The sequence below is a fragment of the Tessaracoccus sp. genome (genome assembly GCF_016714275.1).
Lineage (GTDB): Bacteria > Actinomycetota > Actinomycetes > Propionibacteriales > Propionibacteriaceae > Arachnia.
The window spans coordinates 1-57,671 of record NZ_JADJNP010000018.1 but is presented as its reverse complement, the minus strand read 5'-3'; the positions used below and the strand labels follow the sequence as shown (position 1 = coordinate 57,671).

General features: G+C 69.3%; 38 protein-coding genes (1 of these 38 running past the window's edge). 32 read left to right on the top strand and 6 right to left on the bottom strand.

The window, feature by feature from the left end:
* On the top strand, positions 1-1,123 hold the 3' portion of the coding sequence (locus IPJ61_RS21660; protein ID WP_297112826.1) for a hypothetical protein. 917 nt of this gene lie to the left of the window's left edge; the window shows 1,123 of its 2,040 coding nt (coding positions 918-2,040); its start codon lies off the left edge, out of view; the stop codon is at positions 1,121-1,123.
* A gap of 40 nt (positions 1,124-1,163) precedes the next feature.
* The gene (locus tag IPJ61_RS21655) at positions 1,164-2,543 is read left to right on the top strand and encodes a hypothetical protein (protein ID WP_297112823.1); all 1,380 of its coding nucleotides are present in this window, start codon (positions 1,164-1,166) and stop codon (positions 2,541-2,543) included.
* 28 nt (positions 2,544-2,571) lie between these two features.
* On the opposite strand, the gene IPJ61_RS21650 is transcribed toward IPJ61_RS21655, so the two are convergent.
* Entirely contained in the window at positions 2,572-4,197 is a 1,626-nt protein-coding gene (locus tag IPJ61_RS21650; protein WP_297112820.1) for an IS1182 family transposase, read from the bottom strand.
* Between the two features lie 219 nt (positions 4,198-4,416).
* Between IPJ61_RS21650 and IPJ61_RS21645 the strand changes: the two genes are divergently transcribed.
* From IPJ61_RS21645 to IPJ61_RS21630, 4 genes are all read left to right on the top strand, one after another.
* On the top strand, positions 4,417-5,532 hold the full coding sequence (locus IPJ61_RS21645) for a hypothetical protein (RefSeq protein WP_297112816.1): 1,116 nt from the start codon (positions 4,417-4,419) through the stop codon (positions 5,530-5,532).
* 343 nt (positions 5,533-5,875) lie between these two features.
* Complete coding sequence (locus IPJ61_RS21640; RefSeq protein WP_297112813.1) at positions 5,876-6,220, top strand: hypothetical protein; 345 nt, start codon at positions 5,876-5,878, stop codon at positions 6,218-6,220.
* The gene (locus tag IPJ61_RS21635; protein ID WP_297112810.1) at positions 6,217-7,107 is read left to right on the top strand and encodes a hypothetical protein; all 891 of its coding nucleotides are present in this window, start codon (positions 6,217-6,219) and stop codon (positions 7,105-7,107) included. The genes IPJ61_RS21640 and IPJ61_RS21635 overlap by 4 nt, the downstream gene beginning before the upstream one ends.
* A gap of 71 nt (positions 7,108-7,178) precedes the next feature.
* Positions 7,179-7,925, top strand: a complete 747-nt coding sequence (locus IPJ61_RS21630) for a hypothetical protein (protein ID WP_297112807.1) — start codon at positions 7,179-7,181, stop codon at positions 7,923-7,925.
* A gap of 7 nt (positions 7,926-7,932) precedes the next feature.
* Here the strand turns inward: IPJ61_RS21630 and IPJ61_RS21625 are convergent, their stop codons facing one another.
* Positions 7,933-8,196: a hypothetical protein gene (locus IPJ61_RS21625; RefSeq protein ID WP_297112805.1), complete on the bottom strand. Its 264-nt coding sequence runs from the start codon at positions 8,194-8,196 to the stop codon at positions 7,933-7,935.
* Between IPJ61_RS21625 and IPJ61_RS21620 the strand changes: the two genes are divergently transcribed.
* The 11 genes from IPJ61_RS21620 (at position 8,195) to IPJ61_RS21570 (ending at position 24,285) form a co-directional block, all read left to right on the top strand.
* Positions 8,195-9,553 carry a hypothetical protein gene (locus IPJ61_RS21620; protein ID WP_297112802.1) on the top strand — a complete coding sequence of 453 codons (1,359 nt, stop codon included), beginning with the start codon at positions 8,195-8,197 and terminating at the stop codon, positions 9,551-9,553. The two genes, IPJ61_RS21625 and IPJ61_RS21620, sit on opposite strands and share 2 nt — an antisense overlap.
* A 174-nt stretch (positions 9,554-9,727) precedes the next feature.
* The gene (locus IPJ61_RS21615; protein ID WP_297112799.1) at positions 9,728-10,186 is read left to right on the top strand and encodes a hypothetical protein; all 459 of its coding nucleotides are present in this window, start codon (positions 9,728-9,730) and stop codon (positions 10,184-10,186) included.
* A 5-nt stretch (positions 10,187-10,191) separates the two neighbouring features.
* Positions 10,192-11,577 carry a tubulin-like doman-containing protein gene (locus IPJ61_RS21610; protein ID WP_297112795.1) on the top strand — a complete coding sequence of 462 codons (1,386 nt, stop codon included), beginning with the start codon at positions 10,192-10,194 and terminating at the stop codon, positions 11,575-11,577.
* On the top strand, positions 11,574-13,298 hold the full coding sequence (locus IPJ61_RS21605) for a hypothetical protein (protein ID WP_297112792.1): 1,725 nt from the start codon (positions 11,574-11,576) through the stop codon (positions 13,296-13,298). Before IPJ61_RS21610 ends, IPJ61_RS21605 begins: the two co-directional genes overlap by 4 nt.
* A gap of 16 nt (positions 13,299-13,314) precedes the next feature.
* Entirely contained in the window at positions 13,315-15,975 is a 2,661-nt protein-coding gene (locus IPJ61_RS21600) for a hypothetical protein (RefSeq protein ID WP_297112790.1), read from the top strand.
* The gene (locus IPJ61_RS21595; RefSeq protein WP_297112787.1) at positions 15,972-16,349 is read left to right on the top strand and encodes a hypothetical protein; all 378 of its coding nucleotides are present in this window, start codon (positions 15,972-15,974) and stop codon (positions 16,347-16,349) included. The genes IPJ61_RS21600 and IPJ61_RS21595 overlap by 4 nt, the downstream gene beginning before the upstream one ends.
* A complete protein-coding gene (locus tag IPJ61_RS21590) occupies positions 16,346-18,016 on the top strand; it encodes an Hsp70 family protein (RefSeq protein WP_297112784.1) in 1,671 nt (556 codons plus the stop codon). The genes IPJ61_RS21595 and IPJ61_RS21590 overlap by 4 nt, the downstream gene beginning before the upstream one ends.
* Entirely contained in the window at positions 18,013-21,606 is a 3,594-nt protein-coding gene (locus IPJ61_RS21585) for a hypothetical protein (protein WP_297112781.1), read from the top strand. The genes IPJ61_RS21590 and IPJ61_RS21585 overlap by 4 nt, the downstream gene beginning before the upstream one ends.
* Entirely contained in the window at positions 21,603-22,652 is a 1,050-nt protein-coding gene (locus IPJ61_RS21580; protein WP_297112777.1) for a tetratricopeptide repeat protein, read from the top strand. The genes IPJ61_RS21585 and IPJ61_RS21580 overlap by 4 nt, the downstream gene beginning before the upstream one ends.
* 131 nt (positions 22,653-22,783) lie before the next feature.
* On the top strand, positions 22,784-23,815 hold the full coding sequence (locus IPJ61_RS21575; protein WP_297112774.1) for a hypothetical protein: 1,032 nt from the start codon (positions 22,784-22,786) through the stop codon (positions 23,813-23,815).
* 338 nt (positions 23,816-24,153) lie between these two features.
* Complete coding sequence (locus IPJ61_RS21570) at positions 24,154-24,285, top strand: hypothetical protein (RefSeq protein ID WP_297112771.1); 132 nt, start codon at positions 24,154-24,156, stop codon at positions 24,283-24,285.
* A 387-nt stretch (positions 24,286-24,672) separates the two neighbouring features.
* On the opposite strand, the gene IPJ61_RS21565 is transcribed toward IPJ61_RS21570, so the two are convergent.
* The 3 genes from IPJ61_RS21565 to IPJ61_RS21555 all read right to left on the bottom strand — a co-directional run bounded on the left by IPJ61_RS21565 (position 24,673) and on the right by IPJ61_RS21555 (position 27,842).
* Complete coding sequence (locus tag IPJ61_RS21565) at positions 24,673-25,323, bottom strand: hypothetical protein (RefSeq protein WP_297112768.1); 651 nt, start codon at positions 25,321-25,323, stop codon at positions 24,673-24,675.
* The gene (locus IPJ61_RS21560) at positions 25,320-26,237 is read right to left on the bottom strand and encodes a DUF2381 family protein (protein WP_297112765.1); all 918 of its coding nucleotides are present in this window, start codon (positions 26,235-26,237) and stop codon (positions 25,320-25,322) included. The genes IPJ61_RS21565 and IPJ61_RS21560 overlap by 4 nt, the downstream gene beginning before the upstream one ends.
* Before the next feature lie 93 nt (positions 26,238-26,330).
* Positions 26,331-27,842 carry a serine/threonine protein kinase gene (locus IPJ61_RS21555; protein WP_297112760.1) on the bottom strand — a complete coding sequence of 504 codons (1,512 nt, stop codon included), beginning with the start codon at positions 27,840-27,842 and terminating at the stop codon, positions 26,331-26,333.
* A gap of 104 nt (positions 27,843-27,946) precedes the next feature.
* Between IPJ61_RS21555 and IPJ61_RS21550 the strand changes: the two genes are divergently transcribed.
* From IPJ61_RS21550 to IPJ61_RS21510, 9 genes are all read left to right on the top strand, one after another.
* On the top strand, positions 27,947-28,129 hold the full coding sequence (locus IPJ61_RS21550; RefSeq protein WP_297112757.1) for a hypothetical protein: 183 nt from the start codon (positions 27,947-27,949) through the stop codon (positions 28,127-28,129).
* Between the two features lie 75 nt (positions 28,130-28,204).
* Entirely contained in the window at positions 28,205-28,510 is a 306-nt protein-coding gene (locus tag IPJ61_RS21545; RefSeq protein WP_297112755.1) for a hypothetical protein, read from the top strand.
* Positions 28,507-29,067, top strand: a complete 561-nt coding sequence (locus IPJ61_RS21540; protein WP_297112751.1) for a hypothetical protein — start codon at positions 28,507-28,509, stop codon at positions 29,065-29,067. The genes IPJ61_RS21545 and IPJ61_RS21540 overlap by 4 nt, the downstream gene beginning before the upstream one ends.
* 245 nt (positions 29,068-29,312) lie before the next feature.
* Entirely contained in the window at positions 29,313-29,678 is a 366-nt protein-coding gene (locus IPJ61_RS21535; RefSeq protein WP_297112748.1) for a hypothetical protein, read from the top strand.
* A gap of 9 nt (positions 29,679-29,687) precedes the next feature.
* Positions 29,688-32,636: a DEAD/DEAH box helicase gene (locus IPJ61_RS21530; RefSeq protein WP_297112745.1), complete on the top strand. Its 2,949-nt coding sequence runs from the start codon at positions 29,688-29,690 to the stop codon at positions 32,634-32,636.
* Entirely contained in the window at positions 32,636-37,630 is a 4,995-nt protein-coding gene (locus IPJ61_RS21525; RefSeq protein ID WP_297112742.1) for an N-6 DNA methylase, read from the top strand. The genes IPJ61_RS21530 and IPJ61_RS21525 overlap by 1 nt, the downstream gene beginning before the upstream one ends.
* A complete protein-coding gene (locus tag IPJ61_RS21520; protein ID WP_297112739.1) occupies positions 37,627-39,453 on the top strand; it encodes an AAA family ATPase in 1,827 nt (608 codons plus the stop codon). The genes IPJ61_RS21525 and IPJ61_RS21520 overlap by 4 nt, the downstream gene beginning before the upstream one ends.
* Positions 39,454-39,470: 17 nt before the next feature.
* Positions 39,471-40,310, top strand: a complete 840-nt coding sequence (locus tag IPJ61_RS21515) for an AlbA family DNA-binding domain-containing protein (RefSeq protein WP_297112736.1) — start codon at positions 39,471-39,473, stop codon at positions 40,308-40,310.
* Between the two features lie 120 nt (positions 40,311-40,430).
* On the top strand, positions 40,431-40,910 hold the full coding sequence (locus IPJ61_RS21510; protein ID WP_297112733.1) for a hypothetical protein: 480 nt from the start codon (positions 40,431-40,433) through the stop codon (positions 40,908-40,910).
* 26 nt (positions 40,911-40,936) lie between these two features.
* On the opposite strand, the gene IPJ61_RS21505 is transcribed toward IPJ61_RS21510, so the two are convergent.
* Positions 40,937-42,250 (bottom strand): hypothetical protein, encoded by a 1,314-nt coding sequence (locus IPJ61_RS21505; protein ID WP_297112730.1) that lies wholly within the window; start codon positions 42,248-42,250, stop codon positions 40,937-40,939.
* Positions 42,251-42,391: 141 nt separating this feature from the next.
* Here IPJ61_RS21505 and IPJ61_RS21500 point away from each other — a divergent pair, with 141 nt between their 5' ends.
* From IPJ61_RS21500 to IPJ61_RS21475, 6 genes are all read left to right on the top strand, one after another.
* On the top strand, positions 42,392-43,747 hold the full coding sequence (locus IPJ61_RS21500; protein ID WP_297112727.1) for a phospholipase D-like domain-containing protein: 1,356 nt from the start codon (positions 42,392-42,394) through the stop codon (positions 43,745-43,747).
* A gap of 67 nt (positions 43,748-43,814) precedes the next feature.
* The gene (locus IPJ61_RS21495; protein ID WP_297112725.1) at positions 43,815-45,050 is read left to right on the top strand and encodes a hypothetical protein; all 1,236 of its coding nucleotides are present in this window, start codon (positions 43,815-43,817) and stop codon (positions 45,048-45,050) included.
* A 147-nt stretch (positions 45,051-45,197) separates the two neighbouring features.
* Positions 45,198-45,410: a hypothetical protein gene (locus IPJ61_RS21490; protein WP_297112722.1), complete on the top strand. Its 213-nt coding sequence runs from the start codon at positions 45,198-45,200 to the stop codon at positions 45,408-45,410.
* A gap of 113 nt (positions 45,411-45,523) precedes the next feature.
* Complete coding sequence (locus IPJ61_RS21485) at positions 45,524-46,204, top strand: hypothetical protein (protein ID WP_297112719.1); 681 nt, start codon at positions 45,524-45,526, stop codon at positions 46,202-46,204.
* Positions 46,205-46,666: 462 nt separating this feature from the next.
* Positions 46,667-53,083, top strand: coding sequence for a DEAD/DEAH box helicase (locus tag IPJ61_RS21480; RefSeq protein ID WP_297112716.1), 6,417 nt, complete (start codon positions 46,667-46,669; stop codon positions 53,081-53,083).
* A gap of 3 nt (positions 53,084-53,086) precedes the next feature.
* Complete coding sequence (locus IPJ61_RS21475) at positions 53,087-57,451, top strand: UvrD-helicase domain-containing protein (RefSeq protein ID WP_297112713.1); 4,365 nt, start codon at positions 53,087-53,089, stop codon at positions 57,449-57,451.
* The last annotated feature ends 220 nt before the right edge of the window (positions 57,452-57,671 follow it).

Genomic DNA, 57,671 nt, shown 5'->3' with positions numbered 1-57,671 from the left:
CGACGTGCTGAGCGGCCACCTGGCCAGCGGCTTCGCGCAGACCGTCCGCGCGCTCGCTGCCAACCCGGCCGCGATCGCCTCGGCGGCGGGCGAGGTTGGGGCCACGCTGACGGACGCAGGGAGCGCGGTGAAGTCGCGGTTGCCACGCCCAGCCCAGCGCGGCATCGACGCCGTCGGCCGGGCCGGCACGAGCGCCGGCAAGGCCGTGGCTCCCGCGGTCCGCGGGGCGCGCGACCTGATGACGCCCATGTCGCCGTCTCCCCAGCAGCTCGCCGCGCTCGCCCAGACCGGTCAGGCGGTCCTGGGCGCGGTGGACGTGAAGGGCTTCGCGATCGAGCTGGCCAAGGAGACGAAGAAGGGCGCGATCGCCGAGGTCGGTGCGCACGCCGATGCCGGGGGAGCTGGGCCGCTCACCCAGGCCTTCCTCTCGGCGATGGGCCAGCAGATCGACGCGTACGCGAAGCTGGTCGTGCGTCGAAGCCCAAAGCTGCGGGCGCTCCTCGAGACTCTCCCGCCCGACCAGTTGACGACCATCCGCGCCCAGCAGGACGTCGCGGTGACGGCGGCCTACGAGGCGACGCGCGCGACGATCGCCGAGCGCTGGACGACCGTGATCGCCGCTGCCCATGTCGCCCCAGACGCCGACGGCACTACCTCGCATCAGGGAACGATCGAGAACATCGCCCGCCTGCCCGGGGTCATCCAGCTCCGCGCCAGGGTCGAGGGCAACGCAGGGCCGCTCGGCGGGACGATACCAAAGGCGAGCCTCCAGGGCCGGCCCGTCCTCAACGAGATTTCAGCGTCGATGAAGGCGACGCTACGCGAGAGCGGTCGCCCGCTGCACCTCGTGAACATGCAGCGCACGCTCCAGCTCGACTTCGCTGGGGACTCGATGACCCTGTCGATGGGCACGATCGACTTCGGGCCCGACGGGCAGGTGGACCTGAGCCGCGCGGACATCCACAGCCTCTCCGCCCTTGCCCGCGGCGAGGTCCCGGACCGGCCGCACAGCGGCCTTGAGCACGCGATGGCGGTCCAGTCCGGACTCGCGACCCCTGCAGCCGCAACCAAGGCCGCCCGCATGGTCCTCGAGTCGCTCCACTTGACGACCAGGGACCTGTGACACAGCGCGGACCGCTCGCACGAATCGCAAGGAGCCGCTGATGCAGCCTCAGAACTCGCTTCAACGCCGGGCCTCAGCGCACCTCGCCCACTGGTCCTCCTTCGGAGTGGCACTGTTGGCCGTCCTCCTGACGGCGTGCAGCGAAACACCGACCAGCTGTCCGACCTCCACCGGCGATCTAGATGGCGACGGGAGCATCACCGACCTCGACTGTGCGATGGCCGCGATCGGGGGCGCTGTCAGGGGCATCTGCGCAGGCGATCCCAAGCTGTGGCTGAGCAACGATCGCTGTGCGTCGATCACGCGAACGACACTAGCGACTGGGGCACTGGAGGACGTGCGCACGCTGAACGAACTGGAGGGCTTCGTCGCAACGGTCGGAGGCCGCGTCGCCGTCGCCATGCCGCCGCGCTACGACGAGCCACCGGATTCCTGGACCACCACTGTTAGTAGCGGCAACGAAGTCGCCGGCAGCCTCACCGTGACCGACGGCAGTCTGCTCACGCTGGTGGCGGGCAACCGCGTGTGGTTCGACATCAACGGGGACCTCACTGCCCAACCAAGCGAGGTCATCCTGATCTCGACCATCCTCGGCACCCAAGTCAGCGACGCACTGGCGGCCGTGTCGTTTGACGGCCACGCGGTCGTCAGTGGGGTCGGAACAGGAAACCGGCTCATGGTTTGGACAGACCTGTCCGATGACCTACGGGTCACCGCCGACGAGATCGAGCTACTCCCGAGCGACCGCGCGCCGATCGGACTCGACCGGGGCGTGCTCACCTACTTTGATTCCCAGCTCAACGGGCCCGCATACTGGAGCGGCAGCACTACGCCTACGCAGCGGCTCGAGGTCGCTGTCGAATGCGGCCGGCTGGGCAGTCCAGAATCCGCCAACTTCACGTGCTTGGCGCCAAGGCTGACGGCCGGGATGATCGTCGCGTCGCAGGCTGCCGGAGGCAGTCCAATTGTCACCGTTCGGCGCTGGATGCCGGGGCGGCACTTGTGGCTGGGGATGCCCTTGCGAATGACGCCCGCCAGCGGCATCCGCGAACGCCCATTCTACGCCGCCGTGCATTACAGCGACGCATCCGGTTTTCATACCTGGCTCGATGAGAACATGGACTTCGAGATTCAAGACCGCGAAGTCGTTTCGATCGCGTCCGGCGAGGCCGTCGAACTCGCGACAAACTCAGAGTTCCTGGCCGCCGCGGTTGAGTATCTGCCGGCGGAGTCGGCGCCCCAGGTCTTGGGTGTCGTCCCAACGAAGCGCGGGGGAGTGGACGAACTCATTGGAATCGTCCGGCGGCCCGCGACGGCATTTCTCGGCGAAGCGTGCAGTGGAGCGGCGCCATGCGCCAGCGGCTTGGCATGTACGGCGCTCGATGACCGCACCTTGTGCACCGACGCCCAGGGGCTCTAGAGCACCGACCGGTTCGGAACCACCGCAATCACGCGGCCCTGGCCACGGCGCGCGCGGCGCGGGTCGACTGGGCTTCGAGTAGCCGCTGGATGACTTCGAGATTGCTGACGGCGCTGGCGCGGCGGAGGTCGAACTCGTTCTTGCGGGTGCCGAGGTAGCGGGCGTGACGACCCTGTCGCCGGCACGTATGGGCCTGCCGGTGCTCGATGGGCACGCGCTCGCGGAGTTCGCGGCGGCCTTGCGGCGTCGCGGCTTGCTTGCGGAGCCGGTGCTGAAGCAGTTCGTTGTCGGCGATGGCGACGGAGCGACCACGGTCGAGGCCAGCGTCCGTGCATTTCCCACGAAGTGAGCACGCGCGGCAGGTGTCGGCCGGGAACTCCACCTTGGCCCCGAGGACGATGGGTTGCTGTTCGCCTGCCGGGCACGTGATCGTGCGGTCGCGCATGTTGAGGGTGAAGTCCCGCTTGCTGAAGTGCGTGCCGTTGTGCGCGAGCCAGGGGCGGCAGATGACCCGTCCTCGACGGGCCAGGATCTCGTCGACGACCGGCGCGTTGATGTAGCCGCGATCGATGTAGAGCGCAGCGATCGTCAGCCCCTGCGAGGTGATGTCGGCGACCAAGCTGGGCGCAGCGTCCTGCTCGGGCCGGTTGGCAGGGAGCACCGCGACGGCCAGGACCAAGAGAGTGTCGAGATCGATGGCGAGGTGGCGCTTGTACCCGTTGAAGCGCTTCGACTTGGTCTTGCGGCCGTGCCGCATCTCCTTGTCCTCGATGGAGACGCGGCGGTCCTCGGCGACACCTTGCCGGATCCGCAAGCGACCGCTACCGCCCGGATCGGGCTCGAGGTCTTGCCCGATGATCTGGCGCAGAGTGGCGACGTGCTCGTCGAGGGGTGGCCGGGTCAGCTCGTCGGGTAGATGCGCGGCCACCCATTGCTCCAGTTCGGTGAGTTGCTCGATGAGCGTGGGGATCGCAGTGGCCTTCTCGTCGGGGTCGCTCCAGTCGAGATCGAGGCCTTGCTTGACGCTCGCGGCGAGCAGCAATGGGCAGCCGGCCTCGCGGCAGACGCGCGCCTCGGTCCAGTGCAGCAGGCCCGCGACGCAGGCGACGATCTTCCGGCCGGCGTGGCCCAGCAGGTTCACCGTGTCCTCGACGCGGCCGGCGCCTTCCAGCGGGCTGGAGTCCATCGCGACCCGCAACGTCTTCGGCAGCTTCTTGGGATCGAACGCCTTGGTCTCGCGCGCAAGCTCGCGGCTTCGCTCCAGCAGCCGGCGGTCCAGATCGGCGGCGATCAATCTCTGCCGGAAATCAAAGAGCGCACCCTGCGAGAATAGCGGCTCGACCGTCCCGAGGCAGTCGAGCACCATCTGCCAGCGAAGATCGAGCAGCGACAGCTCTACGGCGGTCGCATCCGACGCCCCCGCGTACGACTGCAGCAACACGACCATCGCCAGCAGCGCCGGCGGATGGGGATCCTTGCCGGTGCCGTTGTCGCGATACATCGTCTCGAGCTCGCGCTGGAACGCGTCATCGAACAGTTGGTCGCGATGCAGCCGCAGAAACGCGTAGAGCTTGCCGTTGCGCTTGAGCCGCCCGAGGATGAACTTCTCCTGGCGGCTGACGATCTGACTCGGGCTCCAGCGCTTGATGGCCATCGCCCCGCAGAGGATCACGATCCCGAGCGCGCTGTCGATCGGCCGCCTGTAAGCGATCGATATTCTTGAGGCGGCGAACTGATCGCTGCTCTAGCGGTGCGCACGACAGCGCACGGCGGAAGACTGAACGCCGCGCCCCGTCGCGCCCGCCCCCTGGTGGATGCTGGCCTTCCGATCAGCGAGGTCCCCCTCGCGCGACCGCCGGGCCCCTGTTGGTCAATGGGAAAGTATGAGCGCCGCGCGGCGGGCCTCGTCCTCGCCATGGCGGCATCCTGCTACGGCCGCCACGTCCCAGATGCCTGGCGCCATCCGCCCGTGACCGTGCTCCGCCAGAGCAGCGGCAGCCTTGAGGCCGATGAATCCGAGCGCGGCTTCGAGGTCGTCACGCGCGCCCGCACCGATGGGCGGGTGGTCCTGATTCAGCTGCAGGAAGGTGTGGTCCGCGTGCCGCTGGATCGCGACGTCCGCGGACTCGCGGTCGAAGCCGGCGGACTCGACGAAGGCGACGTGCCCTTGGTCGGGTCGCGTGTCGATCCCGAACACCGAGAGGCGGGCTTCCGCTACGTTACGCTCGGCGGGCAGCAGGTGACGGTCCCATACGCTCCGGAGGGTGCCCTCCTGATCCCGAACGACGCGACCTCCGCGGTGAACCTGGAACAGCGCGGCCGCCAGGTGCGCGCCGATCGCTACGCGTTCGCCGGGGCGGTCGAGCCGGTCGGGACCTTCGAGTTGCCGGACGACCAGAGCTACCTCGCCGACGGGCGCGCGGCCGACGGCGTCGCGGTCGTGGTCATCGACGCTGCGGTCGGCAAGGAGGCCGTCATCGTCGGACTTGATCTGGCCACCGGCGATGCGCGGTGGCGTACGTCGGTGCCGCACCCCTATCGCCGCGGGTTTGCCGCTGTCGGCAGCGATGCCTTCGCGATCGTGGTCGACGATCCCACCGCGTGTGAGGCGTGCACGCAGGTCGAGGTGCGGCGCATCGCGGACGGGGGCCTCGTCTCCGCCACCGCGATTGAGACCGCGTGGGGCGAGGGCTTCACCCTGGGCGTCGTCAACGACGAGCTGTGGATCTACGGCTACGCCGCTCCGGAATCCGATCACATGCTCGGAGGACACTACGACGCGCGCTGTAGCTACGCCGTGTTTGGCCTCGGTGATACCAGCGGTCGACCGCGGCGCACGCTCGCCGACGCCCGCGATCGCTGGCAGACGCTGACGAGCCCCAACTGCGCGGTGCGCGCGCTCGCCCCAGGGCCGAACGGCACGGTCGCCGTCGTCCGCTCGACCTCGGCCGACAGCGCCGACGTGTTCCTGCTCAGCGGGCCGCCGTGACCAGGGCGCACTGCTCCGAGGGGATGCGGAAATTCGCCGCTGCCGGCGCCGGAGCCTCGTGTCGGTCGGCCCTGACCAGGTCGTTGTTCGCGACCCCGCCCGCGCCGAGCGATGCGAACGAGCGCGTGCTGGCCTACTTCCTCAGGAGGTTCGTGCTGAAATGACGCAGTCGGTCGTCGGTCCACATCTCTTCGTCCAGGCATTGGCCTGTTGCGTCGCAGTCGGAGGGTGCCGGGGCGGTGACTCCCCGCGGAAAGCCGCGACCTCACGCGACGCGGCGCAGCCTGCCGTAGGTGTCGATGCCACGCCCGGAGGCCTCAACGCACCGGCCCCGATCGACGCGATGCCGGTGTTCGACGCGCCGCGACCCAAAGTGGCCGCCGAGTTCGAGGCAGCAATGGACGACCTCATGAAGAGGCCGCCAAGCCCGGAGCGCTCGCAGCTGACCTGCTTGTTCATCAAGAAGAAGCGGGAGGTGTTTCGCCTCCCCGCATCGATCCAGCGGCCGGAGCGTGTGCCCGAGGAAGAGTGGCGGCAGGCTCAGATTGAGTACGGAGAGACCGAGATCGACATCGCCGAGATGTGCGAGGACATGGACGGAAAGCCCGAGGGAGGCGAAGACGAGGAGGTGCTGCGCCTCCTCCGCCAGCGTTACGAGAAGCTGGTCTCCCTGACGAGAGATCCATGACGTCGCGGTTGCAGGGCATGGTCGCGGTTGTCGCGGTCGCGGCCTGCTCCAAGTCGAGCCAGCCGGTCATCCAGGGCGGCCCCGGAAGTGCCTCTGCGGCAGCGATAGAGCCGCTGCGCTCGATCGTCGTGCCGCCTCGCTGCTCGCCGAGCGCCCCCGGTCCGGCGAGCCCGCCCGCGAGCTCGCCGACCAACGTGCCCCTGTCGACCGCGGTGACGGTGTGTGAGGCGCCGACACCAAGCGAGGTGTGCGCGTGCCTCGCGAGAGATCTCGGCGTGCTCAGCGACGGCTTCGACCACGAGCCGGGCACGTGTGAGCTATCCAAGGTGTCATCGCCGTCCGTCCAGGTCGCCACGATCTTCGGCAACAGCACCAACGACCGCCTCGTGCCCGCAATCTCCACGGTGATCATCGCCCGGGGCAGCTCGACGTGGGCGGTGCGTGGTGTCGCGGAGACGGTCGCGGAGATCGACCTCACCGAGACTCCGGAGATGTCGGCGAACGTCGAGGTCGTCGCAGTGACCGAGGCGACGTTCGGGGCGGCGCGCTTCGCATGGATCCAGACCAGCGCCACAGAAGAAGACGTGGCCGGAGACGAGCGCTACGCCGATGACTCGTCGCTGCTCACCATCTGTGAGCTCGGCGAGATCGTTCGCTGCGGACGCCTCGACCTCGCCGCCTGGCGCTATGTCCTCGGTCGCAACGACGACGACGCGGAGGGTGACGAGGACGCGGACGACGAGGGTGCCGACGAAGGATGTCGGTCCGCCAAGGGCGCCTCGTACCAAGCCGAGCAGATCGGCGCCGATGGCGTGATGCTCAAGCTCACCGCCGGCGCCGACGACGGCAGGACCGCGAAGATCCACCCGTTCGAGCGGCCCCAGTGAGGTCGCATACCCAGCGCCATCGCGGGGCCGCGAGCGGCGTGCCTCGCGCCTGAGCTACACTCGCCCGAGCCGTGGCTCCGCCGATCGTGCCTCCCGGCCTGCAACCAGTCATCGCCTGGTGCGCGGACCAGCCGTACCACCTGCGGGTCGTCGGCGACATGCTGACCTGGCTCACCGGTGGGGGTGAGCGGCCGACGTACCGCTGGCAGCTTCCGCTCGCGGCGGTTGACCCCCACCAGGCCATCGGCCAGTTGCTCGTGCCCGGCGACCAGCCCGAGGCGCCGTTGCCCGACGGCACGCTGGTCCAGCACGAGGCGTACAACCGCGTCGACGCGTGCTGCGAGCGCGACACCACGGTCTACTACCACCACGCCGGAGCGATCCACGAACGAAGTCCCGACGGCGGGGACCGGCCCTTCGCCACGCTGCCGCCAACCGATCCCCCAGATGCCTGGCGAACCATCGAGGCGACCACCTGGGTCGATGAACGGCTCTACGTGATCGCCGAGGACGGCCTGGACCAGCGCGGCGATCTCGGCCTTCTCGGTGCGCGCGAACGCCTCCAGGTCGCGCATGGTGGACGTGATGTAGTCCGAGCGGTCGCCGGTCGCGATGAACTCGATCAGCCCGCGGATCTTGTCCTCCGTGCGCTTAAGGCGATCGCGGCGGTCCTTGATCTCGGACTCCAGGCGCTTCGAGTAGTCGCGCAGCTCCTCCGCGACGCGGCGACGCACGTAGGTGTTAGCGAGCGCGCCCATCGGCGGGAACAAGGGCGAGATCAGGCCGCTTCGATGGCCATCACCGGGGGCGCCCCGTAACACTAGACTAGCTCCGCGTCCCGCGCAGCTTGCGAGATGCCCGCATGCGCTTGCCGTTTCCGGTCTTTCCATCGTAGCTTCGGGCCGGAATGCAGGCGCCGTTGGCGGTGATCATCGGACTCTTGGCGATCGGGTGCTCAAGCAAAGGGCAGCGGTCGCCGCCGGTGGGTGACGCAGGCGGTACGAGCGTGACGCTCGCGATCGACGCTGGCGAACCAGCGCCAAAGCCGGTCATCAATGCGCGTGTCTTCGTCGATACCTCGGGCAGCATGGCCGGATTCTTCGGCGGTGCCGCCAAGGCTGGCGAGAAGCGTATCGCCGCGTTCCACGCGGAGATCGAGACCGCGCTCGCCGAGGCCGGGATGGGGACGCCGAAGCGATGCACGGTGGGCCAGAAGGTGGTGTGCGACGGTGCGCCCGACTCGGCCGCAGCGCTGGGGCGAGCGAAGCTCTACACCGAGCTCAGCTCGCGCCTCGATCTGTCGCTGGTGCGGCGGCCCGTGCCTGACAAGATCGATCGTGATCACCCGCCGCCGCCCGACTTCCTCGACGAGGCTGCGTTGACGATCGTGGTCACCGACGGCATGCAGGCCTCGGCCGGCGGCACCGGCGGCACCAACGTCGCGGCGGCGTGTGCGCAAGGCGCGGACCCTGGTTGTCTTACCGCGGTCCTGCGGGCGCGGGCCGACGAGGGCTTCGGGGTTTGGATGGTCGGGGTGCTGCTCCCGTTCAGCGGCAACCACTACGTCGAACGCCCGCTGTCAGCCGACTACTTCGCTAGGACGGCAGCTCACGTCGCCGACATGAACACCGACCCGCGCAAGGTCGGTTTCACGTTCTCGGTGAAAGGGCCGATCCGCACCGATCAGGCGGGCAACGGGTACTTCCCCTACACGGGCTACAAGCCGCTGCTCATCCTCGTCTTTTCGCGCGACGTCGCCCTGGGCCGGCGGTTCGTCAACAGCCTGGAACGCAAGCTCAAGAACGCTCCCCTGCGTGCCGGCACGATGAAACCCGACGACTCCGTGATGACGGCGGAGCTGGCCCCGCTCGACGTTGCTCCCCAGAAGATCGAGTCGCTGACTGTGCTGCCGCTCGCTCAGCAGCAGGCCGAGGGCATCGATCCGCCCGCCTTCGCCGAGTTCCGGATCGAAGGCACGGCGCCCGTGGACGATGGTCTGTCGTCGAAGTTCTGGTGCGGCGCCGGGGGCAAGGGGCTGTTCACGGTGAGCGTAAAGGAGATCGGCGCCGGCACGTTGCCGCCGTACTTGGTCGCCACTACGCAGTTGCGGATCGATCCCAAGGCGCCATTCGCACCAGTGCGCCCCGCCGGCGGAGTCGTCCCCGTCCGAGGTGAGTCCACCCAGTTCCTCACCGGCCTGAACTGTGCGCCCCTGGCGAAGGGCCACACCGAGCTGCGCGCGACGGTCGAATCGACGATCGCGCTTGACGCCACGGCGGCCGACGCTTGGTGGAACACCGGCAAGAGCGGCTGGTCGAGCGAGGACAACTGGCAGATGCCCGAACGACTGTACGGCCTCGACGTCCTGGTGCGCGCGATGCTCGACCGGCGCACCGCGCGCCCGCACCCGATCGGCACCCTTCATGTTCACGTTCAGCGCGACTAATGTGCCGACCAAACGCCAGCCTCGGGGCCGACGCGGCAATCGATCGGGCTTACCCCATCCAAGCTCACGGAATCGCCCACCTTTCCGCTGTCGCCGAGGGACCTGAACCCTTGACCTTCGGCGCGTAAACGCCTACCTTGCGCGCCACCACACTTCTTGCCCGAGGGGGGCGACTTGCAGAAGGATCCGTTTGCGCAGACCACGCCCGATCAGGGCTCGGGCAGCTCCATGCCCACCGCACCAACGGCGGCGAAGGCGGGGTGCGAGTACATCACCAAGGACGTCTGCGGCAAGTCCAACAACGGGATCCTGTTCACCAGCGCGGGCTACGTGATCGTGCTGGTCGCTGCGTTTTCGCTGGGCCGGCGCATGCTCAACCGGCGCGGTGGGATGTCGTCAGGGGCGGCGCTCCTGCTGACCCTGATCGGTGCCGCCGGCGGTGCCGCGGTGCTTGCAGCGCTGGATCCCATTCGGGGCGCTGACGCGACGTGCTGCCTGGCGAGCGACGTCTTCAAGGCGGAGATCTTCCTGCAAGACTCCACCCCAGGACGTGCAGTGCTGCTCGGGCTCGTGCCGGCGGCCGTGCTGTTCCTGCTCGTGTACGTCGCCGAGCGCGTCTTCGGGAAGCGATAGCTGGCATGTCGAACTACTTGATCACGGTTGGTGGCACCGGCCAGCACTTCGCGTTGGCAGTGACGCGACTTGTCCGGATGGGTGCCATGCCCCAGGATCTGAAGCTGATCGCGCTCGACTCGGACGACGACGGACCGCTGTCGAAGTTGCTCGCCCAACCGACGCGCTCGCTCGCGGGTACGGCTCACCCGCTCGGTGACGGCGTCGTCAAGCCGCCGTTCAACCTCGTCGGCCAGGGCGAAGGGTCCTTTGCGGACATGTTCGTCGACGGGCAACACAAGGACGAGAGCGATCTGTTCGACAGCCTGTTCACCGCCGAGGAAGGCGCCATCTCCATCCACACCGGCATGCACGCGACGCCCTGTGTCGGTGCGACGGTGTTCGCCGAGGGCGCCAATGGGCCGGCGCTGGCCGGGTTCCTCGAGCCGCTCGCGACGGCGAACCGAGTGTTCGTGTGCGGGTCTGTAGCTGGCGGCACCGGCGCCGGCATGCTCGACAAGCTGATCCAGAGCATTCGCCGCTACTACACCCGAGACGAGCTGTATGGCATCTTCTTTCTGCCGTGGTTCGAGCTACCGCAGCAGGGCACTGCGAAGGGCGTCTCACCCGCCATCCTCGAGCGCAACTCCAATCATGGGCTGAAGTACTTCTACGAGCGCACGGTCCCCGTGATCTCGGCGTCCCTGCTGCTGGGCTATCCGGGGACCCAGCGCACCAAGGTGCTGCAACCGGTGAAGGTCCAGGACGGCAACATGGGAGAGTACGCGAGTTACCTCCAACTCGCCGCGGCGCACGCGCTGGTGACGCTGCCACAGGCGCTCACCGCCAACAACAAGATCAAGGTCTACGGACTCGTCCACGACGACAACCGCGAGGGTTGGTTGCTCGACGACGTGTGGGCCGGCACCAAAGAGGGTCCGACCTTGCGGCGCCGGATCCGAGCGCTCCGAGTCCAGCAGAACCTGCTCCGGTTCTTCACTGACGAGGGCAATCGTCCCGACGTTCTCGCGCCCTACGACGGTTCGATATTAGGATCGCCCGCACGCTTCCAGGAGCTGCACGACAGCATCGTGGCCAGTTGTCCCGAGAAGCCGCGCCGGCTCGGGTTCATGAAGGAAATCCTGACCCGCTTCGAGGAACTGGTCGATGAGGCCAGGCTGTGCATCGAGTGGATGCGTGACATCTTCGGTCCCGACGGCCTGGGGACCGATCCTGTGCTGGACAAGCTCGAGTCCACGCCCTTGAAGCGATCGCCGACACACTGGAGAGAACTGCAGTCGATGTGGACCGGCGAGAAGCTGCCCGCCGAGACCACGCGGACCGGGGGCGGGGTCGCCGATCACTACGCGCGTGTCCTCCACGACAAGGTCCTGAGCCGGAGGGACCCATGAGCCCCGTCGAGCTGCTGCCACGGCCGCTCGGGACCGATCGCGTGTCGGGCCTCTTCCCGATCAATGATGGCATCGGCATTCCTGGTGACTGGGGACCTGTTGAGTACGTCCCGGCGGCGCTGCCGACTCCGTTCGCGCGGGCCGAGGCCCTGCGCCTTGTGCTAGCACGCGACCTGTCGCGGACCGTCGAGCCGCCGACCGGCCACGCCGAGATGATGGCGCGGTTCGATACACTCCTGATCGGGATTGCGAGTGGCGCGCTGACGATCGAGAATGGTGATCTCCGGGACGATCGTCGGTTCGACAACTTCGGCCGTGCGTTGGTTTCCGTCGATCCCGAGGCTCGCTTCTTCGGCATCCTGCGCTGGCGGGAATCCGCGACCACCTCACGTCACTTCGGCATCACCCATCACGCCGCGCTCTTCGCGCCGCACGCTCGCCGGACAAAGTCCGAGTGGGACAGCCTGGCCAAAGCGATCGGGGCGCGGCGCGGTCCAGCCCTGACCTTGCTCGCGGAATGGCGCGCCGCGCTGGCGCGGACCAAGCGGTGGGAGCCGGGGTTGGCTGGGTGCGAGTGGCAACACGGCGTCGATCGGCTCTTGGCCGCCGAGAACATCCTGGCGCCGGTGTCTGAGCTCGCGCACCTCCGCGACGACTGCCAGTTCGTCGGGCCGTGCTGGCTCGGCGTGCCGACCGGCCGCCCCGAGGAGCCGGTGCGGCGGGAGGCGATCTACCTGCCGCGCCACGAGCCCGGGTTCGCCGCCAACTTTGCCCGCCTGTGTGCGCTGCCACCGCACGACGACAACACGCGCGGGCAGATCACGTTCCAGGCCCCGGATGGCCGGCCAGCCGGCTGGATCGCGATGCCGCCGGGCGGTACGGAGAACAATCTGGTGATGCTGGCACTGGGAGCGGGTGGCGTCTCGTTCGGCGCGGCCCCGGAGGTGCAGCCGCACGCCGACGACTGGATCATCGGAAAACCGGACCGCCCTGGGCTGCGCGACTTGCTTCGCCCCTTGATCGCGGCGCTTCAGGCCCGCAATCCAGGCCGCGTCGTCGATGTCAGTCACGTCACCGCCTGTCCGCCGCTGTACCCCGACCCGATCCGTATCCTGGTCGGGCTCAATCGCTGGCCCGCGCCGGGCCAAGCCCGGCCGACGCGCCGCCTACGCGCCGTTCTCACGCTGGCCGGACGGCCGCTGCCTGACAGCGCCGCCATCGTCGCAGCCGGCGGACAGGTCGTCGAGCTGGGTGAGGCCAAGGCCCGCGTCGCGCTGTACCTGGTGGACGCCCTGCCTGGGTTGCCGCCGGTCAATGATCTACGCGCGCTCGGCTACGCGCTGTGGCAGGTATTCGTCGGCGAGGTTCGCCTCGCCGGGGACCGGCTCATGCTGGCAGATCCCGTGGTGGGGCGAGCCCCGCCGCTTGGAAGCGACGCCGAGTCGCCGCTCGAACCGAGTTCCTGGGTCTACGATTTCGTCGCGGGGCAACCACCGGTCGAGATCGGCCGTCGCCTCGCCACCCTGCAACGCTTCGTCAAGGCGTCCGGCGATCCGGTGGCCGGCCACCCGGTGCTCGCCGCTGCCGCCTCCTCATTTGCGCGCTGGGCAAGCACCGTCGGCGAGGTTGCCGCGCTCGGTCGCGACGCGCGGGTTCGCTTGCCCTGGCGGTTACCGACCGGCGACGAACTCGCACTACCTGTCGATCCGGTCGAGCAATGAGCTCGTGGAGGGGCTGATGTCCGCCGAAGTCTCCTGTGGCTGTGGTTTCACGCTCGGGCGTCTGGACGCTGTCCATGCTGTCACGCCGAGCATCGGGAGCGCCAACGACAAGGTCGAGCTGATCTGTCCGCTGTGCGGCCTTGAACTCGATGTCGTGCTCCAGAAGCAGGGTGTGCTGGCGCGCGCGACCGGTCCACAGGTCGAATATCTTCGCTGGGGCAAGGCCGGGGTGGGTGGAGGGCGGTCGGTCACGATCGGACGGTTTCGCCTTGAGTTCCCTAACCTCGGCGTCATCGAGCCGCACCAGATCTGCTACCCGCGAGTCCCTGCGTTCCAGCGCGAGGATGGCGCGCCCGTGGTGCCGGTCCTGCCCGTCCTGCATCGCTACCTGGACTGTGTCGACGTGGGTCAGCTCGATCGGCTCCGCGACCAGGGTCAACTCGGCCACATCGAGGGCGACGAGTACGTCGCCCGCCTGCCGTTGCTCGGCGGTGCCGGCGAGCCGGCCGAGGTACGACTGCCGCTCTTCTCGTATGCCGGAAAGACCGGCGCGGAGAGCGTCATCCGCGACGTGAACCTGCGCGTCTGGCCCAACCTGCCAACCACGACCTGGCGCCACTATCTGGTCGGTTTGTCGGCGACCGGCCCCGGGGCGACGCCGATGCTCGGACCCGACCGGCGCCTACGCATGTTCGTGCGCGGCGCGAGCACCGGCTTCACCGAGTTGACGAGCGTGCAGCGCGCGGGCGAGGCGCTGGTCGGACGGCTCAAGGAGCGGCCGACCTGGGTCGCGATCGAGGTGGCTGATGCCGGCAAGCTCGACGCCACCGTGGCGCGGGCCGGTGGGCTCTTCGAGGTACCGGCGGTCGAGGACAAAGCCCTGGGAAACAACCTCAACGTCGGATTGGATTTCGGTACGTCGAACACCTGCGTCGCATTCCAGATCCAGGGCTCCAAGGAGATCGAGCTGGTGCGCCCCGTCGCCGAGACGGACTGGAGCCTGTACATCGTGCGCGCCGGGATCGAGCCAGCAGTCCACCGCGGGCCCGACCTGTGGCCGGGCCGCACCGGGTTCGGCCCCAGCGAGGATCTCTATCCGTCGGAGATTTTGTTCCGCCGCACCCGCGGCGATCAAAGCCAGTCGCTGGGCGACATCGCGAACTGGACCTACGGCGTCGATTTCGGCATCCCGATCGCCGGCATCGATCCCGCCTTCGCCGAGACCGATCACATCATCAGCGAGTTCAAGTGGAGCGCGATGCTGGAGGGCTCCGTCTTCCACAAGCCGGTCGCTTTGCTCCAAGCACAGTACATCGCAGCGACCCTCATGAACGCCGTGGTGCGCTTCGGGATCCGCCAGGGCGCGATGCCGGCCGAGGTGTACGTGCGCTACTCGTACCCAATGGCGTTCGGGCCCGGCGACCACACCGTCCTCGAGAAGGCGGTAGAACACCTGTCCGAGGCCCTCCCTGGTGCCACCGGCATGCGCTGGAGCATCCTGCCCGGCGCCAGCGAGTCCGAAGCGGCGGCGCAGAGCAACGACGATCGTAAGGCGGTCGAAGTGTTCCTCGACATGGGCGGCGGCAGCACCGACATCGCGATTCGCACCAAGGAACCTGAATCGAACGACGCCTGGAACAACGTCTACGTCACCAGCGTTCGCTATGCCGGCGCGGCGCTTCTGGCCGCCTACGCCGGTACCCGGCAGAGTACGTGTCTCGCCGCAGGCGCCAGCGTGGACCAACTGCGTCGCAAGGTCCGCGAATCGACCTCGGCCAGCAACGTCGTCAAGGACTCGCGGCTGTTCAATCCCAATCGCGAGCGCGCGCGCGTCAATCGCACCGACCACTTCTATGGCTACGTCGTCGAACTGGCGGCGCGCATGCTGGCGGCCGGCGTGATCGAGGGCCGCTTCGCGCGAACCGCGGTCGTCGGCGTCGATGACCAGGACAACGAAATCTCGATTGCCATCCACCTGCTCGGCAATGGATGGCGCTTCAAGACCACGACGACCACCGCCGACTTCAAGGCGGCGTTGTGCGCCGCCCTCGAGTCGCGCACCGAGGCACTGATCAACGGCTACCTGACGGGCGATCACTCGTATGCCAAGGATCGCCTCGCGGTGCTCCGGACCAAGACACTGATCTTCACGCCGGGGCGGTCGGCCACGAATGTGCCCCACGACAAGGCCGCGGTCGCGGTAGGGGTGATCGGGCCCAAGAGTCGAGTCGGTGACAAAGGCCAATTGTCGTCCGGAATCGTGGGCTGGACGACGAACGTGCGGACCGCCGGCAACAAGCGCTCCATTCCATGGTTTGTTCGCTATGATAACAACGACAGCGCGAACAAGCGCAATCGACCGGCGCTGGGAGGAGCCGAGGGGGCGGCAGCGGCGAAGGGGAAGCTGGGTGCCGTTCCTGGGCAGGCAGTCGACGGTCCCGCGACCTGGTACGCAGAGTTCGACGCGAGCCCGTCGTTTGACTGGCGCGACGGTCCGCCTGCGTTGCCACGCGACCTCACCCCGGTGAAAGAGCTGGATCCCGACCTGGTCGACAGCCTCGGGAAGCTCCGGATCGGCTGCGCCGACTTGAAGCCGACCTGGTTCAAGAAGGGCGCGTTCGAGGTGCTGCTCGAGGAGCTGTTCCGCGATGCGCTTCGCGAGAAGATCGAGGGATGATCATGGGCAAATCGCCTACTTGTCAGTGCAAGACGCCAGTCCCGGCGGGTTCGCTGTTCTGTTGGAGCCACGGCGGCCGCCATGCAGTTGCCGTGTTTCACGCGGAGCAAGGTCACATCCATTGGCACACCGAAGGCTGCATCGGCCGTGCTGAACGGCTGCTAGCGGTGACTCTTGGGGGCATCCAGATGATCGTCACTGCAGCCGAGGCGGTGCCGCCGGGACGGCCCAATGTGCTCCGTCTCCAGTTGCGCGATGCCGCCCGCCCGACCGCGAAGGTCGAGCAGGTCGAGGTGCCGTTGGTGACGCTGTTCGACGCGATCCAGGGAGATGACGAGCACCTCGCCGTCGTGAGGTCAGCACCCGCGTCATGAGCACGATCTTTGGGGTCGACCTCGGGACCACGTACACCAAGTGCGCGCGGGTCCGTCCGCTCGACGGTGAGGTGGAGATCTACGCTGTCGATCACGCGCCCGGCCGCCCCGATGACCACCTGCACACCCTGCGCTCGGCGGTGAGCCTCACCCTCGATCGGCGCGGTGACCGCATCGCCCATGTCGGGCGGGGCGCCATGGCTGCGAGCGAGGCGTGGAGCGACGGTGCACCACCCATGCGCTACGTCGAAGAGTCCAAGCTGTGGATCGGAGAGGGTCTCGCCGACCACGATCCCGACGCGCCGCCCTGGATCTTCGACGGGCACGGTTGGGAGTACTCGGCCGAGGACATCGGCGCCCTGGTTCTGAAGAAGATGCGAAAGGTGGTCGAGGCGCGCGGCACCGTGATGGGTGAGGTCGTGATCACCCACCCACAAGCGTTCAACGATCCGCGGCGTAAGGCCACCGCGCAGGCTGCGCAGCTCGCCGAACTGGTCGTGGTCGACACCCTCACCGAGCCCAACGCCGCGGCGCTCGCGTTCCTCGGCGCCGACCCCGCGCCCGGGAAGTACATGGTCTTCGATCTCGGCGGCGGCACGCTCGACGTCACGGTCGCCGAGATCGCGGCCGATCGGTTCACGGTGCTTGGCAACGCCGGCACCAAGCGCGGTGGCCGCGACTTCGACCGCGCGATCTTCGCGTGGTTGGTCGATCGCTACCGCGAAGCCTGGCCGAACTTCGAAGACCGCTTCCTTGACGATCGGAACACCCGGCGCTGGTACCAGATCGCGGAAGACGCCAAGGTCGAGCTCAACGATCCTGCGGTGCCCGACAAGCGCATCCAGGTCGTGTGCAAGAGCCGGAAATACGACGGGATGAAGAGCACCCACTTCCTGACCCGCGCCGAGTTCCTCGATCGGACTCAGGAACTGGTCGACGACTGCCTGCGTTGCGCCGACGAGGCGCTGCGGTGGTCGGGGGTGACCTGGGAAGGGCTGACTTCGATCGTGTGCGTCGGCGGATCGAGTCGCCTGGTCCACGTTCGCGAGGCGCTCGCGGCTCGGTCGGGGCGCCCGCTGCGGACCGATCTGGATCCCGACGTGGCCGTGGTCCAAGGCGCCGCGCTCCACGCCCATCGCCTGGCGACCCGACGCGCGTCGGTCTCGTTGGTGTCGTCGGCCGGGATCCCGGTCCCGATCGAGGTGCCGACCGAGTCGTCCGCCGGCCGGGTGGGCCGGGCGGTGATCGGGAACGCGTTGCCGAACGGTCTCGGCATCAAGGCGTGGAGCGCCAGTCGGCGCGAGTGGGTCGTCGCCAACCTCTTGGCCAAGGGCACGCCGCTGCCGTGCCGAGTCTCGGTGGCCGACAAGTTCGTCACCAACCAGGACGACGTCGAGACGCTCGATGTCGAGCTGTGGGAGGGCGAGCGCCCGGAGCTGAAACGCTGCAACCGGGTCGGCACCGCGACGCTTCGCGGCATTCCGGCCGGCAAGGCCGGGCCGGTCGTGGTGACCGTCGAGGCCGACGTCAACTTGGAGCGCCGGCTGATCGTCGAGGCCTTCGGCAAACGTACCGAGGCCATCATCGAGTACGACCCGCTGATGGTGATGTCGGAGGACGAGCTGACCAGGCGGCGCGAGTTCCTGCGCCTTGTGGAGGTCGTGTGACCGACGACGAGCCGCCGCCGCGGAGGTCGGCCCGGCTCGAGGTGCTCGAACCGGAGGAAGGGGAGTCGCGCGGCGATCGGCGGCTGATCGTGCGCGACGACGACACCCGGCCGGGGTTGGAGCTACGCGGTGACGCGCCCGCCGCGGTCGAAGCGGCCCGGCCTGCGAGCGCATTCGAGAGCAAGCTGCCGTTCTTCGGCTACGAGGAAGCCGATGCCGTCAACCGCGGCAAATTGTCCACCTGGCAGGTGCTCGCGGTGCGCGATACCGCGCTGATCCTCGCCACCGGTCACGCGGTGGTCCGCGCGCAGATCGCGGCATTCCTCGACGATCTCCGCGCGCAGGTCCAGAAGGACAACCGGTTCAAGACTGCAGCCCAGAAGCTCCCCGCGTACGAAGCGTGGCGCAAGCGCATGGTCGCGCTGGCCGACGCCGAGAGCGGCGCCGAGCGCGCGCTCGACGAGATGGTGCGCGCCGAACATCGCGAGGCCGAACGCCGCGACCTGTTCGAGCTCATCACGCAGGTCGTTCGAGATCTCGAGTTGAGCCACGACGAGCACGTGCTGGTTCGACGCCGAGCCGTGGAGTACGGCTACGACGACGCCGCGCTGGACGCCGTCTACGCTGAATACCGCCGGACCATCCACGACTTCACCGGGCCGCTGCCGCCCGAGCGCGGCGAGGCCCAGCGTCACCTGAGTTGGGGCAAGGCCCGCGACTGGCGGTTCGAGGATCTCAGAAACGCCTTGATCGATGACTTCACGCTCGGCGTGCGGATCACCAACGAGTCCCCGGACCACAAAGAGTCACTGATTGCGTACCTCGAGCGCGAATTCGAGGACCGGATGGTGAGCGGCGAGCAGGCGCGCAACGCGGCCATCGCATGCGAGTGTCGGGCGCTCGCGGTCTGGCACTTCTTGTGGGCGAACGGCCACCGCGAGCTGCCGCTGATCCCGGGGCATCATCCCAGCGCCGACCGGAGCGTGGCGTCTCCGGACGACCTGATCGAGCGCGCCGGCCGCGAGTACGTGCTCGACGACCTCGCCAACGCCTTGGCTGACGGCCTCCTCGAGCACTGGCTGAGGTTCTCGGGCGTCGACGCTGCGATCGTGCGCCGCGTCGGCGAGCTCCGGAACCAGGCTCACGGGCGTACCGATCGACAACGGCCGTCGTTCCTGCGCAAGGCCGCGATTCAGGTGTTGTGGTCGCTCGGCTTCCGTGGCCTCCCACTGTGGACCGGCGCACGCGTGGTGGTGGTGACCAGCGTGACCGAGTTGGTGACCCACGCCGAGGCCTACTGGGACGCGGTAGCCTGGTGCCTTGAGCACGATGTCCTCGGGGACTGGCTCGAGACCGTCAGCCGCGCCGACGCCGTGCGTGCCCGGGCGGCGACTCGCAGCGCCGCGGGCAACCAGGCGTTAGACCTTGCGACCTGGAGCTTTCTGTGGAGTTCGGGGAGCCCGCGACTGCTCTTCAGCGCGAGTCGGCCGGTGACGCCGGGATCGCGGCGCGGCGTGGCAACCAGCCTCGATGAACTGCGCCCGATCGTCGATGGCGGAACCCAGGCCGCGGCGATCGAGAACCTCCTCCTGGGAGGCTTCCTCGAGGCCTGGCTGCGCGAGGCCCAGCGCGACGAGCGGCTGGCCGCGGCGACCGCACAGATCGTCACCGACGATCGCAAGCTCAAGGTCGAGCGCTTCGCGCAGCTCATCGGCTGCACGCGCTATCAGGTTGCTGGGTTGGTGGTCGCCTCGGTCGAGGACTTCGCGCAGCTGCCGCTGAAGGTCGCCGATCCAGTCGCGATCTGGCACCACATCCGCGAGGGCGTGCCGCAGGAGCGTTTCCGCAACTCGCCCGACGCGGTCCGGGTGCTCGAGGAGATCCGCGGCGATCGCACACTCTCCGATGCCGCCAAGGCGATGGTCGCGTGCATCCGGCTCGGGCTCCGCGTTCTGCCGCACTCGACCGGCCGCCTGCGGTCCGCCAGCGACGTCACTGATCTCCTTGATGCGCCGGGCGGGCGTGAACTCTTGCACGGACTGCTCACGTCGGGGGTACTCGAGGTGTGGGCCGAGGCGATCCACCCGGGCGCCGGCGCGCTGGTGGCGAACGAGCGAGGTGCGCCGGCGCACCTTGCCGCCGACCGGGTGTCGAGGCTGCTCGGGGCGCGCAGCATCCACCCGGTGCCGGGTCGACGTGCCCTCGCACTCTCGAGCATCACCTTCGACGATCTGGTCGATCCGCTCGCGCGAGCCCGCGTGCGCGACGCGCTCTATGGTCCGCTGGCGATCCCGGGCCTGCCTGACGATCTCGCCCGCTGTTCAGAGCAGGAACTCGACGCGTGGCCGGCGTCGGAACGTGCGCACGTGTTCGGCTGGCAGGTGTTGCGGCTGGCTACCCTCGAGGTCCAGGGCCGGCCGATCGCCTCGATCGATCAGCTCGTCGCCGCGATTGCCGAGCCGGCCGTGCGCGCGGAGGTACAGCGACTCGCCCAGTCTGGCGTGCTCGGCGTGTGGATCGAGGGCTCACAACGCCATGCGCTCTCGCCCGGCTTGCAGGGCCAGGTCCACCCTGGGCGATTCCCAGCGCTCTGCCTCGAACTGGGCGAGCCGCCGCCCACCCTTGAGTTCCACTGGTCGCGTCGCACTGCGACCGTTGGCGACGGCCAGACCGCGGACTTCGAGCTGGTGGTAGTGAATCGCGACCCGGTGCGCGTGGCGCACCTCGAGTTCGATCACCGCAGGCCGCTCGGGCTCACGGTGGCATACGTCCCACTGATGATCGTCGAGCCCGGCGAGCCGGCCCGCGCGAAGGTGACCCTGTGCCCGGCCAAGGGCAAGGCCGGCGAGATCCGCGGCGAGGTCGAGATCCGTCACGCGCACCCAGATCGGCGCCAGCCGCCGTGCGAGACCGCGCGCCTCGGCCTCTCCGTCGGATTCCCGTGGCCGCCGCTGGTGTTCGCCAGCGTGGCCTGGATGCTGTGCGGCGCGCTCTTGATGCTGATCATGCGCGCCACGTTGCAGGCCAGCGTCGGCGAGCCCGGTGGCCTCGGCCTGGCTACTGCCGCGGTCCTGGTTGCGATCGAGCGCTTCGCGGTGTGGAGGATCGCGGGCCGGTTCTGGCTGCACCCGCCCGACGAGTCACTGGTCGACATGATCAAGGTCGGCGCCATCATCATCTTCCTCATCCTCGGGATCAAGGAGTGCCACCAGGCCGCCAGCGGGGACGGCGCGCGCGCGTTGGCAGCGACGGCGATGGTAACTACCGGGTTGTACTTCCTCGTCCAGCGCGACGTGCTCGCAGCGACGATTCTTGCGATCGCAGTGCTCGCGCGTCGCAGCGTCGGCGTGTTCGTGCTCGAAGCGGCGGGTGGCATGGACCGGGTCTGCGGCCGGCTGATCGGCGTGTTCGACACCAGCGGGAGCACGACCGCGATGCTGATCGGCTGGACCATCGCCGGCGGGGTGTTGGGGCTCGCGACCGGGCTCGCGATCGGCTTCCGCGCGATCAACCGCCCTCACACGGGGGAACTGGTCCGGCTCGGCGTGCTGCTGGTCGCGCTGTTGCTCTGCCTCGGCGGTGCTCGATGAAGGTCTTCCACCTCGAGCTCCACGATCTCGCGATCGCGATCGCCGCGCTGATCATCGCGACCGGCGCCGGATCGTCGATGGCACCGACCTCGCCGGCGCCATCGCGCGAAACCGCGCCGCCGACCAATGATCCGCAAGCCGACGCGCGTCACGCGGTGACCGCAGCTCCAGCGCAGGCGCGGCTACTCTGCGAGGCGATCAAGTGCGCGCTTGTCGTCGGGCCGCGTTCGGTCCGGGCCTACCCGGAGGCCAAGGCCGCGGGTACGGCGACACTGATCCGGCCCGGTACCGTCGTCGAGCCCGGCCAGATCAAGGGGCGCTGGACCTGGGTGCGCAGCGGCTCCGACGCCGCGGGCTTTATCGAGACCAGGAGCCTGGTCCCGGGCCAGCTCGCCGTCGACTCAGTCGAGCTGTACCGCGCCTACCGCGGCTACGTCGTGGCGCGCGAACTCGCGGCTCCACGCCCGCTGAAGCTCTACGCCGCCCGCCCCCTACGTCGCGTGATTGCGAGTGTGACACAGGGGCAGCGCGTCATGCTTCTCGAGACCAAGGGTAACGAGGTCGTCGTCGCCGTCGACGACGGCCACGGCGGCCGCGTGATCGGATGGACGCTGGCAAGTGATCTTGAGAGCCCGACAGCCGATGCGAGCGCAGCGCCGGTCGATGCAGGTTCCGCCAACGCCCCCCCCGGAGACGAACCGGAGCCGGAGGACGTCGAGTCCGGTGATGCCGCGCCCCCCCTCCCCGACGAACCACCTCCATCCGCGGCGCCCGACTCCAAGCAGCTCCTCTCCAGTGGCCAGAAAGCCTTCATCGCGAAAGACTACGCGACCGCGATCGAGCAGGCGGAAAAGGTGCTCGCCGTCGAGCCCGGCAACCTCACAGCTCGCCGCTTGGCGGGTCTCGCGGCATGCGAGAACGGTGACCGTGGCGGTGGCCTGCGTCATGCGCGCAAGCTCACCGGACCTGCGCGCGAGAAGGTCGAGAAGGCCTGCGGCGCCCGGGACTGCGCTGCCAACCCAGTGGACCCGAGGTGTGCGCAATGAAGATCGGTGTACTCGCCATCGCGATGGCCGTCGGTGGTTGCCTGCCCGTCCATGTCATGACCAGCGAGCGGAAGATCCCACTGCCATCGGAGCGCACCACCCGCCCCGTCGCCGGCAGCGGCGAGGTTGACGTGACGGCGCGGATCGAAGCGACCGACCTGGTGATCACCATCGTCGAGGAACTGGAGTGCGAGATCGTCGAGGTCGAGCGAATGCGCACCTACCGCGACACCGTCCGCACTGAAGGCTACCCCAACGGCCTCCTCTACGAGGCAGGCATCATGCTCGTGGCCGGTGCGATGTCGTGGCGCTTGCAGACCGATCCCGAGGGCGCCTGCACCAAGACCAACGACGACGGCACGATGACGATGAGCGATCCCGAGACCTGCCGCACCCTGGGCCAGATACTCGGGGTCGGCGCCGGGGTTGTCGGGGTTGCGCTGGCGCTCGATCTCTACAGCCTGCGCGACTCGACCGACGACCTGGGCGTGCGCAAGAGCGAGTCGGTGGTCGGGCGCGAGGCCTGTGGCCAGGCGCCGGTATCCGATCAGGAAGTCGCGATCAAGTTGCCCACGCGCGCGAAGGCGTTGGCCGCGCACACGAACTCCGGAGGGATCGCGCGGGTGTCGCTGCGCGACGTCACCGCGGACGAACTCGATCGGCTCGACGGCGGCGTCGATGTAGTGGTCGGCGTACGGCGCACCTGGGTCGACCTCGATCTCAACGACGTGACCACGCTGCGCGACCAGCTCACCATGCGGCCCGACAGCCGCTACGCCGTGGAAATGGCCGAGCAGAGCGAGCACCAGCGGGTCGCGCGGGACGAGGCCCGCGGGTGGTTGCAGGCGGGTCAGCTGGCGGTGCTGCGCCGCGCTATGCGCACCCAGCCGCCGTACGCGGCCGCGGTACGCGGCGAACCCGATCTCATCGCACTAGTCGAGGAGTTCCTGTCGACCACCGCCGCGACGCTCCTTCTCGAGAATCCCGATGAGTCCGCGACGCTCGAGCGCTATTGCGACGCGCGATGGCTCTTGATCGAACTCGCGGGATCCGATCGTTGGACCGAGCTGCGCGCCGAGATCGCAAGCCGAGCCTCGGCGGTCTCCGACGATCACACCGAGGAGGCGTTCGCGGCGGCGCTGAATACCACAGCCTGCCCATGACCCAGCAGGATGTTCAGATCGCCCCTTGGCGCCGCCCGCCCTGGCTTGTCGGATAGCTCGGCGCCCTGAGTGCGGACCGCAATGTGACCGATCGCCGCAAGGCCGCGAACGTCACCATGAACGCGCCGCCCCTTGAGAAGATGACAGCGCCCACTGTGGTGACCCCGTCAGAATGGCCATGAAGTCGGTCGTCGAGGCCGCCAACGGGCGCATCGAGCGTACGATGCGGGCTTGTAAGCACAAGCCCCCACGGGCCATGCAAAAAGGAAGTCACAATGTCCGACTACTCAAGCTGCCCAAGTTGTGGTCACAAGCCCCACGGGCTCACCGTCTCTCACATGGACATCTTCTGCTGCGGTGAGTGCCACACGGAGTATTGCCACAAGTGCAGCGGCAGCAACGGCGGACGGCAGTGCCCGAAGTGCCGCTCGACGAAGAACAAGACCGTCGGGAAGTGCTACGTGAAGTAGAAGTCCCCTCCTAGCCACCGACCTCGACGCCTACGACCCTGCCCAACGAGTTGGCGGAGGCCAAGCGTGCGCCTCGTTGGCGCGGTCGTTGTAAGCTCGTGATGGCGCGGGTCGCCTTGGCAGCCATCGGCTGAACCGGGCGACGGATGCGGCTCTTGTCCTGATCAACTTCGATCTTCGGGGCTTGTGCGGTCCCCGCGGTCGCGGTTCATGTTCGCGCTCGACGAGGAAGCACATCCATTACTCAGGTTTCTTCAGCATCGCCGGAAATCGCCGGCCGCAAATGGACGCGGAGCCTCCATTCGGCGAGGTCACCGCAGCCGGATGGGCATCCGGTGGGGAATGTCTAGCAATATCGAGCTGTTCTCCGCCCAAGGCGGGCCCCCGCTACCACCGCGGATACCAGTAGTACGCCGCGTGCACGGTCACGCCGGCCTCGCGCCAGGGCTCGCCGACGCCGGGGACCGAGGCGGTCGCGGCGGCGGCGGCGCCGACGATCAGGCGGCGGTTGACGCGGTAGTCGAGGCCGAGGGTGGCGGAGCCGACGAGGTTGAGCGCGAGCGAGGCGGCCTGGCCGGTCTCGGCCTCGCCGCTGTACTCGAGGCCGCCGAAGGTCACGACGGGGCTGGCGTGGCGGACGCCCTGGACGCCGACGGCGACGCGCACGGTGGGGATCCACTGGACGCCGAGGCGGAGCGTGACGCCGCCGTCGAGGCGGGCGGCCTGGGCGGCGACGGTGAACGGCGCCTCGACCGCGGTGCTGCCGCCGAGCATGAAGTCGCCACGGTCGAACGACGCGCGGCCGTAGCCGAGGGTGAGCTGGGCGTCGTACTGGTAGCTGTTGGCGGTGGCGTAGCTCGCGCGCGCGGCGAGGCCGCCGAAGGCGCCGCTGCCGGCGTCGGTCGACGCGGCGTCCCCGAGGCTGAGCAGGCCGCCGAGCGCGTGGACATGGACCGACGCCTCGCGGCGATCGGCGCGCGCGACCGAGGCGGCGCCGACGATCGCGCCGACGGCGGCGAGCGCGGCCAGGGGCCTCATCGCAGCACGATCCGATCGACCGCGACCTTGCCGCGGCCACCGGGCTCGCTGACCACCAGCGTGAGCCGCTTTCCGTTGAGGTCGGTCGCGCGGCGCACGACGACCACGCCCTTGCCGCGGCCGCCGGGGCGGACCACGCCGAGCACCCCGGCGCCGGCGGTCTCGGCCGCGTCGCTGGTGAAGCGCACCACGCCGGCGACGTCGCGGGTGCCGTCCTGCATCGCGACGGTGGCCAGGCGGTACGGCGCCTTGTTGCGGTTCTCGATCTCGAACACCACGAACGCGTCGTCGCCGAGGTAGAGCACGTCCTTGGTCTCGACCACGACGTTGGCGTCGTTGCGCTCGATCGCGTCGAGCTTGCGCACCTCGCGCCGCTGCAGGATGCGCGCGGCGATCAGGCCGTCGGCCAGCTTGGGCAGCTCGGCGTCCATCGCCGCCTGCATCGCGGCGATCTTGGCCTCGAGCTCGGCGGTGCGCGCCGTGACCTTCTCGGCGATGCGCCGCTCGAGCTCGGCCTCGACGTCGGCGCGCTTGAACGTCACCTGGGTCATCGCCGCGTCGCGGTCGGCCGCCAGCCGCAGCACCACGGTCACCTTCATCGACGCGGTCGACAGCGCCAGGTTGGCCGGCTTGGCGTCGGGCTTGAGCGGCCGGATCGCCAGGCTGGTCGCGCCGATCGGCTTGACCTCGTAGCTGACGGTGTCCGAGGCCAGGGCCTTGTCGATCTTGTCGGGCAGGTACACGACGGTCACGAAGTCGGGGTGGACCAGGACCTCGTACGAGCCGCCCTCGTCGACCAGGATGGTCCGGGCCTGGCCGCTGTTCTGGGCGACGGCCACCGGCGTGGCCGCTGCCAGGCCCGCGGCGATGGCGAACACAGGAAGGAGGCGGAGCCCCCAGCGACGATCGTGCATGGCGTACTCCATGAGGTTGGCCCAGGTATCGACCGCGCGACGCGGCGGTTGCGCCCCTGGACGCGCTGACCCGGGATCGGGATGGTGCGCTCGCTACTGCCCCGGGATCTTGATCTCGTTGATCGAGCTGGAGCCCGAGCCGCTCCCGCTGCCTCGGCCTGGCCGGCGGCCTCGCGCATCGGTCGGCGGCGCTGCATCGACCGGCACGGCCGCGTCGATCACCGCGGTCGCGGCGCCCGCATCGCTCACAGTTGGTTCGGCGGCGCCGGCGTCGGTCGCGGTGGCGCCCGGTTCGCCAGCCAGGTTTCCGCCGCCTGTCGGCATCCCCGCGTCGGTCGCCGCGGCGCCCGGGCTCGTCGGCGCGCTCGGCGCCCCGCCGCCGCCGCCGCCCGCGACCAGCGCGATGACCGCGCCCAGCGCCACCACGCCGCCCACGGCGCCGACGATCAGCCCGGTGCGCTTCGGGCGCGCGACCTGCGCCGCGCCATGTCCCGCCACGGTCGGCGCCATCGCCACGCCCGCCGCCGGCCCAGCCGTGCGCGTCGGCGCGGACATCGCCGCCGCCTGCTCGGGCGTCCAGCGACCCGGCACCTCGCTGCCCGTCGGCGTGCCCTGCGCCACCGCGTCCATGCGCGAGCGCTGGCCCGTGCGCACCGGCGCCTTGCCCGGGAACCGCTGGACCATCAGGCTCTCGAGTTCGCGGCGGCCGTCGCGCGGCGCGTGCTGGCAGTGCAGCAGGTCCTCGACCGCGTCCTCGGCCGTCTGGTAGCGCTGCGCCGGATCCTTGGCGAGCAGCTTCATCGTCACCGCCTCGAGATCCGGCGGGACGTCGGGCGCCACCTGGCTCGGCGGCAGCACGTTCGAGAACAGCACCCGCGCCAGGGTCTCGGCCGTCGTGCCCGACGCGAACAGGTACTGCCCCGTCAGCATCTGCCACATCATGATGCCCACCGCGAACAGGTCGCTGCGCCCGTCGAGCGGCGCGCCGTTGATCTGCTCCGGGCTCATGTACGCCGGCTTGCCCTTGATCGTCACCGACGCGCTCGCCGCCGTCGCCGCCCGCGCCTTGGCGATGCCGAAGTCGCTCACCTTCACCGCGCCCGACCACGAGCACAGCACGTTGTGCGGCGAGATATCGCGGTGCACCAGTCCCCGCACGCCGTCGGCGCCCGCCGGCAGGTCGTGCGCGTAGCCCAGGCCGCGCAGCACCTCGGTCACCGTGTAGATGACGATCGAGAACGGCAGCCGCCCCGAGTCGATGATGCCGTCGAGGTCGCGGCCCTCGACCAGCTCCATCACCAGGTACAGCCGGCCCTCGTGATCGCGGTCGAAGTCGAGCACGCTGACGATGTTCGCGTGCTGCATCCGCGACGACAGCTTCGCCTCGCTCACGAACATCTGCGCGAACGCCGGGTTCCGCGACGCGTCCGGCAACACCCGCTTGATCGCCACCGGCCGCTCGAAGCCCTCCGCGCCCACCGTGTGCGCCCGGAACACCTCCGCCATCCCGCCCATCCCCAGCGGCGCGTCCAGGACGTATTTCCCCAACCGCACGCCCCCACCGCCAGCAGGGGCTCCCCCAGGGTTGCCAATGAGCGTCGACACCTGGCAGCGAGCCTACGGCATTGGCTGGGGCGATGGAAGGGGTAGGAGGTCGGGCCTTTGGGTATGCTTGTCTCGCTGCTCATCCCCGGCGCTCAAGGTCAGGGATGGCTGGCCTCCGCCACGTCGTCGGAGTCCGCAACAAGGACGACCTTCACAAGCATGCCGTGGACCGCCGGGCCGCCTTGCCGAAGGCGGCGGACCAGCACCCGCCGGCCGCGGAGAATTTCGACACGTGGTTCGACGCACTCACGCCAACGGAACCCGAGCAGCACCTCCAGAACAAGTGATCGAAGACCGGTTGCGTGGGAAGGGAGGCCAGCACGAGTGGTTGATGGTCGCCGACGCGCATCAAGAGGCGGAACGTGCCGATCGGCATGGCCAAGAGCGCGGTCACCCGCACCGAGGCGATCATCGGCCGCATCGAGAAGGGCGGCGAGACGGTGATCTTCCGTCATGGGGGCGAAGGATCCGACGGTGGTACCTTCCACCGCGAGCTCCGAGCGATGATCACGAAGTCGAAGAACCTCGGCGAGTTCATTCCCAACCTCAACCACTGGGCCGACCGCAGTCTCGGCGCGGAGGCCAGCCGCTGGCCCGAGGCGCCACCGCTGGGGCGCTGCTCGTTGCGGGACGACCTGCAGCTGCGTGGCGGAGGGGGGCTCCAGTGAAATCGTGGAAGGACTTGCTCGGAGTGGTGCGCTCGGTCGAAGAGAACCCCGAGCAGTTCGGCCCGCACACCAAGGAGCTGTTGTCGCTGGCTGTGATCATGCAGCGCACCAGCTGGTACAGCAGCGTCAAGAAGCCATCGTCGCTCGACGACACGGTCGCGCGGGTCACCTCGTGGGACGAAGCGCTGACCATCCTCGAAGATCGCGACGAGGTCCGCTACTCCGTCCATGGCTCGATCGTTGCGCCGTGCGACATCGTGGAGAACGCTCTCCACCGCGAACCGCAGCGCCACCAGTGGTGGATGGCATTTCGCGCGTGGTCCCGGTCGGCCTTCACGATCGATTCACCGCCCGAGGACCCGTCCTGGGGCCTCGACAAGTTCGCGCTGGTTCTCGACTATCCGGTCGACGTCATCGAGCACGCCAGCAAGGAGATCCTCGTCTCCGACCTGGTGGACTGCACTTACTTTCGCGAGCACTTCCAGTGGTTCGCCTACGGCTACTTCCCCTGCGGCTGGGAGGGCGACTGGCCCGACGGCAAGCTCCGCGTGTACTGAGGCGATCCGTGCCATCCTCGCGCCTCCCGGCCACCTTCACCGCTCCGTTGATCGCCGCCGTAGCGCCCGCCGATCTCGCCGGGAGTCCGTAGCTGATCCGCGCGTTCGGTCGCAGCCTTTGATGGGACGGCGCGCCGCCACGGGACCTGCGTCACCCCATTCGGGTGACATCGCCATCGCGCCGCGGTCCTCACCCGTATGGCGATGGCTGATACCCTCCCTCGAGCTCGTCACGTCACGCCGCCATGGCCACCACCCCGATGACCCTCTTCGCCGGCCTCTGCGCCGACCTGCCGCCGCCGGCGCTGGCCGAGCTGCGGACCGCGGTCCAGGCGCACTACGCCGAGCTGGTCGCCGCCCAGGCCAAGGACGAGCTGATCGCGGTCGACCTGGCGGAGCTGCTCGCGACCCACCTCGACACGTTGCTCGCCTCGGCCCACCTGTTCACGGCCGACGCGCGGGCCGACCTGGTGGGCGCGGCGCGCTACTTCATCTCGGACAAGGACACGATCCCCGACCTCAAGCCGTGCACCGGCCTCGACGACGACGTCCAGGTCTTCAACCACGTGGCGCGCGCCCTGGGCCGCCCCGATCTCGTGATCACGGAGTAAAACCGCCGCATGGCTGACGTAACTCCCCCGCCCCCGGGATCCCGGGTGCGGGTGCGCGGTGAGGAGTGGGCGGTGCAGCGGTGTCTGCCGCTGCCGCTGGGCGGCCACGCCGTCCACGTCCAGGGCGTGAGCGAGCTGGTGCGCCACCACCAGGCGATCTTCGTCACCACCATCGACACGGACATCGAGCCGCTGCGGCCCGAGGACACGCGGCTGGTCGCCGACACCTCGCCCGGCTACCGACAGTCAGTCCTCTACCTCGAGACGCTGCTCCGACGCACGCCGCCGGTCCACGACCAGGTCACGCTCGGCCACCGCGGCGCCCTCGACGTGATGCCCTATCAGCTCGTGCCCGCGCAGCGCAGCCTGCAGAGCCTGCGGCCCCGCATCCTCATCGCCGATGGCACCGGGCTAGGCAAGACCGTCGAGCTCGGCATCGTCCTGACCGAGCTGATCAAGCGCGGCCGCGGGCGCCGCATCCTGGTGGTCGCCATCCGCTCGATGCTGGCCCAGCTCCAGCGCGAGCTGTGGGCCCGCTTCACGATCCCGCTGGTGCGGCTCGACTCCGAGGGCCTGGTCCGGGTCCAGGCCAAGGTCCCGGCCAACCGCAACCCGTTCTCGTACTTCGACCGCTGCATCGTCTCGATGGACACGCTCAAGAACAACGGCCTGTACCGCGCCTGGCTCGAGCAGATCCGCTGGGACGCGATCGTCGTCGACGAGTGCCACAACGTCGCCAACCACGCCAGCCAGCGCGGCGAGCTGGCCCGCCTGCTCGCCGCCCAGAGCGACGCGCTCATCCTCACCAGCGCCACGCCGCACAACGGCCGCCCCGAGAGCTTCGCCAACCTGATGCGGATGCTCGACCCCACCAGCGTCGCCGACCCGACCCGCTTCACCAAGGCCGACGTCGAGCACCTGTTCGTGCGCCGCTTCAAGAAGGACGTCGCCGCCGAGGTCGGCGATCAGCTCCAGGCCCGCGACGTCGCCCCGCTCGCCGTGCGCGCCAGCGGGCAAGAGGCCGCCGCGCTGGAGGCGCTGCACGCGCTCGACCTGTCGACCCTGGGCCGCAAGTCCGGCCGCCGCGATCCGCTCGTGCGCTGGACCCTGGTCAAGGCGTTCCTGTCGAGCCCCGAGGCCGCGCTCGAGAGCCTCGACCACCGGATCGGCGTCACCCAGGCCGCGCTCGACGAGGGCCCAGGCGAGCATCCGCGCGCCGACGCGCTCCGCCAGGACCTGGCCAAGCTCGCGCAGGTCAAGCGCCTGGTCGACGCCGTGGTCGACACCGGCAGCGGCAAGCTCGAGAAGCTGTTCACCGAGCTGCGCGCCATCGGCTTCGACGGCAGCCCGCGCTCACCCCGCGTGGTCATCTTCTCCGAGCGCATCCGCACCCTCGACATGCTGGCCGACCAGTTCCGATCGCGCCTCAAGATGAAGGACGCCCAGCTCGAGACCTACGCCGCCTCGGGCGGCGCCCAGGAGCAGCGCCAGCGCGACATCATCGAGTCGTTCGGCCACGCCGACAGCCCGCTGCGCGTGCTCCTGTGCAGCGACGCCGCGTCCGAAGGCGTGAACCTGCACCACCAGTGCCACCACCTGTTCCACTACGACGTGCCGTGGTCGCTGATCCGCCTGACCCAGCGCAACGGCCGCATCGACCGCTTCGGCCAGCGCCACCCGCCGCACCTCCGCTACCTGGTGACCCAGACCGCGGCCCAGACCGCCGACCAGCGGGTGGTCGAGCGCCTGATCGAGAAGGAGCGCGAGGTCGAGCGCCAGCTCGGCGACTCGGGCGCCCTGCTCGGCCTGTACGACCCAGAGGCCGAGGAGGCGTTCGTGCTGAAGGGCCTGGCGCGCGGTGACGCCATCGACGCCCTCATCCCCGATCAGCCGCTCACCGCCGGCGCCGCCGCCCGGGCCATGGCCGACGACGGCGCGCCGGTCGAGGCGCCGCCGGAGGTCGACCTGGTGGCGCTCCTGGCCGAGGTCGAGGCCGAGCAGGCCCACGCCCCCGGCCTGCACCAGCTCGTCACCGACCCGCCGACCTTGTTCGCCAGCGAGTACGACCTCGTGGTCGCGGCGCTCCGGCACCTCGAGCGCCACCCGGTCATCGGCCCTGATCCGCTGCGCTGGTCGAACGACGACGCCACCACCTCGATCGAGCTCCACGCGCCCGCGCCGTTCCGCCGCCACCGCGAGGGCTTCTTGCCGCGCGAGGCCGTCCCGCCCCGCGACACGCCGTACCGCCTGGCGATGGGCCGCGACCTGGTCGCCGCCAAGCTGCGCACCGCGCTCGACGACGAGGGCCGCTGGCCCGACTGGCACCTGTTGTGGGAGCAGCACCCGCTGGTCGAGTGGCTGCTCGACGCCCTCGGGGCCGCCTACGCCCGCGGCGAGGCCCCGCTCCTGCGCGTCCCGGCGCTCGGCGCCGACGCCGCCCTGTTCCTGGTGCAAGGCATGATGTTCAACCACGAGTCCGAGGCGGTCGAGGCGCGCTGGCTCGGCCTCACCACCCACGGCACCACCATCGCCCCCGAGACCCTCGACCTCGACGGCGTCATCGCGCGCGTCGGCCTATCGGCCCAGATGGTCAACACCGGCGCCGAGGTCACCCGCGCCGCCGCCCTCCAGGCCCTTGTCCCCCCGGTGGTCGCGGCCGCCCGCGCTCGGGTGATCCAGGGTCGCAAGGACCACGTCAAGCAGTCGCTCATGGCCCGCGCCCGCAGCGAGACCCGCCGGCTCGATGCCTGGGCCGCGCAGAGCCTGGCCTTGATCGACGCCGACGAGCAGACCTGGGTCGCGCGCGACCGCCGACCGCCCAAGCACGTCCTCGATCGGCTCGCGCGCGAGCGCGCCGAGGTCGAGCGCATCCAGCGCAACCACCAGCAGCTCCTCCGGTCGGTCCAGGCCGACGGCGAGCCCTACCTCCGCGTCGTCGCGGTGTTCGGGGGGGCGTGATGGCCGACCTCACTGGCATCGACAACGTCGGCGAGTTCTTCAGCGCGCACTACCTGCAGGAGCGCCTGCCCGACGAGCTCAAGGCCCAGGACGCCGCCACGGTCGAACGCCTCGACGCGTGCGCTGCGCGGCTGCGCGGCACCAGCGCCCACCTGTTCCGGACCCTCGCCGACCTCGGGGGCGCGACCGCCGACGAGCGCGCGGCCGCGGGGCGCGATCTGGCGGTGCGCACGCTCGAGGCCCTCGGCTACGCCCGCGGCGCGCACTACGTCGCGCTCGACCGCGCCGACACCGCCAACCAGGCCGTGCCGCTCCTGACCGAGCTGCGCCATGGCGACGCGCCGTACCTGTACGTGCTCGACGCTGGCCTGCCGCACGAAGAAGAAGCGCTGCTCGAGCAGCGCCTCGACCGCCTGGCGCCGCTGCCCAGCGAGGCGACCGAGGCCGGGCTGGCGCTGCCGCCGCTGACGCTCGATGACGCGGTGGGCGCGCTGTTCGCGAGCCCGACGCCGCCACGGTGGATCGTGCTGCTCGGCGGCCGCGAGGCGATCGCCGCCGAGCGCGGCCGCTGGGGCCGCGGCCAGTTCCTCCGCTTCGAGCTGGATACGCTGCTCCGGCGGCGCGACCCTGGCGCGCTGCGGGTCACCGCGGCGCTCCTCGGCCGCGACTTCTTGGCGCCGGGCGCGGGGCGGCCGCTGCCCGACGCGCTGATCGACAGCTCGCACCAGCACGCGGTCGGCGTGAGCGCGTCGCTGAAGTTCGCGGCCCGCGAGGCCGTCGAGCTCCTCGGCAACGAGTGGGTCCACTACCAGCGCACGACCGCCAAGGCCAAGCTCTACGATGACCACGCCGCCCGCGAGCTGACCGAGGACTGCCTGGTCTACCTGTTCCGCCTGCTGTTCCTGTTCTACGCCGAGGCCCGGGCCGGCGAGCTGCACGGCCTGCCGATGGGCGCCGAGGAGTACGCCCGGGGCTACAGCCTCGAGGTGCTGCGCGAGCTCGAGCAGGTGCCGCTGACCACGCCGGCCTCGCGCGATGGCTACTTCTTCCACGAGAGCCTGCAGAAGCTGTTCGGGCTGGTCAACGACGGCTGGGAGCCGGCGCAGGCGACGCTGGTCTACGGCGAGCGCGGCGTCGACTTCCTCGAGCGCGGCTTCACGCTCAAGGGCCTCCACTCGACGCTGTTCTCGCCGCGGGCGACGCCGCGGCTGGCGCGCGTGAAGCTGCGCAACGAGACGCTGCAGCAGGTCATCCGGCTGCTGTCGCTGTCGCCCGAGGGGCGCAAGGGCGGCAAGTCCTGGGGCCGCGGTCGGATCAGCTACGCGCAGCTCGGCATCGGCGAGCTGGGCGCGGTCTACGAGGGGCTGCTCAGCTACAGCGGGTTCTTCGCCAAGGAGACCTTGTACGAGGTCCACAAGGCGGGCGCCGACACCAGCGACGCGACCCAGCAGAGCTACTTCGTCCCCGAGCGCGAGCTGGCCAAGTACACCGACGACGAGCTCTCCTTCCGCGGGCCCGACGGAGCGCCGGTGCGGCGCAAGCACCCGCAGGGCACGTTCATCTTCCGTCTGGCCGGGCGCGATCGCGAGCAGAGCGCCAGCTACTACACGCCGCAGGTGCTGACGCGGTGCCTGGTGAAGTACGCGCTCAAGGAGCTGCTGCCGGGCAAGAGCGCCGACGACCTCCTGGCCCTGGCCCTGTGCGAGCCGGCGATGGGCTCGGGCGCGTTCCTGGTCGAGGCCATCGACCAGCTCGCGGACGCGTACCTGGAGCGCAAGCAAGCCGAACGCGGGGAGCGCATCCCGGCGGCGACCTACGGGCTCGAGAAGCAGCGAGTGAAGGCCTACCTGGCCGAGGAGCGCGTCTACGGCGTCGACCTGAACCCGATGGCGACCAAGCTCGCGGCCGTGAGCCTGTGGCTGGGCACGATGCACAAGTACCAGCCGGCGCCGAGCTACGCGGCGCGGCTGTTCGTCGGCAACAGCCTGATCGGCGCCCGTGTGGCGGTGTACGTGGCCGAGGACTTCGCGAGCGACGAGCCGCTGGCCAAGGCGCTGGCGACGCTGGTGAAGAAGACGCCCGCGGCGGAGCTGGAGGGCGAGCTGGAGGCAGTGCTGACGGCGTGGGAGCAGGCAGGGAAGAGCGCCGACGGTGTGGCGGAGGTGCGCGCGGCGCTCGAGGAGCTGGCGGCGGGGGACGGCGGGGATGGGGGCGGGGAAGGCGGCGGCGGGGATGACGACGACGGGGGCGGGGATGGCGGGGAGGGTGGCGAGGAGGTCGACGAGACGGCGGCGGCCGCGGCGCGGGCCGAGGCGCTGGCGAAGCTGCTGAAGAAGGTCGCGGCGAAGCTGAAGGTGCCGCGGTGTCAGCGAAAGCCGCCGCGGCCGGTGACGCTGGAGCACGCGCTGACCGGGCAGCGACCGGCGGGGAGCGTCTATCACTTCCTGTTGCCGCACCCGGCGATGAGCGACTTCGAGGGCGACAAGGCCCTGAAGGAGCTGGCGCCGGAGGCGGTCGCGCAGCTGAAGGCCTGGCGCAAGGGCGTGCTCGTGTTGCCGAACGAGGCGGAGCGGAGGAGGCTGGTCGAGCTGAGCGATCGAATCGATGATCGCTTGCGGCGATCGGTGCAGGACCGGCGAGATGTGCTGGCGCGGAGCCGGAGCCGGGTGGAGGTCTGGGGGCAGGATGTGCCGGAGATGCCACCCACTGGTTGGCTATCGGTCGCGCAGCGCGAGAAGCTGGTGGCCAGCGCGCGCGCGGAGAGCAGCGCCCACGGCCAGCTGCGCCGCGTGATGGACTTGTGGGCCTGCCTGTGGGCGTGGCCGCTGACGGACGTCGGGCTGATGCCGGATCGGAAGGCCTGGGTCGCGGCGGTGGAGAATGTGCTCGGCATGGAGCCGAGCGGCGTTGCTGAGGAGGCGCAGCTGGCGTTTCCGGAGGCGGCGCTTGAGGGGAGCGGGGATGGCGAGGCGGAGGGCCGCGTGGGGGACGGAGGAAGCGGCAAGAAAGTGGAGACGCTCTGGGACGCCGTGGCACGGATCGCGGGGCGGCTGCGACCGCTCGCGTGGGAGCTGGAGGCGCCGGAAGTGTTCGTGGATCGGGGCGGGTTTGATTTGATCGTAGGGAATCCGCCGTGGCTGAAAGTACAGTGGCACGAGCAAGCCCTGCTCGAGGAATTCGAACCGCGCCTTGCCTTGGATGCGGTTCGTGCAAACGAGGTCGCCTCAAGGCGCGCAGTCTGTCTCGTTCTCGATCAATCCCGCCATGACTACGTGGACTCTTCATGCCGTGTACATGGCGAGCAGCAGTACCTTAGTGCCGTCTCAAATTTTCGCCTTCTGCAGGGCGGCCCTGCCAACCTGTACAAGTGTTTCATGGCAAAGGCCATCGCCATCGGCAATGACACAACAGTCTGCGGCGTCATCCACCAGGATGGCCCCGGAGTTCTCGACGACCCCCGAGGTGGCGCGCTTCGTGAAGCGCTATACGCTCGCTTGCGATGGGTGCTTCGCTTCAAGAACGCCCTCTCCCTGTTCCCAATCTTTCACCGTGCCGGATACGCCATCAGCATCCTCGCGGACGCTAGGACAACGCCAGCGTTCAAGACGATCTCAAATCTTGTCCATCCATCAACAATTGACGAGTCGATGAACCACGACGGAGCAGGCGTCACACCAGGCCTAAAGACAAGCAGTGGCGTCTTCGAAACCAAGGGGCATCGCAATCGAGTCGTAAACATTGGACCAAGCGAGCTGTCGTTGTTCGCGCAACTCCTAGAACGCCCCGGCACACCTGCCACGCGGGCACGACTCCCACTGGTACACAGCCAAGAGATTCTAGCTGTAATGCTCAAGCTGTCCCACTTTCCGCATCGACTTGAAGAACTCGCGCTGGAGCTGTTCCCGAGCGAGATGTGGAACGAAACCAATCGCCAGAAAGACGGGACCATTCGACGAGAAACACGCGTCGCCACTCGACCGCTTGATTGGATCGCATCTGGCCCTCACTTTCACATCGGAACCCCATTCAATAAGACGCCGCGGGAAATTTGCGTCAACAAGGCCGCCTACGACAATCTCGCCCTTGAGTCACTGCCGCAGGACTATTTGCCGAGGACCAACTTCGTTCCCGCAGTCCCCACAGACGTGTACCGAGCGCGTGCCCCCCAGTTCTTGGGGAGGCCGGCTTTCGACTTCTACCGCCACGCACACAGGAGACGCCTCCAGACGGCGAACGAACGCACCGTGATATGCGCCATACTGCCGCCCGAAGTGGCACATGTCCATCAGGTATTTTCGCTCGCCTTCGCATCGAGTCGGCGCATGCTCGGCTACAATGCGCTCCTTAGCAGTCTGGCACTCGACTTCTATGTTCGCTCCACGGGAAAGAGCGACCTCTATATGGACCTGCAACTCAGCCTGCCGATGTTGCCGCTCGAGAGCCCGCGGGAGCCAGGTCTCGCGAGCCGTGTACTGCGACTGAATTGTCTTACGAGTCACTATGCCGCTCTGTGGAACGAGGAGTGGCCCCGGATGGACGGCCTCGGATGGACATCGGCCGACCCTAGGTTGTCTCCATGGCCAGCGCGCGGTGCGACTTGGTCGCGCGCCGCGGCCGTCCGTAACGCATTCGAGCGACGTTGGGCCCTCGTCGAGATCGACGCCCTCGCCGCGCTCGAGCTGGGCCTGACGCTCACCGAGCTGTGCACCATCTACCGCACGCAGTTCCCCGTCCTGCGCCAGTACGAGCATGACACCTGGTTCGACGTCAACGGCCGCATCGCCTTCACCGTCAGCAAGGGCCTCGTCGGCGTCGGCCTCGACCGCAAGTCCTTCGAGCTCTGGCAAGACCACCTTCGCACCGGCACGCCCCTCCCCCCCGACTTCGACACCAAGAACCTTGCCCCCCCCTTCGACCGCCGCGACCGCGAGGCCGACATGTCCCACGCCTACAACTACTTCGCCGCCACCCTCGGCAAGGGCAACGCTTCGTGAAGCGCGTTAATTTCACGGGGCGGTTCCGATCACTGACGGCCTTCGAATGGACGGACATCCCGAGGTTCGCGATCATCGCTGGCGCGAACGGCGTCGGCAAGTCGCAGCTCCTGACACTTCTGGCCTACCACAGCAGCGCCGGCGTGAGCCCGCCAGAACTCTGGAACAGCAGCGACTCCCTGCAATGCGAAATCGAAGAGCCGGCACCATCGAGCGGGTACTTGCCGTCGAGCGCTTCCTTGAGGGACCCGATCATCAGCCCCGAGCTTTTCAAGCAGGTGGACCAGGTCATCGAGCACCTGCGGGGCACACAGTTCCTGGAGGACGAACAAGTGCCCGAATGGTTGCTGGGCCTCCGAGAGGTCCTCGCCTCCTCGTCAGCCTCCCCTTCGACGAAGCGCGCGCTCGCAGTCGCAGCTGGTACAGGACGCCCCCTGCCACCCCGAGCGGAAGTCCTCAACGCGCTCGGGCCGTACGATCTCGTAGCCCGAGATCCGCAAGACCCTCTGTCTGCGCTCGCGCAGGTCTTCCACGGCCATGTGAACCACCGCGTGTCGTTGTTGTTGCGACGGGTGCCCTACGACGACGTCGACCAGAAGCTCGGCATGGCGCCTTGGGAGCAAGCGAACGCGTTGCTCCGCACGTTCGGATTCGGCTACGAACTCACGTTCCCTGACGACCTTCGCTTCCCCTTCGAGCTGTGCTGCGTTGACGAAGGGCGAAAGTTCCGCCTCAAGCCGAGCGCGCTGTCCTCCGGAGAGCAAGCCACGCTTGCCCTGGTCGCGCTGGTGGTCACGGTCAACGCGCTGAGCAAGCACCCGCTCTCGGCCCAACAAGTCCCAGCGCTCCTCCTGCTCGACGAGCCGGATGCGCACCTGCACACCGCGCTGGTGAAAGGGTACTACGATCACCTGCAGACGCTCGTCGAGCGCGGGACCCAGGTCATCATGGTCACGCATCGTCCCGACACGATCGCGCTAGCGCCGGCAGGCAGCCTGTTCGAGATGGTCCACGACGGCGGTCCGACGCAGATACGCAAGGTTCCCTCGGCTTCAGCGCTCGTCGCTCGACTTGCTGCGAACACCTTGGCCGTAGTGCCCAGCGCCCGCTTGGTTTTCGTCGAAGACGAGGCCGACCGCAGGTTCCACCAGTGGGCCTACGACCGCGCCCGCAGCCGGGGTCAGGTGCCGGACCTTCGCCCGCTGGCTTTCCTGCCCGTATTCGCCGTGCCCGGCGCCGGTGGCTGCACGGCGGTTCGCCGGCGCCTAGCCGAGGTCAGCAAGGCTGGCCTGCTACCAGTCCATCGCGGCCTGATCGACCGCGACGGTGAGACGGACGACTCGCAACTGCCAGCTGGACTGGTGCGCCTCTCTCGGTACGCCATCGAGAACTATTTCGCGGACCCGATCGCGCTCTACTGCGCTGTTGTCGGCACCGAGAGCCTCGACGCGCAAGTGGGCTGGGCGAATGCCTGCGGTGTCGGCCGCGGCGAGCTCGGCACGCTCCGACGCAGCGATGCAGCGACCCTGCAGCGGATCAGCGACCACGTCCTCACGGCACTCGAGGCGAACGCCTCGAACCTCGAACGCTCTCGCATCGCTGTCACCTACCACGGCGACGCCGACCCCGTCGCGTTGAACCTTCCCCGCTGGCTCTTCGACTTGAGCAAGGACGCCATCCGCGCTCGGGTGAGCGCGCTACACAAGAAGGCTGGCCCCGGGGTCCTCCACTCCGACAACTTCAACAGCGGCCCCGAGGTCGCGGGCCTCGTGCCTGATGACCTCATCGAGGTCTACCGCACCCTCGCGACGGCGGAGAACTAGCCAACCCCCGAGGCCACATGGCAGTAAAGGCAATCACAACGCAGCCGGAGCTGGAGGCCCTGGTCGTCCGCGGACGACCGGAGACCGCGACCGTGGAGTTCAAGAAGACCATCGACGGCTGGAACGCCAAAGGCGCCCCCGACGAGGTCCGGCAGAAGGCCCAGCGCGAGCTGTGTCTCGACCTGTCGCAGATGGCGAACTCGTCAGGTGGGCACGTCGTCTATGGCGTGGAAGAGATCCTGGCGCCGGATGGCGTCAAGGTGGCGGGCGACTGGGCGCCCCTGGCTGACCCCGAACCAATGAAGGCGTGGATCGACGACGTCCTGCCCAACTACTGCGTCCCGTCGACCTTCACGAAGGAGTCGCACCTGGTCGACATTCCCGGCGGTCGCGCACTCGTCGTGACCGTGCAGCCCAGCCGATCCGCTGTCTACCTCTGGGATCGAAACAGGCACTTCATCCAGTGCGTCGTGCGCACCAGCACCGGCAAGAAGTACATGAACCCCAACGAACTGGAGCGGCACCTCATGGACGGAACCCGCGCCGCCAAGCTAGCCTTCGACGACGTCTGGGCGAACCCCAACCGCCGCGACGACGTGGTCGTCGCCGATGGCATCTGGTCCCATGGCAAGGCCTCGGAGACGCGCCTCTTGGCCGCTGAGCCGGTCAGGATCGGACATCGAGACGATGCCACGTTCCAACTCAACATCCCCATCGACCGTGCCATCGTCCTGCTGGCGCTTCCGTACTCGCTCCTGGAACATGTCTGGCTCGACGGTCAACTTCGCATGACGCTCATGCTGGGTGTACGATTGGTGTACCGTGGCGACGGCTTCACCCTCCGTCCGTTTCGCTAAGCGCTGGGCGGCTTCTCTACCCGCCAACCGGCCAACAGCGGGTGGCGCACACAACTCGCCGGGACTCGTGTACGCTGCCTTGGCGGCGCAGCGGCACACTCACAAAAAGGGAGACAAGGGATGAAGATCCGCCTGGTGCGAGTTCAGAAAGACTTCGATTTCCCTTTTCCGTCGGGCACCGAACATTGCCCGAGTGCGCTGTTCTTCAACGTAGGCCTTGGTGACGAGGAACCATACAAGGTCGTTGTCGCCTACACAAATCGCGACGCGCACGAGAAGAAGGACCGGCGACGCATCCACGTTGGCCTCGAGGTTGGAAGCGCATTTCGCTCGATCGTTCAGTTCGAGGGTAGTGAAGACTACGCGCAGACGGGGGACTGCGTGTACGCCATCAAGCGATTCGACGGCAACGAATGGATCCCGACGACGGAGCCCGTCCCGCTCGAATACGCGGCGCACCGAATTGTCATCTTCGAGCGACACGTCAACAAGGGCGGGAGCGACCACTGGGGCATCCTCGTCAACGAGGGCGAGATTGACGACATGATCCGGGTCGCGATCGTCCGAGCGTCTCACAAAGGGTTTGCCGAGGTGCGGTAGAAGTCTGGCGGCATCCCAAGCGCATCTCAGATGCCTATGGCGCCGAACTGTCTCGCGGACTCGTCGTCACTCCACTTGAGCCGCTGGATCTTCCCCGGACCCAAAGAGCTATTCCAAGGAAACAGCAGATCCCTTATCGCACGAGTCAAGTAGAGCGAAAGATGCTCTCGGCTCGCGGACTTGGGCGCGTCGATGTCGGGGTCGAAGTCCTTGGTTGAAATCTCGGCAGGCCCGCCGCGTAGGCCGCGCGCGGGGGCGTTGAGGACCACGAGGTTGTTCCCATCGAGCAACGTCCAGCGAACAGTCTTCCTGCCGGGGAACGGCGCAAGCATTCGGCCCGCCGTCACCATGAACATTGCCATGCGCGCAGCGATTGTCTCGGCGCTGATGAGAACTGGTGGCGCTTGCCCCGACGGTTCCTCGGTGTCGAGCCTCTCCTGGAGCCGAACGACGCCGTTCCGGGTGTACTCGAGCCGGGCGCGCAAGACGGCAGCCCGGTCGTTGACGACCACGAGGCGGTCATCAACAAATGCAGGGTCGCCGTAGAGCCCAGCCCAGCTCCAGCCATTCGTCGCAGCGAGCGCATCGCGAAACGAGCTGTCCATTTCAGGGAGTGATCCCTCGCTCCCATCGGCGGCGCGCGCCTCATGGATGAGACGGATCCCACTAGGCTGAGATGGCAAGAGCATGGGCGGACCTCCGTCGAGAAGCCGCAGCAGCGGTGAAGGCTGCTCAGCTTTACCGATGAGCGTTGGACGACCAAGCAGCGCATACGCCCGCTGCAAGTCGCCATGTGAGGCGATGTCGGAAAGCACGATCTTCTCGCACCGAGTCTGCGAGCGACGGTTGTACAGCCGGAGCTCATCGAAGTTCGAAACGAGCACCCACTCGACAGTTGGCGTTCGTGCCACAGCGTCGAATGCCTGTTGCACGGGTGTGCGACCGCCGTAGCTCCCACTGAACTGGGGGTGATCGAGATCGGTGCCATGCTTCTTGAGTTCCGCGTGCACGAGACGGCGTTCGACCCCGGGGCCAAAGAACCCGAGAGAAAAGTCATCGTAGTGGCGCTTTGCGCCAACAACCGCACCGCCCTTGGGACGAAGATGGTAGACATCCAGGACCCCATCGCGCAAAAGCGTCAGGTAATCGAAGACCTCGGCGAACAGGCGCTCGTTGAAGGACTGCTCTGTTCGTGTCTCTGCCAGATCGGTGAGAAGCCCCGCGCCAACACGTGCCGTGAGCTTGCGGATGCAGCTGTGCTTCGCTTGCCGTGCGCCAAGCGACAGCGGGCTCTCGAAGGCGAGCATTTGTATCAGCACAGGATCAAAAAGGGGCGCCATCGCGATATTCTCGAGGTGTGTATCTTGGCACGGTCGGCTTGAGCGCGCCACTGTGGTGGCGTTGCACGCTCTCGTGCGGCCGATCACCCCAGGGAGGTGATTGCCCCCTTCGCACCCGCCTGCGACCCTACCTCCACAACGATGCGGATCATCGGCAACGCCCTCAACGGCGACTACTTCGAGAATCTGGTTCGCCTCGCGGCGGTCAAGGGCAGCGGCCTCCAGCAGATCTCGCTCGCGGTGGCGTGGGTGAAGTCGATGGACCCGCTGTTCGAGCTGGCCAAGGCCAAGAACGTCCCGCTCACGCTGTACGCGCTGGCCGAGGACGGGTTCCCGGCGACCCAGGTGGTGCAGCGCTTCGTCGATGGACCGACGACGTGGCAGCTGCTCCTGACCCGCCGCTTCTACCATCCCAAGATCGTCTGGTTCCGCGGCGTCGGCGTGTACATCGGGTCGGCCAACCTGACGACCTCGGGATGGTGGGACAACCTCGAGTGCGGGGTCTGGTTCACGCAGGACGAGATCGAACGCGACAACCTCGACGTGCAGCTCACGAGCATGTTCGCCGAGGTCGCCAAACGTTCGACCGGCGTGAACCGCGAGCACCTCGCCGCGTTTCGACGGCTCGACGCGCAACGCGCGGAGCTCACCGCCGCCGAGCGCGCGTTCCAGGCAAGGGTGGACAAGGAGTTCGCGAACCTCGGCGGCCAGGACAAGCCCATCCGTCCGACCACCAAGGGTGGCGCGGCCCGCCAGCAGTTCATCGCCGAGTGGCAGAACGGACTCGGCCTTCTACAGAAGATCGTAGACGGGACCAAGCTTCGCACGTGGCCGTCGTGGGTCGCCAAGGACGCGCACCCCGCCATCGTCCAGGACCAGGCCACCGAGTACTGGTACCACCGCAACATCCGGCTGTCGGGCGACTCGGTCGCGACGATCGACGCGCTCCACCGGAAGAACCGCGGTAGCCCCGACGCGGCCCTCGACCAGGCGTTCGCCGAGTGGGAGGCCTTCGAGGGCGACGAGAAGTGGACCTACTATATCAACGAAGGGCCGCGCCGCGTCGGTGAGCTCCTGCAGCGGACAGCGCTCACCCAGCTTGACGAAGATCGGCTCACCGAGATCCTCCACGCCACCCACGCTGCCCGGGAGCACGCGCGGCAGATGCGCAAGAAGGACCTCGGCGACGAAGGCACGACCAGCACGAGCGAAGAGCGCAGCCGGCTGTTCGCGCGGTACCTGCTCGGCCAGGAGTCCGCCGATGGCAAGACCGTGCAGGACGTCCTCCGCTACGTCATCTGGGGCGACGACCAGACGCCCGACGTCGGCGAGCGCATCTGGGACGCGGTTCACGAGGAGGACTGGAAGCTGCCCCACCTCGGCCCCAGCATCCTCGGCGAGATGGTCGGCTACGCGCGACCCGACCAGTACCCGCCGCGCAACGGCCGCGTGTCCAAGACCCTGGCGGCGCTTGGGTATGAGGGCGTGGCCTACTGACGTCGCGCCAATACGCCTTCCCTGTGGCGCCAGGAAGGTGCGGGCCGGTCCGTGCGTCAAGAGGGTCGTGACCAACACCTCGTTCCCCGTCCTCAACGCTCACACGCTCGCGACGACCATGTGCGCGACCAACTTCGAAGCCGGCGAGATTCAAAGGCTCACGACCTTGCTCACTGCCGGCGGCAGCTATGTCGGACCCAAGCTCGACGAGTACCGGAAGCAGTGCCATACCAGCTCGCTGATCGCCGAGCTTCGGATGGCGCTCGCCGTCGCGACATGGACCCGCAGCACCCCGGTTTTCTGCACCGGCGATGAGCCCGACCTCCGGTTCCCTGCCATCGGTGACGGCTTCTCCGTCGAAGTCGTCCACGGGTCGGCTCCCAACGGCTTCCAGAAGGTGTTCTACCCGGCGCAACTGTCGGCGGGCCCTCGGCGTACGGTCCGCAAGGACTGGGAGCGCGCCCGCGACGAACTTCAGGCAGTGGTGCAGGCGCGTCCGATCACCATCACGCCCTGGATCGACGGCGCCCTGCAGGACCACCACTTCGACTTCAACGCGAGGCGCCGCCAGGAAGAGCTCGCAGCCGAGGTCGCGCGATGGCTCGTCGTGCAACTACGTGGCCTTGCGCCAGGACGCCGGGTCGAGCTGGTCCACGCGAACGCTCGCTTCGAGATCGACTGGCAGTCGGAGGGCGCCGGCCGCATCGGCGGCTTCGGCCCGCTGGCGGCGAACTTCCTGCAGATCTCCGGGGTACCCGGCGATCGGGACACGATGAACAACTGGCTGGAGATCAAGCTTCGCAAGAAGGCCACGGCGATCTCCCGCCGGGAGATCAAGCTTCGCAAGAAGGCCACGGCGATCTCCCGCCGGGCGCCACGCGAGGTCTCGCTGGTCGGGCTGGTCATCGACGACGCCTACGCGCTGCGCGTGGATGCGCTGGCGAATCACTACTTCGGCGCGCGCGTCCACGACGCCGGGGGGACACGACCTGCCAGCTATCGACCGATTCCCTCAGCGCTCGTCGCGGCACTCGACGCACGGCGTGCCCACCGGTCGCAGGCGATCGCTCCGCTAAGCTTTCACCCCGTGGACGACGAGAGCCACCGCTCGATGTCCGGCCTTTTCTTCAGGCCGGAGTTCGCCGACATCGATGGCATCCTCGCGCTCTATCATACCGGCGCGCTCCAGTTTCTTTCGAACCCGCTCGCGCGGCGGCCGATCGAGCACCTGTTCGCTCATCTGCCTCCCGATCATGAGGCGCGCGAACACGCTGCGGCGGCCGAATGGGCGGCGCGGACCTGAGGGCGCACTCTTGGACGGCCACAGCGCACGGAATCGTGCCGCATCACGATTCTATCAACATCTCATCAATCGCCAGGCAAGCCTCGAGATCCTAGGTTGAGATTCGGCGGCGCACATCGCGCTGTCCACTACTGAAGGGTCACTCCGATGAGCAAGAAGCCGAATCATCAAGCCGACATCCGCAACCCCAACCGTGGTACCAGCGGGACCAATGCGACGTGGGACAAGGCCCAAGGCAACCGCGGCAAGCAACTCGGTCCGTCCTGGACGCCGCCGCGCGGCCGCGGCCGGCCCACGCCACCGGCCGCCTCGCCGCCGCCGACCACCCCGCCAGCGATAGCGCCGAAGCCCAAGACCTAGCCGCCACACCAATCGGAGACGCCATGAATGATCAAGCGACGACGGCCGCACGGCCCCCGCGGCGCAAGTACAAGTACACGCGGGAACTGATCAAGATCGCGGTGGACGACGGCATGACCCAGTCCGAGATCGCGAAGCTCTGCCGAACCCAGCAGAGCGTCGTCAACGGCTGGCTCCACGGCAAGGGCAAGGCCCTCGCCTACGAGGATCAGGTCGTCGAACTCAGGCGCCGCTATTCGAGCCGGCTCAACCGGACGACGTCGCGCGTCTACCTCGTCGAGCCGCTCGCGGCTCCACCCGAGGCATCGGCGGCGCCTCTCGCTTGTCGCATCATTGCCGTCGAGGGTCCGATCGTCTTCCGCTATACGTTCACGCGACCTTACGCCGACCGCCAGCCGAAGGTGCCCGGGACATACCGTCGGGAGCCGATCGGCCGCTGGTTGGTCCACCGGCAAGCGCGCGACCAGTTCGTACTGGTCCAGCTCACGCGACGCCATCTCGATGGCGAGTTGCGAGAGCGATGGCGCGAAACTCTATGGGCTGGTGGCGTGCAAGGCGAACAGCCTCGCACCGTCTGGGTCGATTGCGACGACGACGCCGGTCGCTGGTCTGCAGCCATCAACGCGCCGGTGGACGCTTCCGGCCTCCTGGCACTCTGTGATCGCCATCTTGCTGACTCCAATGCGCTCCACGGCCCCCATGACGAGCTGACGCTACCGTTCCTGGTTCGTCGGATGCTCGTCGAGCACGGGCATGACGTTCCAGGCCTTGAGCGGATGCCCGCAGTCGAGTAGGCTACAGATCCAACCCTAACAAGGACACACCGGCCACAGCCAGTTGTCTAAGACCATGCGGCACATGCCGCATGACCGCCTGGTCTCCTCGAGAGATCTGCCTTCGGTGGCCGTCGCGAGACCGCCTCCGAGCGCATGTGCGGCTGCTCGCACGAGCAGTTTCCAGGGAGCGTTCGCCGCGGTGACGAACCGCGACTTCGCTCATCAAGGGATAGGGGTGGGCCGAGCACGGTGCCTCACGGTTGCGTGACGCGCCGTGCTCAACTTTTCTCTGCCGCAGCGGCGCTGGGCAACCAGCGGGATCGCTGCAACGCGCGGGAACCACGCCACCTCACATTCCCGCGAATTCCCTGACCATCGATCTGGTCAGCCACCCGTCGCCTGCACGACGCTTGCCGCTGCGATGATCGTGGCCACGCTCACCCTGCTGGACGTCACGCCTGCCCCGGGGCGGTCCGCCGCATGATCCCCTGGGTCGTCGCCCGCGAGCTGCGCGCCACGCTGCTCGACTACCTGCGCAGCACGTGGGGCATCGCGGATCGGCGCTTCGAGGCCGCGCTGTTCGACTTCCTGGCCGGCCCGCAAGGCCTGTTCCAGGGCCCGTACCTGCGGCTCGGCCTACCGTTCGCGCCCGCGCCGGCCGACGCGGCCATCCCGCTCGACGTCGCGCCGCCGTACCCGCCGCACCTGCACCAGCTGCAGGCGTGGCAGCGGCTGTCGAGCCGCGGGCAGACGCCGCAGGCGACGCTGATCACGACCGGCACCGGCAGCGGCAAGACCGAGTGCTTCCTGTTCCCGCTGCTCGACCACGCGGCCCGCGCCCGCGCCGCGGGCCAGGGCGGCATCAAGGCGATCGTGCTCTATCCGATGAACGCGCTCGCCGCTGATCAGGCCGGGCGGTTCGCCGACACGATCCACCGGGACGAGCGCCTGCGCGGGCTGCGCGTCGGGCTGTTCGTCGGCGGCCAGGGGCAGCACAAGGAGATGGGCCGCGATCACGTCATCGACGACAACGACCGGTTGCGCGCCGAGCCGCCCGACATCCTGCTGACCAACTACCGCATGCTCGATCTGCTGCTGCAGCGGCCCAAGGACGCGTCGCTGTGGAAGCTGAACCAGCCGTCCACGCTGCGCTACCTGGTGCTCGACGAGCTGCACACCTACGACGGCGCCCAGGGCACCGACGTCGCCTGCCTGATCCGACGCCTGGGCCAGCGCCTGGGCTCCGCCGAGGCGCTGTGTCCGGTCGGCACCAGCGCGACCGTCGGCACCGGCGACGAGACCCGCGCCGAGCTGCTGCGGTTCGCGTCGACGCTGTTCGATCAGACGTTCGCGCCCGAGGCGTTCATCGGCGAGACCCGGCTCGAGCCCGCCGAGCTGGTCGCCGGGGCCGCCGCCGCCGAGTCGTACCCCGAGGAGCCGGGGCCGTGGCCCGAGGCTGGCGAGTCGATCGAGGTCCACCTGCGACGGGTGGTGCGAGCGTGGCTCCCGCGCGCGGCGCAGGGTGAGGTCATCCGGCGCGATGGCGGGACCGAGCAGCTCGACCGGGTGGCGCTGGGGCGCTGGGTGCGCACGTTGCCGATCGTGCGGACGTTGCTCGCGGCCGCGCATCGGCGGCCCCTGGCGACCGCCGAGGTCGATGGCGTGATCGCGCGGGCGCTGCCGCGGTTCGCCGCGGGGACGCCGGCCCAGCGCAGCGGCTGGCTGGCGGCGGCGCTCACGCTGGTGTCGTACGCGCAGCGCGAGGCCGCGGGTCACGTGATGCCGCTGGTCAGCGTGCAGGCAACGCTGTGGGTGCGCGAGGTCCGGCGGCTCCTGGCCCGGGTCGGGACGACGCCGACGTTTCGCTTCCACGATGACGCGCCACCGCCAGACGATGAGCCGTGGGCCCCGCCGTACGCGTGCCGCGAGTGCGGCCACACCGGGTGGCTGATCACCGAGGCTGGGCCCGGCGACGCGGTCGGGCTCGCGTACAAGGAGGTGGCGCGCGCGTACAGCGAGCGCGCCTCGACGCTGCGGGTCGTGCATGTCGACGACGAGCTCGTGCGGCACATCGAGGCCGCCGACGGCGTGGGCCCGCGGGTGGCGTGGCTCGACCCCGATCAGCGGCGCTTGCTGGGCAAGGCCCCAGAGGACCGAGGCGACGCCGCGCCCAGGGTGTACGTGCACGCGCACGAGGGCAACGTGGTCCGGTGTCCGGCCTGCGGCGGTGACGGTCCTCGGCTCCTGGCCGCGCGCAGCACCACGCTCTCGAGCGTCGCGGTCGGCCACCTGTACACCACGCCGCTCAACACCGATCGCAAGCTCCTGACCTTCAGCGACAGCGTGCAGGACGCCGCGCACCGCGCGGGGTTCTACGGCGCGCGGACGTATCGGTTCGCGCTGCGCTCGGCGATGCTGGCGGCGGTGCCTCACGGCGGTGCGCGGATCGCCCTGGCGGACCTGGGCGACGCGACCTGGGACCACTGGCTGGCGCGGCTGGGCGACCGAGACACGTCGGCGACCGCGGCGCTGACCGCGGTCGTGCTGCCGACCGATCTGCACTGGCTGGGCTCGGTCGAGGAGTGGCACGAGCGGCTCGACGAGCTGGTGCGGCGGCGGCAGCAGGCCGAGGAGGCCGGCGAACCGGCGGTGACCGCGGTGCCCGAGCCCAGCCCGCGGCTGGTGGCCGACGTGCGCGCGCGGCTGCGCTGGGAGTGCTCGCGCGAGCTGGGCGTGGCGGCGCGGATCGGCCGCACGCTCGAGCAGAGCGGGTGCGTCTCGGTGACGGTGGACAGCGCGAAGTTCGCGACCGCGGTCGAGGACGCGCGCGCGGCGCTGCGGGACAAGGTCGGGCTGGCCGAGGTGCCGAGCGAGGCGGCGATGGCGCGGTTCCTCGGCGGGCTGGTGACGCGGCTGCGGCTGCGCGGCGGCGTGTTCGATCCGCTGCTCGAGCGCTATGTCGCGTCCGGCGGCAACGCGTTCATGCTCACCAAGCAGATGACGCCGCTGATGTCTCCGTTCGCGCGCGGCACCGGTCGGCCGACCTTCCTGACCTCGGCGCCGAGGTCCAAGCAGTTCGACTCGGTGACCAGCGAGCGCGCCGGCGCCTGGACCGTCGACTGGGTGGCGCGGGCGCTGGGGCTCCCGCTGGAGGCCGGCCTGGCCGCGGAGGTGTACCGGGCCGTGCTCCCCGCGCTGGTCCGGCACGGCGTGCTGCGCGCGCTCGCCACGGACGAGCGCGACGGCGCGGCCGGCAAGGCGACCGCCTGGGGCCTCGAGCCGACGGCGCTCCAGGTCAGCCGGGCCCATGTGGCGCGGCGCTGCGACGCGTGCAGCGGCGAGGTCACGGGCGTCGAGAGCAGCCCGACCGACCTGCGCGACGGACCGTGCCTGCGCTTCCGCTGTCCCGGGTCGCTGCGAGCGCTGCCGCCGCGGGGCGACCACCGCGACGACGACGGGCTGCCGGTGGCCGGGTACTACAAGCGCTTCTACGAGCGCGAGGCCCTGGGGCGGCTGTGGTCGCGCGAGCACACCGGCCTGTTGCCGCGCGACCAGCGCGAAGAGCTGGAGCTGGAGTTCAAGCAGCGCCCGCGGCCCGACTCGCCGAACCTGCTGTCGTGCACGCCGACCCTCGAGATGGGCATCGACATCGGCGACCTGAGCGCGACGCTCTTGTGCTCGGTGCCGCCATCGACAGGCAACTACGTGCAGCGGGTGGGCCGGGCGGGCCGCAAGACCGGCAACGCGCTGGTCCTCGCGTTCGCGGCGACCAAGCCCCACGACCTGTACTTCTTCGAGGCCCCGCTCGAGGCGATGGCCGGCGCCATCCAGCCGCCTGGCTGCTACCTGAGCGCGCCCGAGGTGCTCAAGCGGCAGGCGCTGGCGTTCCTGTTCGATGCGTACGCGCGCGAGGGCGGCAAGCTCGCGGGCCAGGTCGGCGACGTGCTGAAGGGCGATGGCGCGGGTCGGTTCCCGCTGCCGTTCCTCGAGTTCGTCGCGCCCCGCCGCGCGCGCTTGCAGGCCGCGTTCCTCGAGATGTTCAAGGGCGAGCTGACGCCCGGCGCCAGCGAGATCATGCGGGCGGCGTTCACGCCCGGCGCCGACGGCCTGGCGCCGCTCGAGCGCGACCTGGTGGCCACCGCCGAGGCAACCCGGCGGCGGCGCGAGGACCTGCGCCGGCTGGTGCAGCGCCTCGACGAGCGCATCAAGCAGCTCGACACCGACGAGGTCGAGGCCAAGAAGGTCGCCGACGTCGTGGTCGAGAAGCAGCACCTGCGCGACGAGCGCGCGTTCGTCAACCACCAGCTCAAGGTGCTCCGGGAGCAGGACGTGTGGGGCTGGCTGTGCGACGAGAGCCGTCTGCCCAACTACGCGTTCCCCGAGCGCGGCGTGAAGCTCGACGCCTACATCCGGCGCGAGGGGACCGGGCGCGACGCCGAGCACCACACCTGGATCAGACCGCCCGCGACCGCGCTCACCGAGCTGGCGCCGTTCAACACGTTCTACGCCAGCGCCCGACGGGTCCGCATCGATGGCGTCGAGGTGTCCAAGGAGGCCCCGCCGAGCCTGTGGCGGTTCTGCCAGAGCTGCCATTACGCCCGGCCGCACACCGGCGCCGCCGCGCCCGAGCCGCAGTGCCCAGCGTGTGGCGACGCGCGGTGGCCCGACGTCGGTCAAGCGCGCGAGGTCCTGTCGCTCGGGCAGGTGTTCGCGAACACGCACCATCGCGACGCGGTGCTGAACGACAACGCCGACGAGCGCGAGCACGGCTTCTACCAGCGCGTGCGGCTGTTCGAGACCCAGGCCGCGGCGCGCGAGGCGTGGGCCAACGACAGCGCCGGGTTTGGCTTCGAGCTGCAGCCACAGATGGTGCAGCGGCAGCTGAACCTGGGTCCGGCCGACGACAAGGCGGCCAACGTGCAGCTCGCCGGTCAGACGGTCCCGGACGTGCGCTTCACGCTGTGCGCGACCTGCGGCCAGGCCCAGGACTCCCGACCGCCCCGCCCCGACGAGCAGCCGCGGCCACGCCACCGCGCCTGGTGTCCAGAGCGCAAGAAGCCCGACGACAAGCAGGCGTCGAGGCAGCTGCACCTGATGCGCGAGCTCAGGTCGGAGGCGCTCCGCCTGGTGGTGCCGATCGTCGGCGGCGAGCGGGTCGAGGCCGACCTGGCCAACCTCCGCGCCGCGCTGCGCGTCGGGCTGCGGCGCTTCTACGGTGGCGACCCCGACTTCCTGGAGGTGGTGGCCTATGACGAGCCGCTGGCCGCCGGCGAGGGGCGGCGGCGCTTCCTGGTGATCATGGACCGCGTCCCGGGTGGCACGGGCCTCCTGGCCGAGCTGTGTCTCGACAAGGGCACCAAGCTCAAGGACGCGCTGACCCGGGCCTACGAGGTGCTCCGAACGTGCCCGTGCCAGCACCGCGAGCCCGCGGCCCGGGCCTGCTACCAATGCCTGTACGCGTACCGCGAGGGCGCCGACCTCCCGATGCTGGATCGCGCGCGCGCGCTCGACATCGTCGCGGCGCTCCTCGACGGTTTCACGGGGCTGCAGCGGGTCGACAGCATCGGCACGATGAACCAGAGCGCGGTGCTCGAGAGCGAGCTCGAGGAGCGATTCGTCGCCGCGCTGGCGCAGCGCGTGCGCGACGGTGGCGGCGCCTGGGAACGCCAGGACGAGCGCACGTGGCACCTGACGGTCGGCAAGCGCAGGTGGCTGCTGCGTGCACAGGTCGAGCTGACCAGCGCCGACGTCGCGGTGCCCTGCCGTCCCGACTTCATGCTGTACCCTGAACAGGCCGGCGTCGGCGCGCGCAAGGTCGCGGTGTTCTGTGACGGGCTGACCTACCACGTGGTGCCCGGTGCGGCCCGGGCCCGCCTCGCGGATGACGCGCGGAAGCGCCACGGCATCTCGGTCGGTGGCGACCTGCTGAGCTGGTCGTTGACGTGGAAGGACGTGGTCTCGCCCGAGGCGCCCGCGGTGCCGCGGTGGTTTGGCGATGGCGCGCGGTTCGCCAGCTTGCAGGCGCTGGCGTTCAAGCTCGACGAGGCGCGCCCGGAGAAGGTCGGGACGCTGCTGCGCGTCCTCGACGCCGATCCGCTCGCCGGCCTGGTGGCCTACCTGGAGGCGCCGACCCGGCTCGGCGACCTGGCCGCGGTGAGCGCGATGATGCTGCTGTCGCAAGCTGGCAAGCGCCAGCCAGCTGACCGCGTGGCTTCCGCGCACCAGACCTGGCGGCAGGACCCGACGCCTGGCCCGTTGCCCCTGTTGGTCAGCGAAGGCGATACCGCGACCGCGCGCCTCGATCTGGGTGGCCACGGCGGGTTGCTGGTATCGGCGGCCGCGGTCGACGTGGCGGCCCTGCTCGCCAAGCCTGACGCCGCCACCGTGACGGTGCGGCTCGAGGACGACGCGCCGGCGCGCAGCGCGCCCACCTACGAGCTCGCGTGGCGGCAGTGGCTGCGGGCCTGGAACCTGCTGCAGGCGGTGCCTGGCGCGGCGCTGGTGACCGGCGTCGGCGCGTCTGAGCTCGAGCCCGTGGCCGCGCCCGCCGCGACGGTGGCGCCGCCCGCCGCGCCGGCCGCGCACGCCGACGATCCGCGGCTGGTGACGGTGCGTGAGGTCGGCGACGTCGACGCGGTCAAGGTGCTGACCTCGTTGATCGAACGCTACCCGGGGCTGGAGGCGCCGGCCGTGCCGTTCGAGCTGCGCGCGCCCGCATTCGCGGTGAGCGGCGACGTGGAGGTGGGGTGGCCGACGCGCAAGGTCGCGGCGCACCTCGACCACCAGGCGGCCGAGGCCGCGGCCCTCGCCGCCGCCGGGTGGACGGTGTTCTTGATCGAGCGTGGGGTCACGGTCGAGGCCCTGGCGGCGGCGCTCGGGCTCGGGGAGGCGCGATAGACGATGGCGCGCCTGGCGATCAGCAAGGACTACTTCCCGGCGTACGCGCGGCTACCACGCAAGGCGCAGCGCAAGGCCGACGAGTTCCTGCGCAAGTTCGAGCAGGACTCGACGGCCCTGTCGATCCACCTCGAGCCGATCAGGCAGACGGTCGACCGTCAGCTGCGCTCGGCGCGCATCGGTGACGACTACCGCGTGATCCTCCGCGCGCCGGAGCACGGCGACGTGTTCCTGGTGCTCTGGGCCGACCACCACGACGAGGCCTACCGCTGGGCCGAGACCAAGCAGACCGCGATCCACCCCGCCACCGGGAGTCTGCAGATCTTCGACGTCACCGAGGCCGCCGTCGCGGTCGCGGTGCCACCTGCGGTGGTCGTGGCGCCGCCCGTGGTGACCGGGCTCTTCGCGGCCCAGTCCGACGACGATCTGTTCCTGGCCGGGGTCCCGCGCGCGCTGGTGCCCAGCGTCCGGGCGCTCGTCACCGACGAGGACCTCGATCGCCTGCTGCCGCACCTCCCGCCCGAGGCCGGCGAGGTGCTGACCGCGCTCGCCGCGGGCATCGACCTCGACGACGCGCTGGAGGAGGTGCTGGGGCGCACGCCGCTGCCGGCGGCGGCCCCGCCACCTCCGGCGATCGATGTCACCGACCTGCCGGCCGCGCTCGCCCGCGACACCAGCCAGCGCCAGTTCCGCCTCCTCGAGGACGGGCTCGATCTCGACACCGCGCTCAAGTACCCGCTCGACGTGTGGCGTGTGTTCCTGCACCCGCGCCAGCGTCGGCTGGCCCGGGCCCGCACCAAGGGGCCGACCCGCGTGCTCGGCGGCGCGGGTACCGGCAAGACCGTGGTGGCGCTGCACCGCGTCGCCTTCCTGGTGCGCGAGGTGTTCACCCGCCCCGACGATCGGGTGCTGCTCACGACGTTCAACGTCAACCTCGCCAGCGATCTGCAGGCCCAGCTCGCCAAGCTGCTCGAGCCCGACCACCTCGCCCGGGTCGAGGTCGTCAACCTCGATGCCTGGGCGTCTCGCTACCTGCGCAGCCGCGGCATCTCGGTCAGGCCGGCGTTCGAGAAGGACCAGCGTACCCACTTCGACGCGGCCTATGAGGTCTACGGCCACGACGACGTCTCGCTCGACTTTTACCGGATGGAGTGGCGGGAGGTGATCCAGGAGCAGGGGCTCACCACGCTCGACGAGTACGTGCGCACGGTTCGCAAGAGCCGCGGCGTGCCCCTCGGCCGCGCCGAGCGGCGCCGGCTCTGGCCGGTGTTCGAGGCCTATCGCGAGAACCTGGCGCACGCCGGCCTGACCGAGCCGCTGGACATCCTGCGCCGCGCCCGCGTCGAGCTCGAGCGCGCGGGCAAGGCGTCCGGCTACTGCGCGGTGGTGGTCGACGAGACGCAGGACTTCGCCGCCGATGGGCTGCGGCTCATCCGTGCGATCGCCGGCCCCGAGCGCCCCGATGATCTGTTCCTGGTGGGCGACGCCCACCAGCGGATCTACGCTCGGCCGATCTCTCTGTCGCAGTGCGGGATCACCGTGCGCGGACGCCGCTCGCAGACGCTGCGGCTGAACTACCGCACCACCGGCGCCATCTGCCGGTGGTCGCTGGCGGTCCTCAAGGACGTGACCGTCGACGACCTTGACGACGGCCAGGCCGATCGACGCGGCTACGTGTCGCTGCGCGAGGGTCCTGCGCCGGAGATCCACCCATGCGGGGCGCCCGTCGACGAGGAGCGCACGGTGGTGGCGCTGGTGCGAACAGCGCTCGACAGCGGCACCCCGCCCGAGTCGATCTGCGTGGTCGCACGGACGCAGGCGCCGCTGCGCGATCGATTCATCCCTGCGCTCGAGCGTGCCGGCGTCGCCGCCGCGCTGCTCGAACAGGACGAGCCCCGCCACGGCGGCGTCCGCCTCGCCACGATGCACCGCGTGAAGGGCCTGGAGTTCGAGGTGGTCGTACTGGTGTGCATGAGCAGGTACGACGTGCCGCACGCGACGCCAGAGTCGCGCTCGGACGACCCCGTGATGAACGCCCAGGCGCTGCTGCGCGAGCGCTCGCTGGTGTACGTCGCCGCGAGCCGCGCGCGTGACGCGCTGCACGTCTGCTACAGTGGCGAGCCCAGCCCCCTGCTCACGACGATCGCAGCGCCACGGACGGAGATCGCGCCAGCCGCCGCGCCGAGCCCGCGGGTGGTCCCTGCGCTGGTGTCGGTCGCCTCGCCTGTTGCGCCGGCGGGCGTCGACCAGCTCACCAGCTTGCTCGCGCGGCAGATCTCCGACCTGGCGCTGCCGACGCGGATGAAGAACTGGGCCCGACGCGCCGGCCTGAGCACCCTTGGAGAGCTGGCCCACAGGTCCCCCGCCGACCTGCTCGCCCAGCCCAACCTCGGACGCAAGAGCGTGAACGACACCCGGGCGTTCTTCGAGCGCGCGACTGGGCGCCGCTGGGAGGACCTGGCCGGAGGCGCCCAGGGCACCACGATCAGCGACGAGGTCTACGGCGATCCCTGGGACGCACTGCGCGCCACGCTGACCGATGCCGACCGGACCCTCCCGCTCGACACGATGGAGATGCCGGGGCGGCTTCGGAGCTTCATCGAGAGCAGGTCGCTGGTGACCCTTGGCGACCTGGCGAGCCATTCGCGCGCCGCCCTCGATCAGGTCGACAACCTCGGCCGCACCACGCTGGCGAGCCTGCCGGCGCTGGTCACAGAGTTCCTCGACGCGACCGCCCGGGCGGCCGCGCTGATCGAGGAGGGGCTCCTTGAGTGTTTCCAGGCGTTGCTCGAGCCCCTCGACCCCGGCGAGCGGCTGATCGCTACCAGGCGCGCAGGGCTCGGTGGAGAGCCGATGACCCTGCAGGAGCTGGGCGACGAGATCGGTGTCAGCCGTGAGCGGGTCCGGCAAGTCGAGGCGCGGCTCTGCGGCCGCCTGGCCCATCAACCGTGGGCGCTCGAAGCGCGGCGACGGATCGCCGCCACCGTCGCGGCCGGGCCTGTCCCATTCGCGACCTTGGCAGGCGATCGCTGGTGGGCGTCCGCGAGCGCGCAGCCTGACGTCGTGGCGTTCATCGTCGATAGCGTCCTTGGTCTCGAGGTCCGCGTGATCGAGCTGGACGACCTCCCCTGGCTCTCGCCCCAGGGAGCCGCCACGATCAGCGCGGCGCTGAGCGACCTGCTATCGGCCGCAGCCAAGGTGCGGTTGCCCGGCCCCCTCGAGGTGTTCGACGCGCTCGCCTCGCAGGCCGGCGCGAGCTTCGGACCTCACGTGGCGACCTATCTGCGCGATGAGCTGCGCAGTCAGCTTCAGCTCGGTGATGGCACGCCGCCGCGCGTGCTGGCGTTCGGGGACACGCGCGCCGCCGAACTGCTGGCGACGCTCCGCGGATCGCCGACCCCAGTCCGCCTCGATGAGCTGCAGCGTCAGCTCGGACGACGCCTGGGCAAGCTCCCCGATGAGGTCATGCACTTCGACCGCGGCGTGGTCGGGCTTCGCCGCCACTTCCCCGACTTCGAGGCGTGGCAGACCGTGCTGGTGCCGGCCGCCGTCAAGCTGATCGAGACCACCGCTCCGGACCGGCAGTGGTACTGCGGCGAGATCCTCGACGAGCTCCGCGAGACCATCGAGGTGCCCGAGTGGATGACCCCCTTCGGTCTGGCGGCGCTCATCAAGGCCACGACCGGGGCGCTGCGCTACCTGGGCCGGCTGCGGGTGGTCCTGCCCGACCGCCCTGACAGCGAGCGCCGCGTGTACGTCCATGACGCGATCGAGGCGCTGCTGCAGGAGGCGGGCGAGCCGATGCTGCGGAGCGAACTCGTCGAGCGCCTCGACCAGCAGATGGGCATGTCGAGCAACGGGCTGATGGCGCTGCAGCGGCCGCAGTTCGTTCGCGTCGACCTGGATCGCGTTGGCCTGCTCGCGCGCGATGTCCCCGGAGGTGCCCCTGCCATCTCCGAGGCATGCGCCCACCTGGAGGCCCTGCTCGCGCGTCGCGGCCGCGGCCTGTCCGAATTCCACGCCCACCAGGCCCTCACCGCCCTGGCACCAAGCTACCAGGCGTGGACGGCGCCGCTCACGATGTCGATCCTGCGCGCCGACGGTCGGTTCCGGATGAGCATGAACGGCGCCGTCGGCCTCGCGACCTGGGACTCGACCCGTGTCCCGACCCGCCTGCAGCTCGTCCGGGCCGCCCTCGACGAGTCCGGCGGTCACGTCTCGGTCGAGGCCGTCCTGGCGCGCATCGAGGCTCACTACGGCGACCGGCCCCTGCGCCCCGCCCTCCACGCGCTAGCGATGCACGCCCACGCCAGCGTCGATGGCGACTGGCTGTCGGACCGGCCGGCCCCGCCGGCGAACTTGACCTAGTCCACACTACTCGCTCACCGATGCGCTCGATCCATGCTGCCAGGCTGCGGCCACTCCAGCCGGAACGGGGCGGCATCGAACGGTCCCGAGCGGAACCCAACCACCTGGAATCACCCGAACCAGGCGACAGGCCAGGCCCCCGTAGAATAGGGCCCCACCCAGGACGCGAGACTCGAGGCACGGGACCTCCCGGGCAGGCCCACCCGAACGGATCGTCTTC

Bases quoted from the DNA above. Each gene is read 5' to 3' on its own strand.
- IPJ61_RS21655 (WP_297112823.1), top strand. From the start codon at position 1,164: ATGCAGCCTCAGAACTCGCTTCAACGCCGGGCCTCAGCGCACCTCGCC.
- IPJ61_RS21650 (WP_297112820.1), bottom strand. From the start codon at position 4,197: ATGGCCATCAAGCGCTGGAGCCCGAGTCAGATCGTCAGCCGCCAGGAG.
- IPJ61_RS21645 (WP_297112816.1), top strand. From the start codon at position 4,417: ATGGGAAAGTATGAGCGCCGCGCGGCGGGCCTCGTCCTCGCCATGGCG.
- IPJ61_RS21640 (WP_297112813.1), top strand. From the start codon at position 5,876: ATGCCGGTGTTCGACGCGCCGCGACCCAAAGTGGCCGCCGAGTTCGAG.
- IPJ61_RS21635 (WP_297112810.1), top strand. From the start codon at position 6,217: ATGACGTCGCGGTTGCAGGGCATGGTCGCGGTTGTCGCGGTCGCGGCC.
- IPJ61_RS21620 (WP_297112802.1), top strand. From the start codon at position 8,195: ATGGCCGGATTCTTCGGCGGTGCCGCCAAGGCTGGCGAGAAGCGTATC.
- IPJ61_RS21625 (WP_297112805.1), bottom strand. From the start codon at position 8,196: ATGCTGCCCGAGGTATCGACGAAGACACGCGCATTGATGACCGGCTTT.
- IPJ61_RS21610 (WP_297112795.1), top strand. From the start codon at position 10,192: ATGTCGAACTACTTGATCACGGTTGGTGGCACCGGCCAGCACTTCGCG.
- IPJ61_RS21605 (WP_297112792.1), top strand. From the start codon at position 11,574: ATGAGCCCCGTCGAGCTGCTGCCACGGCCGCTCGGGACCGATCGCGTG.
- IPJ61_RS21600 (WP_297112790.1), top strand. From the start codon at position 13,315: ATGTCCGCCGAAGTCTCCTGTGGCTGTGGTTTCACGCTCGGGCGTCTG.
- IPJ61_RS21595 (WP_297112787.1), top strand. From the start codon at position 15,972: ATGATCATGGGCAAATCGCCTACTTGTCAGTGCAAGACGCCAGTCCCG.
- IPJ61_RS21590 (WP_297112784.1), top strand. From the start codon at position 16,346: ATGAGCACGATCTTTGGGGTCGACCTCGGGACCACGTACACCAAGTGC.
- IPJ61_RS21580 (WP_297112777.1), top strand. From the start codon at position 21,603: ATGAAGGTCTTCCACCTCGAGCTCCACGATCTCGCGATCGCGATCGCC.
- IPJ61_RS21570 (WP_297112771.1), top strand. From the start codon at position 24,154: ATGGACATCTTCTGCTGCGGTGAGTGCCACACGGAGTATTGCCACAAG.
- IPJ61_RS21565 (WP_297112768.1), bottom strand. From the start codon at position 25,323: ATGAGGCCCCTGGCCGCGCTCGCCGCCGTCGGCGCGATCGTCGGCGCC.
- IPJ61_RS21560 (WP_297112765.1), bottom strand. From the start codon at position 26,237: ATGCACGATCGTCGCTGGGGGCTCCGCCTCCTTCCTGTGTTCGCCATC.
- IPJ61_RS21550 (WP_297112757.1), top strand. From the start codon at position 27,947: ATGGCTGGCCTCCGCCACGTCGTCGGAGTCCGCAACAAGGACGACCTT.
- IPJ61_RS21535 (WP_297112748.1), top strand. From the start codon at position 29,313: ATGGCCACCACCCCGATGACCCTCTTCGCCGGCCTCTGCGCCGACCTG.
- IPJ61_RS21530 (WP_297112745.1), top strand. From the start codon at position 29,688: ATGGCTGACGTAACTCCCCCGCCCCCGGGATCCCGGGTGCGGGTGCGC.
- IPJ61_RS21525 (WP_297112742.1), top strand. From the start codon at position 32,636: ATGGCCGACCTCACTGGCATCGACAACGTCGGCGAGTTCTTCAGCGCG.
- IPJ61_RS21515 (WP_297112736.1), top strand. From the start codon at position 39,471: ATGGCAGTAAAGGCAATCACAACGCAGCCGGAGCTGGAGGCCCTGGTC.
- IPJ61_RS21510 (WP_297112733.1), top strand. From the start codon at position 40,431: ATGAAGATCCGCCTGGTGCGAGTTCAGAAAGACTTCGATTTCCCTTTT.
- IPJ61_RS21505 (WP_297112730.1), bottom strand. From the start codon at position 42,250: ATGGCGCCCCTTTTTGATCCTGTGCTGATACAAATGCTCGCCTTCGAG.
- IPJ61_RS21500 (WP_297112727.1), top strand. From the start codon at position 42,392: ATGCGGATCATCGGCAACGCCCTCAACGGCGACTACTTCGAGAATCTG.
- IPJ61_RS21490 (WP_297112722.1), top strand. From the start codon at position 45,198: ATGAGCAAGAAGCCGAATCATCAAGCCGACATCCGCAACCCCAACCGT.
- IPJ61_RS21485 (WP_297112719.1), top strand. From the start codon at position 45,524: ATGACCCAGTCCGAGATCGCGAAGCTCTGCCGAACCCAGCAGAGCGTC.
- IPJ61_RS21480 (WP_297112716.1), top strand. From the start codon at position 46,667: ATGATCCCCTGGGTCGTCGCCCGCGAGCTGCGCGCCACGCTGCTCGAC.
- IPJ61_RS21475 (WP_297112713.1), top strand. From the start codon at position 53,087: ATGGCGCGCCTGGCGATCAGCAAGGACTACTTCCCGGCGTACGCGCGG.